The sequence below is a fragment of the Streptomyces sp. NPDC030021 genome, assembly GCF_055574035.1.
The window spans coordinates 130,284-187,954 of the sequence record NZ_JBVIAH010000008.1 but is presented as its reverse complement, the minus strand read 5'-3'; the positions used below and the strand labels follow the sequence as shown (position 1 = coordinate 187,954).

The 57,671-nt window shown below is 72.0% G+C and carries 47 protein-coding genes and 1 pseudogene (1 of these 48 only partly in view); 30 read left to right on the top strand and 18 right to left on the bottom strand.

Annotated elements, in window-relative coordinates; genetic code table 11:
- Positions 1-474, top strand: partial view of a chaperonin GroEL gene (groL, locus tag ACZ4YL_RS18070; RefSeq protein ID WP_327264020.1) — the final stretch only. 1,155 nt of this gene lie to the left of the window's left edge; 474 of the gene's 1,629 nt are visible here — the last part of the coding sequence; its start codon lies off the left edge, out of view; its stop codon occupies positions 472-474.
- A gap of 93 nt (positions 475-567) precedes the next feature.
- Here groL and ACZ4YL_RS18065 read toward each other — a convergent pair whose 3' ends face one another.
- From ACZ4YL_RS18065 to ACZ4YL_RS18055, 3 genes are all read right to left on the bottom strand, one after another.
- Entirely contained in the window at positions 568-1,263 is a 696-nt protein-coding gene (locus ACZ4YL_RS18065) for an ester cyclase (RefSeq protein WP_468117515.1), read from the bottom strand.
- 111 nt (positions 1,264-1,374) lie between these two features.
- Complete coding sequence (locus ACZ4YL_RS18060; protein ID WP_468117514.1) at positions 1,375-2,148, bottom strand: SDR family NAD(P)-dependent oxidoreductase; 774 nt, start codon at positions 2,146-2,148, stop codon at positions 1,375-1,377.
- Between the two features lie 31 nt (positions 2,149-2,179).
- Positions 2,180-2,866, bottom strand: coding sequence for an MOSC domain-containing protein (locus tag ACZ4YL_RS18055; RefSeq protein WP_468117513.1), 687 nt, complete (start codon positions 2,864-2,866; stop codon positions 2,180-2,182).
- An 87-nt stretch (positions 2,867-2,953) separates the two neighbouring features.
- Between ACZ4YL_RS18055 and ACZ4YL_RS18050 the strand changes: the two genes are divergently transcribed.
- Entirely contained in the window at positions 2,954-3,853 is a 900-nt protein-coding gene (locus ACZ4YL_RS18050) for a LysR family transcriptional regulator (RefSeq protein ID WP_314248216.1), read from the top strand.
- 144 nt (positions 3,854-3,997) lie between these two features.
- Here the strand turns inward: ACZ4YL_RS18050 and ACZ4YL_RS18045 are convergent, their stop codons facing one another.
- Positions 3,998-4,324: a WhiB family transcriptional regulator gene (locus ACZ4YL_RS18045; RefSeq protein WP_389704642.1), complete on the bottom strand. Its 327-nt coding sequence runs from the start codon at positions 4,322-4,324 to the stop codon at positions 3,998-4,000.
- Positions 4,325-4,704: 380 nt separating this feature from the next.
- Here ACZ4YL_RS18045 and ACZ4YL_RS18040 point away from each other — a divergent pair, with 380 nt between their 5' ends.
- The 4 genes from ACZ4YL_RS18040 (at position 4,705) to ACZ4YL_RS18025 (ending at position 9,338) form a co-directional block, all read left to right on the top strand.
- Positions 4,705-5,316 (top strand): response regulator transcription factor, encoded by a 612-nt coding sequence (locus tag ACZ4YL_RS18040; RefSeq protein ID WP_003948568.1) that lies wholly within the window; start codon positions 4,705-4,707, stop codon positions 5,314-5,316.
- A gap of 360 nt (positions 5,317-5,676) precedes the next feature.
- Positions 5,677-6,306 (top strand): sigma-70 family RNA polymerase sigma factor, encoded by a 630-nt coding sequence (locus ACZ4YL_RS18035; protein ID WP_030389108.1) that lies wholly within the window; start codon positions 5,677-5,679, stop codon positions 6,304-6,306.
- Positions 6,307-6,570: 264 nt separating this feature from the next.
- Entirely contained in the window at positions 6,571-8,070 is a 1,500-nt protein-coding gene (gene guaB / locus ACZ4YL_RS18030; RefSeq protein ID WP_468117510.1) for an IMP dehydrogenase, read from the top strand.
- Between the two features lie 143 nt (positions 8,071-8,213).
- Positions 8,214-9,338, top strand: a complete 1,125-nt coding sequence (locus ACZ4YL_RS18025) for a GuaB3 family IMP dehydrogenase-related protein (protein ID WP_189733282.1) — start codon at positions 8,214-8,216, stop codon at positions 9,336-9,338.
- 73 nt (positions 9,339-9,411) lie between these two features.
- On the opposite strand, the gene ACZ4YL_RS18020 is transcribed toward ACZ4YL_RS18025, so the two are convergent.
- Complete coding sequence (locus ACZ4YL_RS18020; protein ID WP_468117508.1) at positions 9,412-9,876, bottom strand: hypothetical protein; 465 nt, start codon at positions 9,874-9,876, stop codon at positions 9,412-9,414.
- Positions 9,877-9,992: 116 nt separating this feature from the next.
- A complete protein-coding gene (locus ACZ4YL_RS18015; protein ID WP_468117507.1) occupies positions 9,993-11,222 on the bottom strand; it encodes a nucleotide sugar dehydrogenase in 1,230 nt (409 codons plus the stop codon).
- A gap of 229 nt (positions 11,223-11,451) precedes the next feature.
- Between ACZ4YL_RS18015 and ACZ4YL_RS18010 the strand changes: the two genes are divergently transcribed.
- The 7 genes from ACZ4YL_RS18010 to ACZ4YL_RS17980 all read left to right on the top strand — a co-directional run bounded on the left by ACZ4YL_RS18010 (position 11,452) and on the right by ACZ4YL_RS17980 (position 25,810).
- Complete coding sequence (locus ACZ4YL_RS18010; RefSeq protein WP_468117505.1) at positions 11,452-13,170, top strand: glycerol-3-phosphate dehydrogenase/oxidase; 1,719 nt, start codon at positions 11,452-11,454, stop codon at positions 13,168-13,170.
- Between the two features lie 917 nt (positions 13,171-14,087).
- Positions 14,088-16,058: a protein kinase domain-containing protein gene (locus ACZ4YL_RS18005; RefSeq protein ID WP_468117737.1), complete on the top strand. Its 1,971-nt coding sequence runs from the start codon at positions 14,088-14,090 to the stop codon at positions 16,056-16,058.
- A gap of 78 nt (positions 16,059-16,136) precedes the next feature.
- Entirely contained in the window at positions 16,137-18,656 is a 2,520-nt protein-coding gene (locus tag ACZ4YL_RS18000) for a protein kinase (RefSeq protein WP_468117504.1), read from the top strand.
- A 125-nt stretch (positions 18,657-18,781) separates the two neighbouring features.
- Positions 18,782-20,425 (top strand): serine/threonine-protein kinase, encoded by a 1,644-nt coding sequence (locus tag ACZ4YL_RS17995; protein ID WP_468117502.1) that lies wholly within the window; start codon positions 18,782-18,784, stop codon positions 20,423-20,425.
- 103 nt (positions 20,426-20,528) lie between these two features.
- A complete protein-coding gene (locus ACZ4YL_RS17990) occupies positions 20,529-22,160 on the top strand; it encodes a succinic semialdehyde dehydrogenase (protein ID WP_468117500.1) in 1,632 nt (543 codons plus the stop codon).
- 11 nt (positions 22,161-22,171) lie between these two features.
- On the top strand, positions 22,172-23,959 hold the full coding sequence (locus ACZ4YL_RS17985) for a GMC oxidoreductase (protein WP_468117498.1): 1,788 nt from the start codon (positions 22,172-22,174) through the stop codon (positions 23,957-23,959).
- Between the two features lie 189 nt (positions 23,960-24,148).
- Positions 24,149-25,810, top strand: a complete 1,662-nt coding sequence (locus tag ACZ4YL_RS17980; RefSeq protein WP_468117496.1) for an LPXTG cell wall anchor domain-containing protein — start codon at positions 24,149-24,151, stop codon at positions 25,808-25,810.
- Between the two features lie 286 nt (positions 25,811-26,096).
- On the opposite strand, the pseudogene ACZ4YL_RS17975 reads toward ACZ4YL_RS17980, so the two are convergent.
- The 3 genes and pseudogenes from ACZ4YL_RS17975 to ACZ4YL_RS17965 all read right to left on the bottom strand — a co-directional run.
- Positions 26,097-26,751 (bottom strand): annotated as a pseudogene (locus ACZ4YL_RS17975) (RNA-guided endonuclease InsQ/TnpB family protein); the annotation flags it as partial.
- A gap of 226 nt (positions 26,752-26,977) precedes the next feature.
- A complete protein-coding gene (locus ACZ4YL_RS17970; protein ID WP_468117494.1) occupies positions 26,978-27,241 on the bottom strand; it encodes a chorismate mutase in 264 nt (87 codons plus the stop codon).
- A 179-nt stretch (positions 27,242-27,420) separates the two neighbouring features.
- Positions 27,421-27,702, bottom strand: coding sequence for a DUF7848 domain-containing protein (locus ACZ4YL_RS17965; protein WP_468117493.1), 282 nt, complete (start codon positions 27,700-27,702; stop codon positions 27,421-27,423).
- Here ACZ4YL_RS17965 and ACZ4YL_RS17960 point away from each other — a divergent pair.
- The 6 genes from ACZ4YL_RS17960 to ACZ4YL_RS17935 all read left to right on the top strand — a co-directional run bounded on the left by ACZ4YL_RS17960 (position 27,690) and on the right by ACZ4YL_RS17935 (position 33,369).
- Positions 27,690-28,046 carry a DUF6879 family protein gene (locus tag ACZ4YL_RS17960; RefSeq protein WP_468117491.1) on the top strand — a complete coding sequence of 119 codons (357 nt, stop codon included), beginning with the start codon at positions 27,690-27,692 and terminating at the stop codon, positions 28,044-28,046. The genes ACZ4YL_RS17965 and ACZ4YL_RS17960 overlap by 13 nt on opposite strands.
- Positions 28,047-28,059: 13 nt before the next feature.
- Positions 28,060-28,923, top strand: coding sequence for a helix-turn-helix domain-containing protein (locus ACZ4YL_RS17955; RefSeq protein ID WP_468117490.1), 864 nt, complete (start codon positions 28,060-28,062; stop codon positions 28,921-28,923).
- 70 nt (positions 28,924-28,993) lie between these two features.
- Positions 28,994-30,580 (top strand): glutamine-hydrolyzing GMP synthase, encoded by a 1,587-nt coding sequence (guaA, locus tag ACZ4YL_RS17950; protein WP_468117488.1) that lies wholly within the window; start codon positions 28,994-28,996, stop codon positions 30,578-30,580.
- A gap of 134 nt (positions 30,581-30,714) precedes the next feature.
- Positions 30,715-31,476, top strand: a complete 762-nt coding sequence (locus ACZ4YL_RS17945) for a class II aldolase/adducin family protein (protein ID WP_468117487.1) — start codon at positions 30,715-30,717, stop codon at positions 31,474-31,476.
- A gap of 102 nt (positions 31,477-31,578) precedes the next feature.
- Entirely contained in the window at positions 31,579-32,835 is a 1,257-nt protein-coding gene (locus ACZ4YL_RS17940) for a hypothetical protein (protein WP_468117485.1), read from the top strand.
- A gap of 18 nt (positions 32,836-32,853) precedes the next feature.
- Positions 32,854-33,369, top strand: coding sequence for a TQO small subunit DoxD (locus tag ACZ4YL_RS17935; RefSeq protein ID WP_468117484.1), 516 nt, complete (start codon positions 32,854-32,856; stop codon positions 33,367-33,369).
- Here ACZ4YL_RS17935 and ACZ4YL_RS17930 read toward each other — a convergent pair.
- Positions 33,315-33,539: a hypothetical protein gene (locus ACZ4YL_RS17930; RefSeq protein ID WP_468117482.1), complete on the bottom strand. Its 225-nt coding sequence runs from the start codon at positions 33,537-33,539 to the stop codon at positions 33,315-33,317. The genes ACZ4YL_RS17935 and ACZ4YL_RS17930 overlap by 55 nt on opposite strands.
- The gene (locus ACZ4YL_RS17925; protein ID WP_468117480.1) at positions 33,526-34,854 is read right to left on the bottom strand and encodes a PspC domain-containing protein; all 1,329 of its coding nucleotides are present in this window, start codon (positions 34,852-34,854) and stop codon (positions 33,526-33,528) included. Before ACZ4YL_RS17925 ends, ACZ4YL_RS17930 begins: the two co-directional genes overlap by 14 nt.
- A gap of 131 nt (positions 34,855-34,985) precedes the next feature.
- On the opposite strand from ACZ4YL_RS17925, the gene ACZ4YL_RS17920 reads away from it, so the two are divergent.
- The 3 genes from ACZ4YL_RS17920 (at position 34,986) to ACZ4YL_RS17910 (ending at position 38,172) form a co-directional block, all read left to right on the top strand.
- On the top strand, positions 34,986-36,281 hold the full coding sequence (locus ACZ4YL_RS17920; protein ID WP_468117478.1) for an ATP-binding protein: 1,296 nt from the start codon (positions 34,986-34,988) through the stop codon (positions 36,279-36,281).
- Positions 36,278-36,976, top strand: coding sequence for a response regulator transcription factor (locus ACZ4YL_RS17915; protein WP_327264045.1), 699 nt, complete (start codon positions 36,278-36,280; stop codon positions 36,974-36,976). Before ACZ4YL_RS17920 ends, ACZ4YL_RS17915 begins: the two co-directional genes overlap by 4 nt.
- A gap of 92 nt (positions 36,977-37,068) precedes the next feature.
- The gene (locus tag ACZ4YL_RS17910) at positions 37,069-38,172 is read left to right on the top strand and encodes an alpha/beta hydrolase (RefSeq protein ID WP_468117477.1); all 1,104 of its coding nucleotides are present in this window, start codon (positions 37,069-37,071) and stop codon (positions 38,170-38,172) included.
- Positions 38,173-38,193: 21 nt separating this feature from the next.
- Here ACZ4YL_RS17910 and ACZ4YL_RS17905 read toward each other — a convergent pair whose 3' ends face one another.
- The 3 genes from ACZ4YL_RS17905 to ACZ4YL_RS17895 all read right to left on the bottom strand — a co-directional run bounded on the left by ACZ4YL_RS17905 (position 38,194) and on the right by ACZ4YL_RS17895 (position 40,714).
- The gene (locus ACZ4YL_RS17905; RefSeq protein ID WP_468117475.1) at positions 38,194-39,264 is read right to left on the bottom strand and encodes a C40 family peptidase; all 1,071 of its coding nucleotides are present in this window, start codon (positions 39,262-39,264) and stop codon (positions 38,194-38,196) included.
- 143 nt (positions 39,265-39,407) lie between these two features.
- Positions 39,408-39,761 carry a hypothetical protein gene (locus tag ACZ4YL_RS17900; protein WP_468117473.1) on the bottom strand — a complete coding sequence of 118 codons (354 nt, stop codon included), beginning with the start codon at positions 39,759-39,761 and terminating at the stop codon, positions 39,408-39,410.
- A 26-nt stretch (positions 39,762-39,787) separates the two neighbouring features.
- Complete coding sequence (locus tag ACZ4YL_RS17895; RefSeq protein WP_468117471.1) at positions 39,788-40,714, bottom strand: alpha/beta fold hydrolase; 927 nt, start codon at positions 40,712-40,714, stop codon at positions 39,788-39,790.
- Between the two features lie 119 nt (positions 40,715-40,833).
- On the opposite strand from ACZ4YL_RS17895, the gene ACZ4YL_RS17890 reads away from it, so the two are divergent.
- Together ACZ4YL_RS17890 and pcrA are read left to right on the top strand one after the other, a co-directional pair.
- Positions 40,834-41,184 carry an ArsR/SmtB family transcription factor gene (locus ACZ4YL_RS17890; RefSeq protein ID WP_468117469.1) on the top strand — a complete coding sequence of 117 codons (351 nt, stop codon included), beginning with the start codon at positions 40,834-40,836 and terminating at the stop codon, positions 41,182-41,184.
- Positions 41,168-43,690, top strand: a complete 2,523-nt coding sequence (gene pcrA, locus ACZ4YL_RS17885) for a DNA helicase PcrA (RefSeq protein ID WP_468117467.1) — start codon at positions 41,168-41,170, stop codon at positions 43,688-43,690. Before ACZ4YL_RS17890 ends, pcrA begins: the two co-directional genes overlap by 17 nt.
- A gap of 117 nt (positions 43,691-43,807) precedes the next feature.
- Here pcrA and ACZ4YL_RS17880 read toward each other — a convergent pair whose 3' ends face one another.
- Positions 43,808-45,367 (bottom strand): M23 family metallopeptidase, encoded by a 1,560-nt coding sequence (locus ACZ4YL_RS17880; RefSeq protein WP_468117465.1) that lies wholly within the window; start codon positions 45,365-45,367, stop codon positions 43,808-43,810.
- 221 nt (positions 45,368-45,588) lie between these two features.
- The gene (locus ACZ4YL_RS17875) at positions 45,589-46,368 is read right to left on the bottom strand and encodes an esterase/lipase family protein (RefSeq protein ID WP_468117463.1); all 780 of its coding nucleotides are present in this window, start codon (positions 46,366-46,368) and stop codon (positions 45,589-45,591) included.
- A 174-nt stretch (positions 46,369-46,542) separates the two neighbouring features.
- Between ACZ4YL_RS17875 and ACZ4YL_RS17870 the strand changes: the two genes are divergently transcribed.
- Positions 46,543-46,944, top strand: a complete 402-nt coding sequence (locus ACZ4YL_RS17870) for a cobalamin B12-binding domain-containing protein (RefSeq protein WP_030012651.1) — start codon at positions 46,543-46,545, stop codon at positions 46,942-46,944.
- A gap of 275 nt (positions 46,945-47,219) precedes the next feature.
- Here the strand turns inward: ACZ4YL_RS17870 and ACZ4YL_RS17865 are convergent, their stop codons facing one another.
- Both ACZ4YL_RS17865 and ACZ4YL_RS17860 read right to left on the bottom strand, forming a co-directional pair.
- Complete coding sequence (locus tag ACZ4YL_RS17865) at positions 47,220-48,803, bottom strand: DUF5691 domain-containing protein (RefSeq protein ID WP_468117461.1); 1,584 nt, start codon at positions 48,801-48,803, stop codon at positions 47,220-47,222.
- Between the two features lie 259 nt (positions 48,804-49,062).
- Positions 49,063-50,406: an SWIM zinc finger family protein gene (locus ACZ4YL_RS17860; protein ID WP_468117459.1), complete on the bottom strand. Its 1,344-nt coding sequence runs from the start codon at positions 50,404-50,406 to the stop codon at positions 49,063-49,065.
- 134 nt (positions 50,407-50,540) lie between these two features.
- Here ACZ4YL_RS17860 and ACZ4YL_RS17855 point away from each other — a divergent pair, with 134 nt between their 5' ends.
- From ACZ4YL_RS17855 to sucD, 5 genes are all read left to right on the top strand, one after another.
- A complete protein-coding gene (locus ACZ4YL_RS17855) occupies positions 50,541-51,647 on the top strand; it encodes an ATP-binding protein (RefSeq protein WP_030013145.1) in 1,107 nt (368 codons plus the stop codon).
- Entirely contained in the window at positions 51,644-53,911 is a 2,268-nt protein-coding gene (locus tag ACZ4YL_RS17850) for a DUF5682 family protein (RefSeq protein ID WP_468117457.1), read from the top strand. The genes ACZ4YL_RS17855 and ACZ4YL_RS17850 overlap by 4 nt, the downstream gene beginning before the upstream one ends.
- A gap of 110 nt (positions 53,912-54,021) precedes the next feature.
- Entirely contained in the window at positions 54,022-55,188 is a 1,167-nt protein-coding gene (locus ACZ4YL_RS17845; protein ID WP_468117455.1) for a VWA domain-containing protein, read from the top strand.
- A gap of 280 nt (positions 55,189-55,468) precedes the next feature.
- Entirely contained in the window at positions 55,469-56,647 is a 1,179-nt protein-coding gene (gene sucC / locus ACZ4YL_RS17840; protein WP_030389142.1) for an ADP-forming succinate--CoA ligase subunit beta, read from the top strand.
- 21 nt (positions 56,648-56,668) lie between these two features.
- Positions 56,669-57,556 carry a succinate--CoA ligase subunit alpha gene (sucD, locus tag ACZ4YL_RS17835; RefSeq protein WP_189733229.1) on the top strand — a complete coding sequence of 296 codons (888 nt, stop codon included), beginning with the start codon at positions 56,669-56,671 and terminating at the stop codon, positions 57,554-57,556.
- Positions 57,557-57,671 lie beyond the last annotated feature (115 nt).

Below are 57,671 nucleotides of genomic sequence, written 5' to 3'. Positions count from 1 at the left end.
GAGGTGGAGCTCAAGGAGAAGAAGCACCGTCTCGAGGACGCCATCTCGGCGACCCGCGCCGCGGTCGAGGAGGGCATCGTCTCCGGCGGTGGCTCCGCGCTCGTCCACGCCGTGAAGGTCCTTGAGGGCAACCTCGGCCTGTCGGGCGACGAGGCCACCGGTGTCGCGGTCGTGCGCCGCGCCGCCGTCGAGCCGCTGCGCTGGATCGCCGAGAACGCCGGTCTCGAGGGTTACGTCATCACCTCGAAGGTCGCCGAGCTCGACAAGGGCCAGGGCTTCAACGCCGCCACCGGCGAGTACGGCGACCTGGTCAAGGCCGGCGTCATCGACCCGGTGAAGGTCACCCGTTCCGCGCTGGAGAACGCCGCCTCCATCGCCTCCCTGCTGCTCACGACCGAGACCCTGGTCGTCGAGAAGCCGGCGGACGACGAGGGCGACGCCGGTCACGGCCACGGTCACGGCCACAGCCACTGATCGCGCGCACCACGCCTGGAAGGCCCCGTTCCGCAGCCGCGGAACGGGGCCTTCCCGTTGCCTTGCCCGTGGTTGCCTTCCCCGTGGTGGGGCTCAGGTTCCGTACGGGGAACCCGTTCCGCCCATCTGCTGCTGCAGGGCTCCGGGGTTGTAGTGCCACCAACCCTCGATGATCTCTCCCTCCAGGCACCGGAACGTGGTGCTCCCGGACATGTAGTACGTCTTCCCGGTCGGTGCGACTCCCATGAACGGGCCCTTGTGGGTGCCGGTCCAGTTCCACACCGTCGTGACCATGTCGCCCTCGGCCAGCTGGGCCGTCGTCTCGAAGGTCATGTCGAAGGCTGCGCGCCACGTCTCCATGTCCGACCGCATGGAGTCGCGTCCGATGACGGTGGACTCCGCCTTGCTGGCGTCGTGGTCGATGTAGTTCGTCGCGAAGCAATCGTCGAGGACGCTCATGTTTCCGGCCATGGCCGCTTCCTCGAACACCCGGTTGGCGAGCTGCTTGTTGAGGTGCTCGTCGCGGACCACGTCCAGGTTCATGAACTTCGGCATGCCTTCGCAGAGAGCCACCATCTCCTGGAACATCCGGTCCGTCTCGGGGAGGTGGGAGTTCTTCATGGCCTCTTCGTACGAGGCGAACTCCACCATGTCCACGTAGTGGTTCCGGGCCTCGCGGTCCTGGCCGATCATCGTGTGCGTGGCAGTGCGCCTGCCGCTGCTCTGCTCCGCCCAGCGGTCGATGAGCGCGTTCATCTCGTCGAACCGCCTGGTTTCATAATCGATCACTTGTACGAATGTCATCGCGTCGCCTCCCGCGCTGGATGGGACAGGTCCAGTTTAGGGAGATTTCACCCGGTTGGCTGCTTGTGGCGGGGCCCCTCGGGGCACCCTCCAGGGCTACTGGGGGCCGTACTTCCGGCCCGTACGCGACGACATCCCGCCCAGCAGTCCGCGCGGCGTCAGCTTCACCACGCCCATCAGCGCCTTGTACCGCGGGTCCGGGATCGACACCGTCTTCCCGCGGGCCAGGTCGGCCAGCCCCGCGGCCACCAGCTTGTCGGCGTCCAGCCACATCCAGCCGGGGATGTTGTCCGTGCCCATGCCGGCCCGCTGGTGGAACTCCGTCCGGACGAAGCCGGGGCACAGCGCCATCAGCCGCACCCCGGACCCGCCCAGGTCCCGCGCCGCGCCCTGGGTGAACTGCACGACCCAGGCCTTGCTCGCCCCGTACGTGCCGCGCGGTACGAAGGCGGCCACCGAGGCCACGTTGATCACGCCGCCGCGGCCGCGCGAGCGCATCGATTCCGTGGCCGCCGAGGTCAGCCGCAGGACCGCCTCGATGTGCACCTTCAGCATGGTCAGCTCGTCGGCCATGGAGACTTCGAGGTAGCGGCCCTTGTTGCCGAAGCCCGCGTTGTTGACCAGCAGGTCCACCGGGTGGGTGCGGTCGCCGAGGCGCTGCTCGACCGCCGCGATGCCCTCCTCCGTGGAGAGGTCGGCGGCCAGCACGTCGGCCTCGATGCCGTGCCGGTCGTGCAGCTCGGTGGCCTGCTCGCCGAGCCGCTTGGTGTCCCGTGCCACCAGCACCAGATTGTGCCCCTGGGCGGCCAGCCGCCGGGCGAAGGCGGCGCCGATGCCCGCCGTGGATCCCGTAATCAACGCAGTCGTCATAGGCGCAACCTAGCTTCCCGGGGTGACGGCGTTACCTCGCCCCGGCCCCTGCCCCGTACTTCTCCACGTACAGGCGAACCCGCTCGTGGGCCTCCGGCGCCATCGCCCCGCCCGCGGCCAGGGTGCGCGGCAGCAGGGCCCGCTCGGTGGTGAAGGCACGGAACCACAGCTGCACCGTCACGTCGTGGTCCGGCCGGTGGATGATCTGGATCGGGTCGCCGGGGGAGACCGAACCCTCCTCGATCACCCGTAGATACGCACCCGGCCGGGCCTCCTGGGTGAACCGCTTGACCCAGCCGGCCTCGCCCATGGCCCCCTGGAAGGTCCGGCACGGGATGCGGGCCGAGGCCACTTCGAGGACGACGTCGGTGCCGACCCGCCAGCGGTCGCCGATCCGTGCGGTGTTCAGGTCGATGCCGGAGGTGGTGAGGTTCTCGCCGAAGAGGCCGCCGGGGAGCTCGCGGCCCAGCTCGTGCTCCCACAGGTCCAGGTCCTCGCGGGCGTAGGCGTAGACGGCCTGGTGGTCGCCGCCGTGGTAGCGCCGGTCGCAGACGGTGTCACCCTCCAGGCCGCTGCCGAGGCCGGTGGACCTGGGGCCCGGGGCGACGACGTGGACCGGTCCGGGGACGGGGCGCTTGCCGATGCCCGTCACCCCGCCCTCCGCGTCCGTGTAGTCGGCGGCCGTGGCGCGGCCGAGGTTCACAGAGATCAATTGCATGGAGCCCATGGGAACACGCTAGCCGAGCGCCCCAAAGCGACGCCGGAGTATTGGCTCCGAAATCAAAGTAGGGCTTATGCTCGAAGGGTGATCGAAGCACGCCATCTCCGGGTTCTGCGCGCCGTCGCCGGGACCGGGTCCTTCTCCGCCGCCGCCCGCGAGCTCGGCTGCACCCAGCCCGCCGTCTCCCAGCAGATGAAGGCGCTGGAGCAGTCGGCCGGCACCCCGCTGCTCATCCGCACCGGCCGCGAGATGCGGCTGACCCAGGCGGGCGAGGCCCTGGTCCGCCATGCCGCGGGGATCCTGGCCGGGCTGACCGCCGCCGAGGAGGAGGTCGCGGCCATCGCGGGGCTGCGCGCGGGCCGGGTCCGGCTCGTGTCCTTCCCCAGCGGCAGCTCCACGCTGGTGCCGACCGCGCTCGCGGCGATGCGCGCCGAGCACCCCGGGACCCGTATCTCGCTGGTCGAGGCGGAGCCGCCGCGTTCGGTGGAGATGCTGCGCGAGGGCGACTGCGACCTGGCGCTGGCCTTCCGCTACGGCGGGGCGGCCCATTCCGCCGCGGAGTGGGACGACCTCGTGGTGCGGCCGCTGCTGACCGACCGGCTCGTCGGGCTGGTCCCGGAGGGGCACCGGCTGGCCGGGGCGGAGCGCGTGGGCATGGCGGAGCTGGCGGACGAACCCTGGATCGCGGGCTGTCCGCGCTGCCGGCGCCATCTGGTGGACGTGTGCGAGGGCGCGGGCTTCACCCCGCGCATCGACTTCGCCACCGACGACTACCCGGCGGTGGTCGGCCTGGTCGGCGCGGGGCTGGGCGTGGCGGTGCTGCCGGAGCTCGCGGTGGAGTCCGTACGGGCCAAGGGCGTGAGCACGGTGGCGGTGGAGCCGGCCGTCGAGCGGGAGGTCGTGGCGCTGACCCTGCCCGACCTGGCCCGGGTGCCGGCCGTGGCCGCGACCCTGGCCGAGCTGGAGCGGGCGGCCGCGCGCTGACCCGCGTCCGCCCCCGGCGGCGGCCGGGGGCGCACACCTCGCAGAGCCGGGTACGGCCGAACGGGTGAAACGCGGGCCGGGCGGCGACACGCCCGGGCGTGCCGGTGATTCGAGGAAACGTTCCTTCTGACGTTTCGTCGGCTCTCAGTTCGGCGCGATCGGTCCGATCGCACTCGACGCGGGGATCAGGCGATGCCGGGCGCGGCCCATCAGTTCCTCGCGCTCGTCCTCGGTGAGGCCGCCCCACACCCCGTAGGGCTCTCGGACGGCGAGTGCGTGCGCGGCGCATTCCGCGCGCACCGGGCATCTCATGCAGACCTCTTTAGCCGAGGCCTCGCGCGCGCTCCTGGCCGCGCCCCGCTCGCCTTCCGGGTGGAAGAAGAGGGAGCTGTCGACCCCGCGGCAGGCGGCTAGCAGCTGCCAGTCCCAGAGGTCGGCGTTCGGTCCGGGGAGGCGGGAGAAATCTGCCATTGGTAGTCCCTCTTGGTGCCGGTACTGAGGCGGATACGGTCCATGTCTCCACACCTACTGTCGGAGTAGATGTAAATATGACTCATTGGGAATCTAGCCTCAGACACGTGCCAAACGGAAGGAAAGCCGCCAAATAGGGCATAGCTCCAGATGGAGGACAAGCGGCTCGTGGCTCCTGCGCCGTGATCGCTTCCTCACGTAGAGTGCTGAAGGTGTCCGTCCGACCCGTAACTCTTTCGAGTGACCATCGTTGAGAGTGCGAAGGCGGTTGAACCAATAAGTTCTCGGACAGGTGTCCGGGAGCATCGACCGCACAGGTGACGATACGTACCAGCCTGGAGGCTCAAGGTGACGCGCATCAGCAGCTGCGGAGGGCGGTCATGACATCCGTCCTCGTCTGCGACGACTCCCCGCTTGCCCGAGAGGCGCTCCGCCGCGCGGTTGCCACCGTGCCCGGCGTCGAGCGTGTGACGACGGCTGCCAACGGCGAGGAAGTCCTCCGCCGCTGGGGCGCCGACCGCTCCGACCTGATTCTGATGGATGTACGGATGCCCGGGCTGGGCGGTGTGGAGACGGTCCGCCGGCTGCTCTCGGCCGACCCCGGCGCCCGCATCATCATGCTGACGGTCGCCGAGGACCTGGACGGCGTGGCCCTCGCGGTCGCCGCCGGCGCCCGTGGGTACCTGCACAAGGACGCCTCGCGCGCCGAACTGCGGGCCACGGTCACCCAGGCCCTCGCCGACCCGACCTGGCGACTGGCCCCGCGCCGGCTCCGCTCGGCCGAGATGGGCGCCGCGCCCACGCTCACCGCGCGCGAGATCCAGGTGCTGGAGGGCATGAGCCACGGCCGGTCCAACGCGGAGATCGGGCGCGAGCTCTTCCTCTCCGAGGACACGGTCAAGACGCACGCCCGCCGGCTGTTCAAGAAGCTCGGCGCCTCGGACCGGGCGCACGCCGTGGCACTCGGCTTCCGCTGGGGTCTGGTCCGCTGACCTCCCGGTCGTGGCCGGGCCCGGCCCGGTCCGCCGCAGGCCGCGGATCGTCGAGAGCGGTCCCGTCCGCAACCCGCGGACGGGGCGGCGCGCCGCCCTCGACGGCTCTTGTTGTCGAGGGCATCCCTGCCCCCGCCGTACCCGGTGCGCACCCGGGGATTGGCGGGGCACAATCCGGGGGACGTCTCGCTTCGTGCGCGATGCCGCATCCTTGAGGGTGTGGAGTCTCTCGGGGACTATTCGGCCGAGCGGGAGGGGAGGGCGCAGATGATGAGTTCCGGCGCACCTGCTCATAACGCTTCGATGCACAACAAGGGCCATGGCGGCGCGGATGCTCCGGCGCCAAGGCACCATGGATTGATGCGCGACGACGAGGCCCTGGGGTCACCCGCGGCCACAGGCCCGACCGGCGCCGCCAAAGGCGGCAGTGCCGGGGGCGTCAGCGCGCTCGTACGCAGGGCGGTGGAGGGCGACGAGCAGGCCACGCACGACCTGCTCGCCTTCGTGCACCCCCTCGCGATCCGCTACTGCCGCACCCGGCTCTCGCGATTGCCGGGTGACGCTCGTCACTTCGTGGAAGACCTGGCGCAGGAGGTCTGCGTCGCCGTCCTGATGGCGCTGCCGCGTTACCGGGACACCGGGCGGCCCTTCGAGGCCTTCGTCTTCGCGATCGCCGCGCACAAGGTCGCCGACCTGCAGCGGGCCGCCATGCGGCACCCCGGCAGCACGGCCGTGCCCTCCGACGAGATGCCGGAGCGGCCCGACGACTCGCTGGGCCCGGAGGAGCGCGCGCTGCTCAGCAGCGACGCCGCCTGGGCCAAGAAGCTGCTGGCCAACCTTCCGGAGAACCAGCGCGAGCTCCTCGTCCTGCGGGTGGCCGTCGGGCTGACCGCGGAGGAGACCGGGCAGATGCTCGGCATGTCCCCGGGGGCCGTGCGCGTGGCCCAGCACCGCGCGCTCAGCCGTCTGCGGGCACTCGCCGAGCAGTAGAGCGGCAGGCGGCCGTGCGGGCCCTCGCGGGCCGTGCGGTGCCGCCCTCCGTCCGTGTGCGGCTCCGCACAGGTCCGTGCGCGTCCGAACCGGTCCGTGCGGGTCCGCGCAGATCCACGCCGGTGGCTCGGCGTGGGCCTCGGTCGCGGACCGCAGTCGTAGGAAACGACGAATCTTCTGCTTGACCTTGGTCGTGGAATGAGACGCGTCGGGATCCCGTTAGCATGGACATCCGCGCTGAGCAAGACCATTTGGGAAGGTGTCATGACCGCCGACGGAGTGCCCGACAAATTCGCCACGCTCGGACTGACCTACGACGACGTGCTGCTGCTGCCGGGCGCGTCGGACATGGCGCCTGATGCGATCGACACCTCTTCCCTCATCTCGCGCAACGTGCGCGTGAACGTTCCGCTGCTGTCCGCCGCCATGGACAAGGTCACCGAGGCCCGCATGGCCATCGCCATGGCCCGTCAGGGCGGCGTCGGCGTGCTGCACCGCAACCTCTCCATCGCCGACCAGGCCAACCAGGTCGACCTGGTCAAGCGCTCCGAGTCCGGCATGGTCACCGACCCGATCACGGTGCACCCGGACGCGACGCTGCGCGAGGCCGACCAGCTCTGCGCGAAGTTCCGCATCTCCGGCGTCCCGGTCACCGACCCCGCCGGCAAGCTCCTCGGCATCGTCACCAACCGCGACATGGCCTTCGAGTCGGACCGCAGCCGCCAGGTGCGCGAGGTCATGACCCCGATGCCCCTCGTCACGGGCAAGGTCGGCATCTCGGGCGTGGACGCCATGGAGCTGCTGCGCCGCCACAAGATCGAGAAGCTTCCGCTGGTCGACGACGCGGGCATCCTCAAGGGCCTCATCACGGTCAAGGACTTCGTCAAGGCCGAGAAGTACCCGAACGCCGCCAAGGACAAGGGCGGCCGGCTCCTGGTCGGTGCGGCCGTCGGCGTCGCCGGCGACGCGTACGAGCGCGCCCAGGCCCTGATCGAGGCGGGCGCCGACTTCATCGTCGTCGACACCGCCCACGGTCACTCCCGCCTGGTCGGCGACATGGTCGCCAAGATCAAGTCGAACTCCACCGTCGACATCATCGGCGGCAACGTCGCCACGCGTGACGGCGCCCAGGCACTGATCGACGCCGGCTGCGACGGCATCAAGGTCGGCGTCGGCCCCGGCTCCATCTGCACCACCCGCGTCGTCGCCGGCATCGGTGTCCCGCAGGTCACCGCGATCTACGAGGCCTCGCTCGCCGCCAAGGCGGCCGGTGTCCCGGTCATCGGCGACGGCGGCCTCCAGTACTCCGGCGACATCGCCAAGGCCCTGGTCGCGGGCGCCGACACGGTGATGCTCGGCTCGCTGCTCGCGGGCTGCGAGGAGTCCCCGGGCGAGCTGCTCTTCATCAACGGCAAGCAGTTCAAGTCGTACCGCGGCATGGGTTCGCTCGGCGCGATGCAGTCCCGTGGCGAGCAGAAGTCCTTCTCCAAGGACCGCTACTTCCAGGAGGGCGTGGGCGGCGACGACAAGCTCATCCCCGAGGGCATCGAGGGCCAGGTCCCCTACCGCGGCCCGCTCTCCGCGGTCGTGCACCAGCTCGTCGGTGGCCTGCGCCAGTCGATGTTCTACGTCGGCGGCCGCACGGTCCCCGAGCTGCAGGACCGCGGCCGGTTCGTCCGGATCACCTCGGCGGGCCTCAAGGAGAGCCACCCGCACGACATCCAGATGACGGTCGAAGCACCGAACTACTCCCGCAAGGGCTGAACGGTATGAGCTGAGGGGGCGGGTCCATCGGGCCCGCCCCCTTCGCCGTGCCCGCGCGGGCGTCCGTACAGCGGTCACCGGAACGCGGGCCCCCGGCATTCGGGGATACTGGACGGGCAGACCCAGAGGAAAGGCCACCACACGTGACTGAGATCGAGATCGGGCGCGGCAAGCGCGGCCGCAGGGCGTACGCGTTCGACGACATCGCCATCGTCCCGAGCCGGCGTACCCGGGACCCGAAGGAGGTCTCGATCGCCTGGCAGATCGACGCGTACCGCTTCGAGCTCCCCTTCCTGGCCGCCCCCATGGACTCGGTCGTCTCCCCGCAGACCGCCATCCGCATCGGCGAGCTCGGCGGCCTCGGTGTGCTGAACCTCGAAGGCCTGTGGACCCGGTACGAGGACCCGCAGCCGCTGCTCGACGAGATCACGGAGCTGGACGAGGACGCGGCCACCCGCCGCCTCCAGGAGATCTACTCCGCGCCGATCCAGGCGGACCTGATCCGGCAGCGGATCAAGGAGGTGCGCGACTCCGGTGTCGTCACCGCCGCCGCGCTGTCCCCGCAGCGCACGGCCGAGTTCTCCAAGGCCGTCGTCGACGCGGGCGTGGACATCTTCGTGATCCGCGGCACCACGGTGTCGGCGGAGCACGTGTCGGGCGCTGCCGAGCCGCTGAACCTCAAGCAGTTCATCTACGAGCTCGACGTCCCGGTCATCGTCGGCGGCTGCGCCACCTACACGGCGGCCCTGCACCTGATGCGCACCGGCGCGGCCGGTGTCCTCGTCGGCTTCGGCGGCGGCGCCGCGCACACCACGCGCAACGTGCTCGGCATCCAGGTCCCGATGGCGACCGCCGTCGCGGACGTGGCCGCGGCCCGCCGCGACTACATGGACGAGTCCGGCGGCCGCTACGTGCACGTCATCGCCGACGGCGGCGTGGGCTGGTCCGGCGACATCCCGAAGGCCGTCGCCTGTGGCGCGGACGCCGTGATGATGGGCTCCCCGCTGGCCCGTGCCACCGACGCGCCCGGCAAGGGCAACCACTGGGGCATGGAGGCCGTCCACGAGGACGTGCCGCGCGGCAAGAAGGTCGACCTCGGCACCGTGGGCACCACCGAGGAGATCCTCACCGGTCCCTCGCACACCCCGGACGGCTCGATGAACATCTTCGGCGCGCTGCGCCGCTCGATGGCCACCACCGGCTACAGCGAGCTCAAGGAGTTCCAGCGGGTCGAGGTCACGATCGCGGACTCGCAGCACAGCCGCTGATCGCTCCGCCGTACGCCGGAGGGCCGGCACCCCCACTCGGGGTGCCGGCCCTCCGGCGTGTGCGGGGCGCAGGTCAGGCGGCGGTCTTGCGGGCCGTCTGGAAGGCGGCGTACGCGCCGATGGCGAAGAAGAGGACCGAGATCGGGTCGAACGTGTCCAGGTAGGACCGGTGGACCTGGGCGATCTCGCTCGTGAGCAGCTCGGTCACCGAGACCGCGTAGTCCTTGGAGATGGCGATCGCCTCGGCCAGGACGTAGCCCGCGTAGACGCCGGCCAGCGTCAGGAGGGCGCTCACCGTCGGGAGGACGGGGTTGTTGCCGCCGAGGCGGACGGCGACGAGGGCGACGAGGAATCCGACACCGGCTGCCACGTAGCCGATCTGGTACTCGATCGCGCCCATGAGGCCGCCGTAGGCGGCGCCCGCGGCCAGGGCCGTGACGGCCGCCCCGAGGATCGCCAGGCCGACGTTGCCGCTGCGGGCCGGGGCGGGAGCCGCCGTGTAGGAGTCGGGCGCGGGCGGCGTGAAGTTCTGGCTCATGGAAAATCCCCCCAGGGATACGCACGCACAACTGTCCATAGAGACGTATGTGCGAGATAAGTGACGCCGCAGGCTAGCAGCAGCCCCGGACATCTGTTGGGGGGATTTTCCGGAGCTCAGAGGCGGTGGGCGGCGCCCGCCGGGCTGGCGCCGCGGGTGTCCAGGAGCAGCTGGGCCTTCACGGCGAGGCCCTGCAGGTCGTAGGTGCGGTGGTGCTGGAGCAGGATGGTCAGGTCCGCGTTCGCGGCGGCCTCGTAGAGCGACTCGGCGCGGGGGACCGGCTGGTCCCTGACCCGCCAGCCCGTGATGTACGGGTCGTGGTAGCTGATCAGCGCGCCCAGGTCGAGGAGGCGGCTGGCGATCTCGCGGGCCGGGGAGCCCTCCTGGTCGGCCAGGTCGGGCTTGTAGGTGACGCCGAGGAGCAGGACGCGGGCCCCGCGGGCGGATTTGCCGTGCTCGTTCAGCAGGGTGGCCGAGCGCTGGATGACGTACTGCGGCATCCGGTCGTTGATCTCCTGCGCCAGTCCGACCATGCGCAGGGGGTGGCCGGGGGTGCGCGTGGTGTGGGGGAGGTAGTTCGGGTCGAGGGGGACGCCGTGGCCGCCGACCCCCGGGCCGGGGCGGAAGGCCTGGAATCCGTACGGCTTGGTCTCGGCGCAGCGGATGACGTCCCACAGGTCGACGCCGAGGTCGTGGCAGAGCACCGCCATCTCGTTCATGAGGGCGATGTTGACGTGGCGGTAGTTCGTTTCGAGGAGCTGCACGGTCTCGGCCTCGCGCAGGCCGCGGGCGCGGACCACCTTCTCGGTGAGGCGGGCGTAGAAGGCGTGCGCGGACTCCGTGCAGGCCGGGGTGAGGCCGCCGATCACCTTGGGGGTGTTGGAGATGCCGTGGGTGCGGTTGCCCGGGTCGAGGCGGCTGGGGGAGTAGGCCAGGTGGAAGTCGCGGCCCGCCCGCAGCCCGGAGCCGGCTTCGAGGATCGGGCGGAGGTAGTCCTCGGTGACGCCCGGGTGGGCGGCGGATTCGAGGATCACGGTGGTGTGGGGGCGCAGCCGGGCGGCGAGCGCACGGCCGGCCTCGCCGACGGCGGAGAGGTCCAGTGCGCGATCGGCGCCGAGCTGGGTGGGGGCGCAGATGACGGCCGTGCGGACCCGGCCGAGCTCGGCGGGGTTGGTGGTGACCCGGAAGCCGGCCGCCGACATGCGGCGGATCTCGGCGGCGGTGAGGGTGGAGTCCGTGACCGGACCGCTGTCGTAGCCGACCGTCTCGATTCCGGCGGCGACGGCCGCCTGGGCGAGCGGGAGGCCGAGATGGCCGAGTCCGATGACGGCGAGATCTGCGGGCATGGGGGTGCCGTCCCTTCCCTGACATGAGGGGGCTGCCGCGCAAGTTCTCCGGGGGGCAGGGGAGCTGGCGCAATGTCAGACTAGGCTTATATATGACAGATATGTCGCATTCTGGAGTGAACGCCACCGTTGTGTTGTCCACAGGCGGTGGCTGATGTGGGTGCGGGCGGTCAGAATCGTGGAACGGGGCATGTGAGCGGGATCTCATCCGCACCAACGGGAGGCAGCCGTGAGGACAGCGACACTGGGGCCGGTGCAGCGGGCCGAGGCCCTCACCCGGATGGCCGAGCGGGAACTGGACGTGCTGGTGGTGGGCGCGGGCGTGGTGGGCGCCGGCACCGCGCTCGACGCCGTGACGCGCGGCCTGTCGACCGGCCTGGTGGAGGCGCGGGACTGGGCCTCGGGCACCTCCAGCCGCTCCAGCAAGCTGATCCACGGCGGCCTGCGGTACCTGGAGATGCTCGACTTCGCCCTCGTGCGCGAGGCGCTGAAGGAGCGCGGGCTGCTGCTGGAGCGCCTCGCCCCGCACCTGGTGAAGCCGGTGCCCTTCCTGTACCCGCTGCAGCACAAGGGCTGGGAACGGCTCTACGCCGGGGCGGGCGTCGCGCTGTACGACGCGATGTCGGTCTCCAGCGGCCACGGGCGCGGCCTGCCCGTGCACCGGCACCTGTCGCGGGGGCGCGCGCTGCGGGTGGCGCCGGCGCTCCGCAAGGACGCGTTGGTGGGGGCCCTGCAGTACTACGACGCCCAGATGGACGACGCGCGCTACGTCACCACGCTCGTGCGGACGGCCACCGCGTACGGGGCGCACTGCGCCAATCGGGCGAGGGTCATCGGCTTCCTGCGTGAGGGCGAACGGGTGGTCGGCGCGCGGGTGCGTGATGTGGAAGGGGGGCGGGGGGCGACCGGGGAATACGAGATCCGCGCGAAGCAGGTCGTGAACGCGACGGGAGTGTGGACGGACGACACCCAGGCGCTGATCGGGGAGCGCGGCCAGTTCCACGTACGGGCCTCGAAGGGCATCCATCTGGTCGTACCGAAGGACCGGATCCATTCGAGCACCGGACTGATCCTGCGGACCGAGAAGTCGGTGCTGTTCGTCATCCCGTGGGGCCGCCACTGGATCGTGGGGACCACGGACACCGACTGGGACCTGGACAAGGCGCACCCGGCGGCGTCGAGCGCGGACATCGACTACCTGCTGGAGCACGTGAACTCGGTGCTGGCCGTGCCGCTCACGCGCGACGACGTCCAGGGCGTGTACGCGGGCCTGCGGCCGCTGCTGGCCGGAGAGTCGGACGCGACGAGCAAGCTGTCGCGCGAGCACACGGTCGCGCACCCGGTGCCGGGGCTGGTGGTGGTCGCCGGGGGCAAGTACACGACATACCGGGTCATGGCGAAGGACGCGGTCGACGAGGCCGTGCACGGCCTGGACCAGCGGGTGGCGGAATGCGTGACCGAGGACGTGCCGCTGGTGGGGGCGGAGGGATACCGGGCGCTGTGGAACGGGCGGGCGCGGATCGCAGCCCGGACGGGGCTTCATGTGGTGCGGGTGGAGCACCTGTTGAACCGCTTCGGGTCGCTGACGGAGGAACTGCTGGACCTGATGGCCGCCGATCCGGGACTGCGTGAGCCGGTGTCCGGCGCGGACGACTACCTGCGGGCGGAGATCGTGTACGCGGCCTCGCACGAGGGGGCCCGGCACCTGGACGACGTGCTGACGCGGCGGACACGGATCTCGATCGAGACCTTCGACCGGGGGACGCGGTCGGCGCGGGAGTGCGCGGAGTTGATGGCGCCGGTGCTGGGGTGGGACAAGCAGCAGATCGAGAAGGAAGTGGAGCACTACGAGAAGCGGGTCCAGGCGGAGCGGGAATCGCAGCGCCAGCCGGACGACCAGACGGCGGACGCGGCGCGGCTGGGCGCGCCCGACATCGTTCCGTTGTAACTCCGGGATGTGGAGGGGGGAACCGCGGACCCGGGGCGCCCGTCCGTTGCGGAGTGAGGAAGAATGAGGGTTCTGCCGGGGCGGGTTACCACGAGCCCCGGCCGCCGGGTCGCTCAGCCGCTGGGGCAGGCGGAGCAGCGGCACGATCGCAGAGGGGACGCATGTCGAAGCCGGAGCACACCGAGTCGCCTGCCGGGTCGCCTGCGGCGAAGCCCAGCAGTGAGAAGTCTGGGGCTGGCGCCGCGGCTTCGGCTGTGGGGTCGCCTGCGGCGAAGCCCGGCAGTGGGAAGCCTGCGGCTGGTGCCGTGCCTTCGGACGCACCTGCCGGGTCGCCGGTGACGAAGCCCGAGGACGCGAAGCCCGCGGCTGCCAAGCCGGGGCTGCGCAAGGACGTGCCCGCGCCCAAGGCGAAGCCCGAGGCGGCGAAGCCGGTGGCGGAGCCCGAGGCAGAGAAGCCGGCGGCTGACGCTGCGCCTGCCGGGTTGCCCGCGGCGGAGCCTGAGGGTGCGAAGCCTGCGGCTGCCGGGTTGGGGCTGCGCAAGGACGTGCCCTCGCCCAGGGCGAAGCCCGAGGTGGCGAAGCCGGTGGCTGACGCTGCGCCTGCGGCGGAGCCCGAGGACGCGAAGCCTGCGGCTGCCGGGTTGGGGCTGCGCAAGGACGTGCCCGCGCCCAAGGCGAAGCCCGAGGCGGCGAAGCCGGTGGCGGAGCCCGAGGCAGAGAAGCCGGCGGCTGATGCTGCGCCTGCCGGGGTGCCTGCGGCGGAGCCTGAGGGTGCGAAGCCTGCAGCCGACGCTGCGTCGGTGGCGAAGCCCGCGGCTGCGAAGCCTGCGGCTGCCGGGCCGGGGCTGCGCAAGGACGTGCCCGCGCCCAAGGCGGGGGGTGAGGTGGTCAATCCCGTCGTCGAGAAGGCCGATGCCATGGCCGCCGCCGTCAAGGCCGCCGCGGCCAAGGCCGCCGCGAGCGGGCAGGACGAGGGACGGCTGCTGGCCGGGCGCTACCGGCTGGGGGCCGTGCTCGGCAAGGGCGGGATGGGTACCGTCTGGCGGGCCCAGGACGAGACCCTGGGCCGGACCGTCGCCGTCAAGGAGCTCCGCTTCAGCACCGGGGTCGACGAAGACGAGAAGCGACGCCTCATCACCCGCACCCTCCGCGAGGCCAAGGCCATTGCCCGGATCCGCAGCGGCGGCGCCGTCACCGTCTACGACGTCGTCGACGAGGACGGCCGGCCATGGATCGTCATGGAGCTCATCGAGGGCCCCTCGCTCGCCGAGTTCATACGGGAGAACGGCCCCCTCACCCCGCACCGCGCAGCCGAGGTCGGCCTCGCGGTGCTCGATGTGCTGCGCGCCGCGCACGGCCAGGGCATCCTGCACCGCGACGTGAAGCCGTCGAACGTGCTCATCGCCGGCAACGGCCGTGTCGTCCTGACCGACTTCGGCATCGCGCAGGTCGAGGGCGACCCCTCCGTCACCTCCACCGGCATGCTCGTCGGCGCCCCCTCCTACATCTCCCCCGAGCGCGCCCGCGGCCACAAGCCCGGCCCGCCCGCCGACATGTGGTCGCTCGGCGGTCTGCTGTACGCCTCCGTCGAGGGGGTGCCCCCGTACGACAAGGGATCCGCGCTCGCCACCCTCACCGCGGTGATGACCGAGCCGGTGGACCCGCCGAAGAACGCCGGTCCGCTGGCCGAGGTCATCTACGGCCTGCTCGCCAAGGACCCGACCCACCGGCTCGACGAAGCCCGCACCCGGGCGATGCTGGGCGCCGTCCTCGCGGCGCCCGAGCCCGCGCCCGCCCCCGTACCGGCTCCGGCGGCCGAGGAGACCCGGCAGATATCGCTGGCCGACGCCAAGCAGGCCGTGGAGAAGGCCGCCGCGGACAAGGCGGAGAAGGCGGCCGAGCGGGCGGCGAAGAAGGAACGCGAGCGGCGCGACCGCGAGCAGCGCGAACGCGCCCGCGCCGCGCTGAAGGCTGCCCGCAAGGCGGCGACGGCCGCGGCCGCCACCACGGCCGTCACCGCCGCGGAGCCGCCGAAGTCCAAGCCGTCCCCCGTCAAGGCTCCGCTCACGGACGTCATGCAGCGCCGCACCATCGTGCTCGCGGCGGCGGCCCTGGTCGTGGTGCTGGCGGTCGTCGGCTCGCTCATCGCCTACGCCTTCAGCAACGACGACAAGGACACCAAGGACGAGAGCAAGGGCGGCGGCAAGCCCACTCCGGCGGCCTCGGCCCCGAAGGACCCGGGCGGCGGCAGCGGCAGCAGCGGTACCGGGGAGACCTCCCCGAAGCCCTCGGGGAACACGGGTGAGACGGCCGGTAGCGGCAGCGCCGGTACGGGTACCGCCACCGGTGGTCAGCCGGGCCAGGGCCAGCAGTCCCCGGGCGTGGGCCAAGGCCAGGGCGCCACGTCCGGCGGGGCCGGCGGCGCACTTCCGGCGGGATACGCCCTGGTTCAGGAGTTCGGGTTCCACTTCTCGATGGCGATGCCCGAGGGCTTCAAGCAGATCGGCATAGCGGGCGAGAACTCCGGCGCCATATACGCCCGTGAAAGCGGCGGATTCCCGCGGATCCAGGTCGACTACACCGGCAAGCCGGGCGACGACGCGCGCCTCGCCTGGGTCAAGTCGGCCCCCTCCGTGGCCGGCAGCAGCACGGGGTACCGGCAGATCCGCATCGACGTGGTGGACTACCGGGGCTATCCGACCGTCGCCGACTGGGAGTTCGAGCGGGAGCAGAAGGGGACCAAGGTCCGGGTGCTCAACCGTGGCTTCAAGCTGGATGCGACGCACGGCTACGCGATCATGATCAGCTGCGCCGCCGACCAGTGGGACGGCCCCGAGTGCACCCAGATGCGCAACGTCGCCTTCGAGACCTTCCAGCCGCTCGGCTGACCTCGGGACGCGGGCGGCCCCGGCGACGTATCGTGTCGGAGGGGCCATGGGGAGCCCGCCGCACTCGGGGGAGGCGATGTGGAGGAGTACGCGGGCCGGATCCTGGCCGGCCGCTACCGCCTGCCCCTGCCGCCGTCCGACGAGTACGAACTGATAGAGACCCGCGCCTTTGACACGCGCAGCGGGCAGGAAGTCCTGGTACGGCAGGTTCCGTTACCGGAGGTCGTGGACGCGGAGCTGCTGGACGGGCCGCGGGCCGTCCCGGCGGCGCGCCGCTCGCCCGCCGATCTGCCGGCCGTGCGCCGCGCCATCGAGGCGGCGCAGGCCGCGGCTTCGATCCCGGACCATCCGCGGCTGGACCAGGTCTTCGACGTGTTCGCCGAGGGCGAGTCGCTGTGGATAGTGAGCGAACTGGTCCCGGCCCGGCCGCTGGCCGCGCTGATAGCCGATGAACCGCTGAGCCCCTACCGGGCCGCCGAGGTGGCGTCGGACGTGCTGACCGCGCTGCGGGTGCTGCACGCGCACGGCTGGACGCACCGGAACATCACCGTCCGGACGGTCTTGGTGTGCGAGGACGGCCGCGTCGTGCTGACGGGCCTTGCGGCCGGCGCGGCGGAGGAGGCCCTGTGCGGGTACGACCCCGTCCCGAGCGCGGAGGACACCGGCGGCGGAGGAGCGGGATGGGGTACCGCCGCCACCACCACCGCCCCGGTTCCTGCTCCGGTCCCGGCTCAAGTCCCGGTCCCTGTACGGACTCCGCCGCCCGTCCCAGCTCCGGATCCGGTCCCGGATCCGGTCCCGGTCCCGGACCCGACTCCGGCCGCCGCCGGCCCGGTGGACGTCGCGTACGCGCCGCTCGTGGCCCCCGGATACGACACCGGGCCGCGGTACACCGATCACATCACCCCCGGCCGTCCGCAGGAGCGCCCCGACGTCCAGGCCGCCGCGCGGGCCGGGGCCATCGCCGCCTACCGGGCCGGAGCGCGGGCCGCCGCCGCCCGGGTGATCGAGGAGCGCAGGGCCGGGGCGGCGGCCGAGATCGAGGCCGGTGCGCCGCCGGAGCGCCGCCCCGAGGGGTCGACCCTCCCGCAGGGGTACTCGTACCCGTACGGCGGCCCGGAGGCCGGCGCCACCGCCCCCTGGCACGGCGCAACCCCCCGCCGGGCGGAGCTTCCCGCACCCGCACCCGCACCCGCCCCGGAATCGGAGCCGGAGCCGGAGCCCGTACCCGATCCCGAGCACCTGCCCGAGCCCGTACCCCAGCCGGAGCCGGAGCAGGCACCGCAGGCACAGCCCGAGCGCCCCGCCCTGCCCGCCCAACTCGCCCTGCCCCAGGGCTACCGGCAGGCCGACGCCCCGGCCCCGGCCGCCCCCGACCGGCCACAGCCCGCCGGCAACGGCTGGTCCGGGCCGCGGACCGGCCTGGACGCCGAGCGCGCGCGGCAGACTCGGATGGCTGTCGTCGGAGCCGTCACCGAACGGTGGGCCCCCGAGCAGGCCGGCCCCGTGCACGGGCACTGGCAGCTCGCGGCCCCCGTCGGGCCCGCCACCGACCTCTGGGCGCTCGGCGCGCTGCTCTACCGCGCCGTGCAGGGGCATGCCCCGTACCCGGAGGACAACGTCGCCGAGCTGGTCGAGATGGTCTGCGCGGAGCCGCCCGCCTTCGCCGAGGAGTGCGGCGCGCTGCGCCCGATCGTGGAGTCGCTGCTGCGCCAGGACCCCACCGAGCGGCCCGACTTCGAGGAGCTCCGCGGCTGGCTGCGGTCGCTCGTACGGTCCGCGCCCGAGCCGGACGCAGGGTTCGGGGCGCTTCCGATGCCGGAACCGGATCCGGCGCGGCTGCCCGTCGTACGCCGCCGCGGTGAGGTCCACGGACGCCACCGCAACCCCGCGGGCCCCCGCAAGCCGCGCGCCCTCGGGCGGACCCTGCTCGTCGGGATCCTGGTCCTCCTCGCCGGCGGGGTGGCGTACGCGATGCTGTTCCTGCCCCGGGCCGCCGACCAGGAGCCCGCGGGCGCGTCCCAGGGCGGCACCGCGCAGGCGCCGGCGAAGCCGAGCCCCTCCCAGGTCCCTTCGGGCACGCCCGAGTCCAAGCCCGCCCCGCAGACGACGGTGCCCGCCGAATCACCGGCCGCCCCGGCGCCCGCCCCGGCGGGTTACACCACCCAACTGGACCCGGAGCACTTCGAGATCGTCGTGCCCGACGGCTGGGAGCGTCGCGGAATCAATGAGTCCGGTCAGGTCCGGTACACCGACGGGCAGTTCGTGCTGACCGTCGTCCCCGGCCGCGACAAGGTCCAGGGCAATCCGGATCCGGCGGCGTACCAGAAGGACAAGGAGCCGGAGCTGACGCCGTACCGGACGTCCACCTGGTCGACCGTCGGCGATGTGAAGACCACCAAGGTGGGCCAGCAACTGCGCGCGACGGGCCGGTACACGTGGATCGACGGGACCGGCCGCAACGTCTTCGCCCGCAACTTCGTCGTGGCGCTGGGCGGCAGCTACCACGTCGTCCTGGTCACCGGTCCGGAGGACGAGCAGTCCAAGGTCACCGAGGTCTTCGAGAAGGCCACGGCGAGTTACAAGGCGGGCGGTTGAACGGATACTGACGACTGATCAGTACGGCGATTGCGTCACAGTGCCGTCTTTCGGCGCCCGGGCGGTTCCGGCAGCCCCTCCGGGATCCGTAATCTGGCCTGAAGTGCAGAGAGCGGCGGGATTTCGTGGAACAGCAGACAGGTGGGGGCGCCGTGCTGGCGGGCCGGTACCGGCTCGTCGAGCCGATCGGCCGGGGCGGCATGGGCAAGGTGTGGCGTGCGCATGATGAGCTGCTCCACAGGACCGTCGCCGTCAAGGAACTGACGGCGGGTCTGTACGTCGCCCAGGCCGACCGGGACGTCATGCACGCCCGGACGCAGAAGGAGGCCCGGGCCGCGGCCCGGATCCAGCACCCGGCGGTCGTCACCGTCCACGACGTCCTGGAGCACGACGACCGGCCGTGGATCGTCATGGAGTACATCGACGGGCCCTCCCTCGCGGATGCGGCCAAGGCGGCCGGGCGGATCGAGCCCCGCGAGGCGGCCCGGATCGGCCTGCACGTGCTGGGCGCGCTGCGCGCCGCGCACGCGGTCGGCGTACTGCACCGTGACGTGAAGCCGGGCAACGTGCTGCTCGCCAAGGACGGCCGGGTGCTGCTCACGGACTTCGGGATCGCCGCGATCGAGGGCGACTCGTCGATCACGCGCACCGGCGAGATCGTGGGCTCCATCGACTACCTGGCGCCCGAGCGGGTCACCGGTGGCATCCCCGACCCGTCCTCCGACCTGTGGTCGCTGGGCGCCACCCTCTACACGGCGGTGGAGGCCCGTTCGCCGTTCCGCCGTACGTCGCCCATCTCCAGCCTGCAGGCCGTGGTCAACGACGAGCCGCCGGCGCTGCGCCAGGCCGGGGCGCTCGGGCCGGTCATCACGGCCCTGCTGCGCAAGGATCCGACGGAGCGCCCCTCGGCCGAGGAGGCCGAGCGGATGCTGCTGGAGGCGATGGAGGGCCGCGAGCCGAAGGCCGCGCAGGCGTACGTGCCCACGCGTGCGGTGACCCCGGAGGAACTGGCCCCGGCGCAGGAACGATCCGAGGTGCCGGCTCCGTCGGGGGACGTCGCGCAGACGGCCGCGCTGGCGGAGCCCGCGGTCTCCGGGGCGGTGTCCGCGGCCGCGCCCGCCGACCGGGACGGCGGCTGGCTCAAGCGCGCCGCGGTGGTGGCCCTGGTGGCCGCGCTGCTCGGCGGCGGCGGTGTGTTCGGAGTGCTCAAGTACAACGCGGACTCGGGGACGGAGGGTGATCCGGACCGGGTCGCGAGCTCGACGGCCGGGCAGTCGGGCGACGACGGGAAGGCGCATGCGGCGGCCCCTCCGGCCGGCTACAACAAGGTCGTCGACCCCATCGCCGGTTTCACGCTGTTCGTCCCGGACGGCTGGACGCGCAAGGCGAACGGCGACCAGATCGACTACACCCCGGACGACGGGAAGCACTTCATCCGGATCGCCTCCGATTCCACCCCGGACTACAAGGACCCGTACGCGCACCTCCTCGACCTGGAGAAGCAGGTGGCGAAGCGCACCGACTACAAGAAGGTGCGGCTGAACCAGAACACCTTCCGGGACAGCACCCGGGCCGCGCTCTGGGACTTCACCTGGACGGAGAAGCAGAACCACCCCGGCCCGCGCAGGGCCAAGGAGCAGATGTACGTGGCCCCGGACAACACGGAGTACGCCATCTACATGTCGAGCCCGGTGGCGAGCTGGGCCACGACCGAGCAGCAGTTCGACATCGTGCTCAGCGGCTGGGAGCCGCCCGCCGGGAAGCCCTGATCCGCCCCGGTTCCGGCATCCTGCCAGCGATCACTGGCGGAAATGGCAAAATCCGGTTACCGGCGGGTACCCAAAGGCTGCCCGGCGCAATACGCTCACCGGCATGACGGACTCGCAGGCCCCCGCCGCCCCCCTCCGGACCGCACCGGAGCCCACCAACCCGGTCGCCCCGGCCCCGGCCGGTGCCCGCACCGCCGCCGACGTGGTGACCCCCGACCTGGTCGCCCGGCTGACCCGCGGAGTGATCGGATCCGGCCGCACCGCCAACCACACCCCCTTCACCGGGGACCGGCTCGCGGAGCTCCCGGAGGCCACCCCCGAGGACGTGGCCGAGGCCTTCGACCGGGCCCGCGCCGCCCAGCCCGCCTGGGCGGCGGTGCCCGTCGCCAAGCGGGCCGCGGTCCTGCTGCGCTTTCACGATCTGGTCCTCGACCGGCAGGCCGAGGTCCTCGACCTGATCCAGCTGGAGACCGGCAAGGCCCGCCTGCACGCGCACGAGGAGGTCCAGGCGGTCGCCGTCTCGGCCCGCCACTACGGACGCAAGGCCCCCGGGTACCTGCGCCCCAAGGGCCACACCGGCGCCATGCCCACCCTCACCAAGGTCACCGAGCTGCGCCAGCCGCGCGGGGTCGTCGGCCAGATCGCCCCCTGGAACTACCCGCTCGAACTGTCGGTCGGCGACGCCCTGCCCGCCTTCGTCTCCGGCAACGCGCTCGTCATGAAGCCCGACACCGAGACCGCGCTGACCGCCCTGTGGGCCCGCGACCTGCTGATCGAGGCCGGCCTGCCCGCCGAGGTCTTCCAGATCGTGCTCGGCGAGGGCCCCGTCGTCGGCCCCGAGGTGGTCCGGCACGCGGACTACGTCTCCTTCACCGGCTCCACCCGTACCGGCCGCGAGGTCGCCCGGGGCGCCGCCGACCGCCTCGTCGGGGTCTCCCTCGAACTCGGCGGCAAGAACGCCATGCTCGTGCTGCACGACGCCGACATCGAGAAGGCCGCCGCGGGCGCCGTCCGCGCCTGTTTCTCCTCCGCCGGACAGCTCTGCATCTCCATCGAGCGGCTCTACGTCCACGCCTCGATCGCCGACGCCTTCGTCGAGCGGTTTGCCGCCCGTACGAAGGCCGTGCGGCTCGGCGCCTCCCTCGCGTACGGCGCCGACATGGGCTCCCTGGTCGGCGAGCGCCAGCTGGAGACCGTACAGCGGCACGTGGACGAAGCCGTGGCCAAGGGCGCCACCCTCGTCGCCGGCGGCACCGCCCGCCCCGACATCGGCCCGCTCTTCTACGAGCCCACCATCCTCGACGGCGTCGAGGCCCCCATGGCGGTGTGCGGCGAGGAGACCTTCGGCCCCGTCGTCTCGATCTACCGCTTCACCGACGAGGACCAGGCGATCGCCGAGGCCAACGCCACCGCGTACGGCCTGAACTCCAGCGTCTGGACCAAGGACTCCCGCCGCGGCCACGCCGTCGCCGCCCGCCTGCGCACCGGCACCGTCAACATCAACGAGGGCTACGCCCCCGCCTACGGCAGCGCCCAGGCGCCCATGGGCGGCATGAAGGACTCCGGCCTCGGCCGCCGCCACGGCTCCGAGGGCATCCTCAAGTACACCGAGGCCCAGACCGTCGCCCACCAGCGGCTGCTCCCGATGGCGCCCTCGCTGGGCATGGACGACGAGAAGTACGCGGCGTTCATGACCCGCAGCCTCAAGGTCATGAAGGCCCTCCGACTCCGCTAAAGGACAGCACCGTGTCTGAGTCTGCATCTGATTCCTACGACTACGACGTCATCGTCATCGGATCGGGCTTCGGCGGATCGGTCTCGGCGCTGCGCCTGACCGAGAAGGGCTACCGGGTCGGCGTCCTGGAAGCAGGACGCCGCTTCACCCGCGAGAGCCTGCCGAAGAACAGCTGGGACCTGCGCAACTACCTGTGGGCCCCGGCCCTCGGGCTCTACGGGATCCAGCGGATCCACCTGCTCGGCAACGTGATGGTGCTCGCGGGCGCCGGCGTGGGCGGCGGCTCGCTCAACTACGCGAACACGCTGTACGTGCCGCCCACCGCCTTCTTCGAGGACCGGCAGTGGGCCTCCATCACCGACTGGCGGGGCGAGCTCACCCCCTACTACGAGCAGGCCAAGCGGATGCTCGGGGTGCGCCTCAACCCGACCATGACCCCCTCCGACGTCCACCTCAAGGCGGCCGCCGAGAAGATGGGCGTCGCGGACTCCTTCCACATGGCCCCGGTCGGCGTCTTCTTCGGCGACGGCGCCGACGGCGAGGCGCAGCCCAAGGTCCGGCCCGGGGACGAGGTCCCCGACCCGTACTTCGGCGGCGCCGGCCCCGCCCGCAAGGCCTGCACGGAATGCGGCGAGTGCATGACCGGCTGCCGGCACGGCGCCAAGAACACCCTGAACGAGAACTACCTGCACCTCGCCGAGCGCGCCGGCGCCGTCATCCACCCGATGACCACCGTCACCGCGCTCTCCGACCACCCCGAGGGCGGCTACCGCGTCCGCACCGTCCCCACCGACGGCCGCCGTCGGGGCCGGGCCAAGGTGCTGCGCGCCCGGTACGTCGTCGTCGCGGCGGGCACCTACGGCACGCAGACCCTGCTGCACACGATGAAGGACCGCGGCGAGCTCCCGCGCCTCTCGCACCGGCTCGGGGAGCTGACCCGGACCAACTCCGAGGGCCTGGTCGGCGCGCAGACCGACGACCGCCGCTACCGCAAGCGGTACGGAGGCGACCGCCGGGCCGACTTCACCCGGGGCGTGGCGATCACGTCCTCCGTGCACCCCAACGCCGACACCCACATCGAGCCCGTCCGCTACGGCAGGGGCTCCAACGCCATGGGGTTCATGACCGTCCTCCAGGTCCCCCACAGCAAGCACCGGGTCCGTGCCTGGCTCGGCCGGACCGTGCGGCACCCGGTGCAGCTGGCACGTTCGCTGTCCAACCGGCGCTGGTCGGAGCGGACCATCATCGGTCTGGTCATGCAGTCGCTGGACAACTCGCTGACCACGTACCGCAAGCCCGGCGGGATCGGGAAGGGCCTGCTGACGGCCCGCCAGGGGCACGGCGCCCCGAACCCGGTCCAGATCGCGGAGGCCACGCAGGCCGCGACCCTGCTGGCCGAGGAGATCAACGGCTTCCCGGGCAGCAACATCGGCGAGCTGATGGGGACCCCGCTGACCGCGCACTTCCTGGGCGGCTGCCCGATCGGCGCCTCGCCGGAAGAGGGCGTGGTGGACCCGTACCACCGGCTCTACGGGCACCCGGGCATCTCGGTTGTGGACGGCTCGGCCGTCTCCGCGAACCTCGGGGTGAACCCGTCGCTGACGATCACCGCGCAGGCGGAACGGGCGATGGCGTACTGGCCGAACATGGGCGAGCGGGACCCGCGGCCCGAGCAGGGCGCCGCGTACGTCCGCCTGGACGCGGTGGAGCCGGTCCGTCCGGCGGTACCGAAGGAGGCCTTCGGCGCGCTGCGGCTGCCGTTCCTCGCGGTCCCGGAGATTCCGCCGCGCCCGTCCTGAGCGATCCGGAACCTGTCGTGTGACAGCGGTGGGTACCGCGCTCCCCCTCCGAGCGCGGTACCCACCGCGGTACATACGTGACAGATGTTCAGCCTTGATGGTTGTACCGGAATCCGCGGTGCCGGGCTGTGGTGTCGATCACACGGTGAAGTGTGCAACTGCGACTGATGTTCGACGGTCAACGGCTGCATGAGAAAGCGCATCTCGTTGCTGGCTGCCGGCGCCCTCGTGGCCCTGGGGCTCGCCACCACTCCCGCACACGCCGCGGACCCCGTCTTCACCCTGGCCGGACCGGCCGGGATCGGTCTGCGCCCGCACCCCGGGCAGAGCGGTGAGCCGCAGAAGACCGCGGTGGAGTTCCGGATCGTCAACGACTCCACCAAGACGTTCGACCGCCCGAGCACCTTCACGATCGACCTGAGCGGCCTCAAGGGCATCGCCGACGTGACGCTCGCCAAGAACCGGGGCGCGGACTGCAAGCTCACGGCCGCAGCCGTGACCTGCAAGCGCTGGGCGCTGTGGACGGGCGAGACCACCGTCGTGAACCTGGACCTCAGCGCGGCCAAGGACAGCAAGGTCGGTGCGACCGCCGACCTGACGCTCACCGGCACGGCGGAAGGCGCCACCTTCAAGCCCGCCACCACCAAGGTGCGCGTCGGCGGCCCCGACCTGGTGCTGGAGCGGGCCCGGCTGAAGGCAGAGCAGAAGCCGGGCGACAAGCAGAACCTGTCGATCATCTTCGCCAACGAGGGCACCGACCCCGTCGACGGCGTCGTGCTCGAAATGCGCACCACGCACGGCATCGACCTCGTCGAGCAGTACGACAACTGCTCGTACTCCGACGACACCAGCTCCGGCCGGCCGCGGGACACGGGCTGGACCACGGTGCAGTGCCTGCTGGAAGGCGAGTACGAGCCGGGCGCGGTCTACGGCGTCGACGGCCCGCTCACCCTCAAGGCCGCCCCGCACGCCTTCATCGACGGCCTGACCTACGCGGTGTACGCGGCCGGCGACCAGCCGAAGGCGGCGAAGAACCGCGCGCCCGCGGCCGCCCGCAACAAGCTGGCCGCGGCGAAGCAGGCCCCCAAGGCCGCGGCCCGGTCCGCCCAGCAGGCGGCGGACCTCGACCCCTGGAACAACATCCAGGAGTTCGACTTCGCGACGAGGAACACCGCCGACCTGGTGGCCACGGGCGTGTCCCTCAAGGGCAAGGCCGGCGAGACGGTCACCGCCGACTTCGGCTTCCGCAACGACGGCCCCGCGTGGGTCGCCCACCTGCGCATGGGCGAAGCCGTCGCCCGTACCGACATCGTGATCCCGGCGGGCGCGAAGGTCACCAAGGTCCCGGCCGGCTGCACGGGGGTCAACGCCGACGGCACCCAACGCGACCAGACCCTGGGCGCGCCGCGCTACTTCTGCTCCACCGGCCATGTCGTGGGGGAGAAGGAGACGTTCGCCTACCCGTTCCAGCTGAAGATCGAGACGGTCGTGGCGGACGCCAAGGGCTCGATCACGGTCGGCCAGTGGACGCCGGAGGGCACCACGGCCCAGCGCTGGGACCCGAACCACGGCAACAACAAGGCGGCCTTCGTGATCAACGCGAAGGACACCGGACCGGCCCCGACCCCGACCGCCACCACCTCGGCCACGCCGGCCCCGACCGGCTCCGCGACGCCCACCGCGACCACGGCGCCGAGCGCCTCGGCCACCGGTACGGGTGTCACGCCCAACGGCGGCCTCGCCTCCACCGGCAGCTCCGCCCAGACGATCGCGCTCGGCGGCGCGGTGCTCCTGGCCGTCGGCGGCGGGCTGTTCCTGGCGTTCCGCCGCAAGGCGGGCGGGCACGCGTAACGGCGTACGCCACGCAGGCGCGACAACGCAGAACGACCGGCCCGGGGCGTCCCCCGGGCCGGCCGTCCTTTACGGGGTGACCGGGCTGCTGTCCCCTGCCGTCCGGTCACGCGAAGGAGCGAGGTCCCACGACGCACGCTCCACGGGGCGTGCGTCTCACCGCTCCAGCGGATCCACGCGTGGTGTTGCGGTTCCGCGGCTGGCTGACGCGGACATCCTCACCAACGAAAGTCCATGGGGGCGGGTCACGGTCCGGACGGTTGACATCCTCCCTTTCGTGAACGAAAGGGATTTCTACCTCACGCTGCCTGGCGGACCGGCGGTCCGTCGGGTCTTCCGCGATCAGCGGTAGCCGGGTAGAGACCAGCCCGGGCGAGCATCACGCGTGCGGAGTTCTTATACCTCGGTGAGACGGCTCCGCACGCGGTGCAGGTGTAGGTACGTTCCGACAGCGGGAGTGCGTGCTTGGTGCTCGCTCCGCACTTTCCGCAGTCCATGGTGGTGTGCGCCGGGTTCACGAGCCGCAGGTCCCGGCCGTGCTTGCGCGCCATGTTGATCAGCTCGTGCTTGGTGGCGGAGATCGCTGCGTCGGCTGCCTTGCGGGCCATGGTCGACTTCGCCAGGAACTTCGGGCGGAAGTCCTCCACAGCGATCCGGCCGAAGTCCGTCACGACCTTCTTGGCCCACTTGCGGGCGGTGTCCTGGCGTTGCCGGGCGATCTTCTTGTGTGCCTTCGCGGCTTGCCGCTTCGCCGTCCGGTAGCCCTTCGACGCGGCCTGACCGCGCTTCGGTTTCCGGCGGGCCATCATCCGCTGATACCCCGCCAGCTTTCCTGCCGCCTTCCTCCCGTACTCGGAGTGCGGGAGGTCATGGGTGTCACTCGTGGTGGTCGCGGTCTCCCGCACACCCCAGTCGACACCGATCACCGCACCCGTAGCAGGGCCCTGCGGGCGCCAGACGGCACGCGCAGCCGGAAGGTGTACCGGGCGTGTCCGCCCTCCCCGACCTGCGCTAATGCCGTCATGACATGAAACTAGAGACGCATTCCTCACCACGCGCCGGAACCCGGACACCCCACCCAAACGAGTGACCGACCACCGGCGCCGACCAGCGAGCCCGCAACCCTTCACCGAATGAAATTCGCCCTCGGAGGTCGATCGGCACCGGTCACACGCGGCCCCGGCACAGCTCCAGCAGGGTCATGGCGAGGGCGGTGCCGGGCTTTCCGAGCGCATCGCTCCAGTGGGACAGCACCTCCATCTCGCGCGACAGGTGCACCCGGCGCCCGCCGGACGCGATCCTGGCGTCCTGGATGACCGTGGAGACGGCCATCCGCTCCTGGATCAGGCCGATGATCCGGTCGTCGAGGGCGTCGATGCGCGTACGGGAGTCGGCGATCAGCTGCTCGGGGGTGATGGTGATCGTGGTCATGGTCTCTCCTGAAGGTGTGTGCCGACAGGAGCGGAAACGCCAGAGCGCCCCGGTCCTGTCGGACCGGGGCGCTCTGGGAAGTCAGTGGCTCAAGCGAGCATCACGAGGACCCATGGCGACCGGACCGACCGGTGCCATAGGTAAAGACGAAGCTCAGCTGCTTGCGCATGGCGCGGATACTACCTTCCGTCCCCTTCTGGGCCAATCGCGTTCGGATGGTGAGACGGTTCAGAGGCCTGCGTGACGCGCGCGTGGTCCGTGTATGCGCGCTGGAAGAGGTTGTGGCCGGTCCGCCCTGTGTGCCGCAGCGCCCAGTCCTGCGCTGTTCCCTGCTCCTCCTGCGGCCCGGACTCGGCCCCGCAGCGGTACGCCGTGCAGAAGACCTCGTAGGTGACGCCGCCTTCCGGCGCGTGCCGAATGGTGTGGGCGACGTACTGGAGCTTCACTCGTGGGCTCAGCATCGGCTGCGCCTGCGGTGAGCGACGATCTCCACGTTGCAGTCCGACACGGCCGAGTGGTCACCCCGCCGGTGGGCCTTCGAGCGCTGGTTCGCCAGATTCCTGCGTGGCAGCCGACATCCTTTGAAGCCGGAACTGGCGCGACGAAGGGGCAGGACCAATGGCACGCAGGTTCCCGGCTCGTCGCTGTGCTCAATTTCGACGAGGGGGACAATCTGCTCGACGTCGAGCTGGTCACCGAGCCCGTCGAGGTCAATCGTTACGCCCAGGTGAGGGACACGGCCTGGCATTACGCCGTCTCGTACGGGACGTTCGCCGCAGCACTGGCGGCAGCCGGGCAGCAGTGAGCGTGTGCAACCGGTGAGTACGGACTACCAGCAGGCGAGAGCGGCCCTCGGCGTGAGGCTGCGGGAGCTGCGTGAGACCTGCCCCGGAAGTCGGCTTACCGGTACGGCGCTGGCGGCGCGGCTTGGCTGGACCCAGTCGAAGGTCAGCAAGCTGGAGACGGGGCGGCAGACAGCCACGGCCGAAGACCTGAGGGCGTGGGCGGCAGGAGTCGAGCAACCGGAAGCAGCGGAGGAACTGCTGGCCCAGCTGCGCGGACTGGAATGCCGTGTCCGCTCATGGCGCCGCCAGCTGGCCGGGGGACTTCGGCCCGTACAGGATGTGCACAACCAGGCGCAGGCGGACGCGCGTGTGCTCCGCGCGTGGGAATCGTCCTGGGTCGTCGGAGTGCTTCAGACGCCTGACTACGCGCGTGCGATCCTCAGCCGCTTCGCGGAGCTGCATCAGACGCCCAGGGACATCGAAGAAGCCGTGCGTTCCCGGATGAAGCGGCAAGAGGGGCTGTACGACTCCGGAAAGCACTACCGGATCCTGTTGTGGGAAGCGGTCCTCCATGCTCGGATCTGTTCGCCCTCGGTACTCAGCGCCCAGCTCGACCGTCTGCACGGTGTGATCGGCCTCGACACCGTGGAACTGGGGATCGTTCCCCTTGGAGCGCCCCTGCAGATCCCGCCAGGACTCGGATTCTGGATCTACGACGACCGGCAGGTGGTCGCGGAGACCTGGCACGCGGAGCTCTGGCTGGACGACACCGACAGCGTCTCCACCCACCTCCGGGTCTGGCAGGCCCTTCGTGCGTCCGCCGCCTTCGGGGCGGACGCACAGCGGGTGATCAGCCGGGCACGTCGGGCAGCGGAGGCGCCGGGATTCGGATGGTGAGACGAAGAGGGCCCTGCGTCCCCCGTTAGAATCGACAAAACAGCCACCTCTTCCGCCGGAAGGCCGCCCCGTGCCAGAAGCACCCTCCGCCGCCCACGACAGCGCCCCGGACACGGTTCTCGTCGTCGACTTCGGCGCCCAGTACGCCCAGCTCATCGCCCGCCGCGTCCGCGAAGCACGGGTCTACAGCGAGATCGTGCCGAGCTCGATGCCCGTCGACGAGATGCTGGCCAAGAACCCCAAGGCGATCATCCTCTCCGGCGGTCCGTCGTCCGTGTACGAGGAGGGCGCCCCGCAGCTCGACCGTGCGATCTTCGAGGCCGGCGTCCCCGTCTTCGGCATGTGCTACGGCTTCCAGCTGATGGCGGTCACCCTCGGTGGCCAGGTCGACAACACCGGCGCCCGCGAGTACGGCCGCACCCCCCTGGCCGTCTCCAAGGCCGGCTCCACCCTCTTCGAGGGCACCCCCGAGAACCAGTCGGTGTGGATGTCCCACGGCGACGCCTGCTCCGCCGCCCCCGAGGGCTTCACCGTCACCGCTTCGACGAACGTCGTCCCGGTCGCCGCCTTCGAGAACGACGCGAAGAAGCTGTACGGCGTGCAGTACCACCCCGAGGTGATGCACTCCACGCACGGCCAGCAGATCCTGGAGCACTTCCTCTACCGCGGCGCGGGCCTCGCCCCCACCTGGACCACCGGCAACATCGTCGAGGAGCAGATCGCGGCGATCCGCGAGCAGGTCGGCGACAAGCGCGCCATCTGCGGCCTCTCCGGCGGCGTCGACTCCGCCGTCGCCGCGGCCCTCGTGCAGAAGGCCATCGGCTCGCAGCTGACCTGCGTCTACGTCGACCACGGCCTGATGCGCAAGGGTGAGACCGAGCAGGTCGAGAAGGACTTCGTCGCCGCGACCGGCGTGCAGCTGAAGGTCGTCGACGCGCAAGAGCGCTTCCTGACCGCGCTGGCCGGCGTCTCCGACCCGGAGACCAAGCGCAAGATCATCGGCCGCGAGTTCATCCGCGTCTTCGAGCAGGCCCAGCTGGAGATCCTCCAGGAGGACGGCCCCGCGGTCGCCTTCCTCGTGCAGGGCACCCTGTACCCGGACGTCGTCGAGTCCGGCGGCGGCACCGGCACCGCCAACATCAAGTCCCACCACAACGTGGGCGGGCTCCCCGACGACATCGAGTTCGAGCTCGTCGAGCCGCTGCGCCAGCTGTTCAAGGACGAGGTCCGGATGGTCGGCCAGGAGCTCGGCCTGCCCGACGAGATCGTCCAGCGTCAGCCCTTCCCGGGCCCCGGCCTCGGCATCCGCATCGTCGGCGAGGTCACCAAGGAGCGCCTTGACCTGCTCCGCGAGGCCGACGCCATCGCCCGCCACGAGCTGACCGCGGCCGGCCTGGACCGCGAGATCTGGCAGTGCCCGGTCGTCCTGCTCGCGGACGTCCGCAGCGTCGGCGTCCAGGGCGACGGCCGCACCTACGGCCACCCGATCGTGCTGCGCCCCGTCTCCTCCGAGGACGCGATGACCGCGGACTGGACGCGCATGCCGTACGAGGTGCTCGCCCGGATCTCGACCCGCATCACCAACGAGGTGCCGGAGGTGAACCGGGTGGTCCTCGACTGCACGAGCAAGCCCCCGGGCACCATCGAGTGGGAGTAGTCCCACCCGGTCCCATCCGGATCGCCGTGAAGCCGCCGCCCGCACCCGCGGGCGGCGGCTTCGCCGTTTCTCTGGCCACTTGGCAGGGCCCCGGGTACCTTGCGCGGCGAACCGAGCCGTTCGAAGGAGCGCCCATGCCGGACCAGCCCGTACCCGTGCCCGTGGAGCGGCTGGGCTTCGAGATGCCGCCCGTGCACGACACCGCCGACGCGGAGCGCGCCCACCGCAAGGAGCGGCTCGCCGAGGCGCTGCGGCTGCTGGGGCGCCTCGGGTACGAGGACGGGGTGGCGGGGCAGATCACCGCGCGGGACCCGGAGTTCGAGGACTGCTACTGGGTGAACCCCTTCGGCCGGGCCTTCACCGCGCTCACCGCCGACGACCTGCTGCTGGTCGACGGGGACGGGCGGGTGGTCCGGGGCGGGCGCCGGGTCAACCAGCTGGCCTTCGCCGTGCACGCGGCGGTCCACCGCCGGCGCCCCGAGGTGGTCGCCGTCGTCCGCGCGCAGGGCCCGTACGGCCGGGCCCTCGCGGCGCTGGGCGAGCTGCTGGCCCCGATCACCGAGGAGGCCTGTGCCTTCTTCGAGGACCACGCGCTCCTCGACGAGTACGCCGGGGCCGGCGAACCGGAGCGGACCGCGCTCGCGCTCGGCCCGTACAAGGCGCTGATCCTGCGCAACCGGGGGCTGCTGACGGTGGGGGACTCGGTGGACGCCGCCGTCTGGTGGTTCGTCGAGGCGGAACGGGCCGCGCAGGTGCAGCTGATCGCCCGGGCCGCCGGGAAGCCGGTGCCCATCGACCACCGCGCCGCGGCCCTGACGCGCGAGCGGTTCGGGTCCGATCTGGCCGCCTGGGTGAGCTACCAGCCACTCAGGGAACTCGTGGCGTCAACATCATGAACCGTTAATCACCTGCTCTGACATCGTGCGCAATCCGGAGCACTGCCGCAGTGGTGCACAATTCGCTGGCATTGCACCGTAGTTCAGAGAGGCGGCACGTACGTGGCTGTCCAAGAGATGTCCCGAGGTACCCATACCACCGCCTGCGCCTGCGACGAGTGCGCCCGCGAGGGCCACCGGCGCGCGGTCGCGTCGTTCCTGGAGAAGCGCGACGAGTTCGCCTCCGGGCAGGGCGTGCCGGCCGCCGTGGCCCACTCGCTCGGCGCCTCCCGCCAGTGGGTCTCCGACGAGCTGACCCTGTCGGCCCGTACCGTCGCCGACCGGGGCCGGGAGGCCGGCAACTCCTGGCTGTACCTGTTCTCGCGGCGGGCCGTCCTCGCCGTCTGGATCGCCGCCGGGGTCCTGCTGCTGGTGCAGGTCGCCGCCGCGCTCGGCACCGGCTGGTCCACGGCGCGCACCGCCGGGCTGCTGGCGGCCCTCGTGCTGGCCGGACTGCTCACGGTCGCGGCCCGCGCCCAGTCCGTGCGCGGCGGGCTGCTGGCCCCGCTGGTCGGCGAGGACAACCGGCTGTCCACCTCGAAGGCCGTGCCCAGCGCCTGGGTGGTGCTGACGGCCTTCGCCACGCTGCTGCCCGCGCTGCGGCTGGCCGCCTCGGCGCCCGGGCCCGAGCGGCAGGCGCTGTACGCGGGCCTGGCGCTGGACCGGGCGCTGCCGCTGCTGGCGGTGGTCTCGCTGACCTCCGCCGTGGCGGTGCTGGTGCGCCGGGTGGTCTCCGTACGGATCATGGGCCAGCGGTTGCAGAAGCTGCCGGCCGACCGGCCGCGCGGGGTGGACCTGCTGACGGACGACGCGGGCCGCGGGAGCTTCCCGGACGCGCAGTACGTGCTCGTCTCGACGGTGGTGCTCGGCTACGCCGCGGCCTCGCTGGCACGGTTCCCGGCCCGGCTGCCGCAGCTGCCCTGGGCGCTGGCCCTGCTGATGGCGCTGTCGGCCGCGGTGTACCTGGCGGCGAAGTACGCGGAGGGCAGCCGCCCGCTGGTGCTGTCGGTGGTGCGCAGACGGGAGCCCGGGGATCTGGACGCGGCCGTCCGCCCCGGGGACGACATCGAGATCCGGGGCGTGGGCTTCGTACCCCCCGGGGCGCAGACGCCCGAGATGCTGGCCCGTCTGGTCGTACGGGTCGGGGCGGTGCACGTGCACGTGCCGCTGGTCCCGGTGGCGGGCGGATTCACCAATCCGTCCGACGCCGTGCTGACCGTGCCGGTCCCGGCGGAGGTGGAGCCGGGGCGCGTGGAGATCCAGGTGGTCACGGCCGCAGGGGTGGAATCCAACCGCTGCACCATCGATGTTGCCGAGTGATCGGGGTACACATGTTCCGTGAACCGAACCGATGTTCTTGAGACCGACGCCCCTCGCGAGGCCGTGGGCCTGCGCGAGCTGGCCTCCCGGCACGCGCTGCTGCCCCTGCGGCTCTTCCTCGGCGTGACCTTCGTGTACGCCGGTCTCGACAAACTGACCGACCCGGCGTTCCTCGCCGCCTCCGGCGACGGCTCCATCGGCGACCAGATGCGCGGGGTGCGCGACACCTCCGCGATCCCCGGCCTCGTGGACCTGTCGCTGAACTCGCCCGTCGGCTTCGCCGTCGCCCTGGCCATCGGGGAGATCCTGGTCGGCCTCGGGGCCCTGGCCGGCCTGCTGACCCGTATCGCGGCCGTCGGCGGGGCGCTGATCGCGCTCAGCCTGTGGATCACGGTGTCGTGGGCGGTGACCCCGTACTACTACGGCAACGACCTGATCTACCTGATGGCGTGGACCCCGCTGATCCTCGCCGGGGCGCCCTACCTGTCGCTGGACTCGGTGATCCGGTCGCGCCGGTCCCGGCGTACGGCGTAGGTCACCAGCCCGACCAGCGCGGCGAGCGTGAGCCCGCCCACGGTGATCGGGATGACCGCGAACCAGGGCAGGTCCGCCTCGCCGGTGGTCTTGAGCAGGTAGAGCACGCCCGCCACCACCAGGGCCAGCCCCGCGATCAGCCGTCCCGGCTGGAACTCATGACGCCGCACGGGCCACCTCCACCTGTCCGAAGTCCGCACTGAGGTGCAGTTCGATCGTCCCGCCGGCCTCGGTGCCGGCCGCCGGCGCGAGGGTTTCCGTACGGTTCTGCTCTCCGACCCGCTCGATCCGGTCCGCGCGGTCCCCGGGCATCTGTACGTCGCCCAGGCGCCGGATGGTGACATCGGCCTGCGCGGTGACCTCCCGCGGCAGGACCACCTTGAGCCGGCCCGCGTCGATGGACGCCCCGACGGACACGGTGGTGCCCTTCGGCACGTCCAGGCGGCTCAGATCCAGCGTGGCGAGCCCGGTACCCGCCTCGTACACGGGCTTCACGTCGGCCACCGCGGCCGGACGCCATTCGACCTCCCGCCAGTCCGTGCCGATCTCCCGTGGGAGTACGGCCGCGCCCGCGAGCAGGCCCGCGGTGAACACGGCCAGCACGATCGTGCCGAAGCCGGTGCGTCCCAGCAGGGAGCTGACCGCGAGGCCCAGACCGAAGACGACCAGGGCGGCGGCGAGCCCGGTCTGCAGGGCCTCGCCGAGCGGGTTGCCCTCCCAGGTGGCGGCGGTCCCCGCGACACCGGCCAGCAGCGCCAGTACGAAGACCCGGCCGCCGATGCCGCCGCGCGGGCGGGCCGGGGCGGCGGGCGGCTTCGCGGCCGCCGCCGGGGTGCGGCCGGTCACCACCGGGTCCGCCGGGTCGTCGGGCCCCCACAGGTATCCCGTCCCGCCGACCGGGCCGGTCGTACCGTCCTTGACCAGCGGGTCCCGCCACCAGGACGGGCCGCCGGGGGTGGGCGGCGCCTGCGTCTCCGGCGGGGCCGGCGAGTGCGCGGCGCGGGAGGCGCTGCCGGCCGGGTCGGGCGCCGCCTGCGCCTCGGGCCGGTAGGTGTGCCGCTTGCGCTGCGACCAGTACGAGGCCCCGCCCAGCGCGAGGACGACCAGCACCGAGAAGGCCGCCAGCCCGCCGTTGTCCAGCATCGACAGGAACAGCGCGCAGCCCACGAGCGCGGCGAACACCGCCGCCAGCGTGGCCCCCTCGACCCGGCCGGTCAGCAGTTTCTTCGCCTCGCTGTCCTCCTCGCCCTCCTGCGGGAGCAGCAGCCACGCGAAGCCGTAGAAGATCAGACCGACGCCGCCGGTGACCGCGAGGACACCGAGGACGATGCGGAAGACCACCGGGTCCAGGTCGAAGTACCGGCCGAGGCCGCCGCACACGCCCGCGAGGACCTTGTCGCGCTTGCTGCGGCGCAGGGGCGGCCTGGCGTCGGCGGCGCGCGGGGCCCCGGGCTCGGCCGGCGGGGCGTCGTGTACTTCGGTCATGGGTCCATGGTGACGGCCCGCCGGAGCGCGCGGCATCCGGCCCTACCCTGGTGCAACCCTGATATCCCCCCGGCAGATGTGGGGGGATGCCCTGATGACCGGCCCCCGCCGGGCGTGTGACCCTTGGTGACATGCCCGTAGCCGCCGCTCCCCGAACCCCGCACGCACCGGACGCCGACGAGGTCCCGCAGCGCAAGCTCTACCGCAGCGCCGACGGCCGGATGCTCGGCGGTGTCGCGCGCGGTCTCGCCGGGCACCTCGGGCTGCCCGTGGGCTGGGTCCGGCTTGCCTTCCTGCTGCTGTTCATGTGGGGCGACGGGCTGGGCGTGCTGCTGTACGCCGCGTTCTGGGTCTTCGTACCGCTCGGCGTCGGTGGCCGGAGCGGACACCGCTCCTTCTTCGACACCCTCCCCGACGGCACCCGCCGGCTGCGCAAACCCGACCGGGGGCAGATCACCGCACTGATCGCCCTGTTCATCGGCGCGGGCATCTTCATCTCCAAGGTCCAGCTCGGCGGCGCGTCCGGCCGGTACGTGTGGCCGACGCTGCTGGTCGGGGCCGGGGTCGTGCTCGTATGGCGGCAGGCCGACAACGCCCGCCGCGCCCACTGGTCCACGGCAGCCGAACGGCGCGGACGCCTCTTCCAGGTCGCGCGGGCCCTCGCCGGCGTCGTCCTGGTCGGGGTGGGCCTGACCGTCTTCATCGTCGTACGGGGCTCCGCCGCACAGCTCGGCAACGTCCTCACCGCCACCCTCGCCGTCCTCGTCGGCGTGGCCCTGCTCGCCGGACCCTGGCTGATCCGGATGACCCAGGACCTGTCCGAGGAACGCCTGATGCGCATCCGCGCCCAGGAGCGCGCCGAGGTCGCCGCCCACGTGCACGACTCGGTGCTGCACACCCTCACCCTGATCCAGCGCAACGCGGAGGACGTGGGCGAGGTACGCCGCCTCGCGCGGGCCCAGGAACGCGAACTGCGGAACTGGCTCTACAAGCCCGAGGGCACCGGCAAGGACGAGGCGGAGGAGCCGGCCACCCTCGCGGAGGCCGTGAAGAAGACCGCCGCCGAGGTGGAGGACCACCACGGCGTCCCGATCGAGGTCGTGGTCGTCGGTGACTGCCCGCTCGACGAGCGGCTGGCGGCACAGATCCAGGCCGCGCGCGAGGCGATGGTCAACGCCGCCAAGTACGGTGGCGACGGCGGGCCCGTACAGGTGTACGCGGAGGTGGAGGGGCAGACGGTGTTCGTGTCCGTACGGGACCGGGGGCCGGGATTCGACATCGACGCGGTACCCGGCGACCGCATGGGCGTACGAGAATCGATCATCGGCCGGATGCAGCGCAACGGCGGGACCGCACGGCTGCGGTCCGCGCCCGACGGCGGCACGGAAGTCGAGCTGGAGATGGAGAGGGCGGCGAACACAGCATGACCGAGGCCGGAGAGAACGCAGGCGCGGGGGAGACCAGGCGCGTCCGGGTGGTGCTCGTCGACGACCACAGGATGTTCCGCACGGGGGTGCAGGCCGAGATCGGCGAGACCGAACGCACGGGCGTCGAGGTCGTCGGCGAGGCGGCCGACGTCGACCAGGCCGTCACCGTCATCACCGCCACCCGGCCCGAGGTGGTCCTGCTCGACGTGCACCTGCCCGGCGGCGGCGGCGTCGAGGTGCTGCGGCGCTGCGCCCCGCTGATGGCGGCGGCCGAGAACCCGGTGCGGTTCCTGGCGCTGTCGGTGTCGGACGCGGCCGAGGACGTCATCGGGGTCATCCGGGGCGGTGCGCGCGGCTACGTCACCAAGACCATCACCGGCACCGACCTGGTGGACTCGGTCTTCCGTGTACAGGACGGGGACGCGGTGTTCTCGCCGCGGCTGGCGGGCTTCGTGCTCGACGCGTTCGCCTCGACGGACGCGCCGCCGGTCGACGAGGACCTGGACCGGCTCACGCAGCGCGAACGCGAGGTGCTGCGGCTGATCGCGCGCGGGTACGCGTACAAGGAGATCGCCAAGCAGCTCTTCATCTCGGTGAAGACGGTCGAGTCGCACGTCTCGGCCGTCCTGCGCAAGCTCCAGCTCTCCAACCGGCACGAACTGACCCGCTGGGCGACGGCCCGCCGCCTGGTCTGAGACCCGGGTCCGACGTCCGGCCTGCGGTGTGACCCACGCCGCAGGCCGACCTGGCAACCGGGAGCGTGCACGCCGCCCTCTAGGCTGACGTGATGAGCTTGACCGGTACACCTTTCTTCGCGACGGTGATCGCCCTGACGGTGATCGCCGTCGTCCTTCCGCTGGCCGTGTGGGGCAAGGTGCGCGGCCCGGCCGCCGTACGCACCGCCCTGCGCGCACTGATGGTGGTGTTCGCCCAGGTCACAGCCGTCGCCGTGGTGTTCGTCGCGGTCAACCGGGCCGAACACTTCTATGCCTCCTGGAGCGACCTGCTCGGCACCGGCAAGTACGTCACGGCAGCCCCCGACCTCGGCCCGGACGGGCTCGGCGGCAAGAAGGTCGAAGAGGCGCCGAAGGTCAAGCAGGAGTTCCAGCCGGTGGACGGGCTGGGCGGTCGGGTCAAGAAGACCGAGCTCGACGGCAAGATCTCCGGGGTCAAGGGCGACGTCATGGTGTGGCTGCCGCCGCAGTACGACGACCCGGCCTACAAGGACAAGAAGTTCCCGGTGGTCGAGCTGATACCGGGCATACCGGGGACGGGGAAGTCCTGGTTCCAGGGGCTCAAGGCGCACGAGGTGCTGGAGCCGCTGATGAAGAGCGGCAAGGTGCAGCCGTTCATCCTGGTCTCGCCGCGCGCCATGCTCCTCGGCAACGGCGACACCGGCTGCGCCAACCTCCCTGGCAAGGTCAACGCGGACAGCTGGTTCAGCGTCGACGTCCGCAAGATGGTCGTCGACAACTTCCGGGCCTCGGACGAGGCCCGCACCTGGGGTGTGGCCGGCTACTCGGCCGGCGCCTACTGCGCCGCCAAGCTCGCGATCGCCCACCCCGACCGCTACAGCGCGGCCGTCTCCCTGTCCGGCTACAACGACCCGGGGCAGGAGCCCTCGTCGCTGGTCGCCAAGGACCCCGAACTGCGCCGTACGCACAACCTGAAGAACTGGCTCCAGGCCGCGCCCACCCCGCCGCCGGTGGCGCTGTGGATGTCGGGGGCCGAGCAGGACGGCTACCTCTCCGGCACGGACCTCAAGGCGATCGCCAAAAGCCCGACCGTGGTGCACGCGGAGAAGGTCGTCGGCGGGCACAACCTCGAATCGTGGTCCAAGCAGCTGCCGCAGACCTTCGCCTGGCTGAGCGGCGTGGTCAAGGCCCCGTAGCCCGCGCCGGGCCCGAAGGGGTCACGCGGGGCGGGAGGCGCCGGCCCAGGGCATCGAGTCGATCGGCGCCAGCCGGACCGTCGACCCGGGGCGCGGGGCGTGGACCATCTGGCCGTTGCCGACGTAGAGGCCGACGTGGGTGACCCCGGAGTAGAAGAACACCAGGTCGCCGGGGGCCAGCTGGTCGCGGGACACGCGCCGGCCGGCGTTGATCTGGGTGTAGGTGGTGCGGGGCAGGGAGACTCCGGCCGAGCGCCAGGCCGCCTGGGTCAGGCCGGAGCAGTCGAAGGAACCCGGGCCCGTCGCGCCCCAGACGTACGGCTTGCCGATCGCCCCGTACGCGAAGGCCACGGCGCGGGCCGCGCGCGAACCGTCGGCCGGGGGCGGGGGCGTGCTGCCCTTGGACGCGGCGGATCCGGCGGATCCGGCGGGTGCGGCGGCCGGTCCGCCGGGCGACCGGGCCTCGTAGGCGGCCCGCTCCTCGGCGGTGAGCCGGGCCAGCAGGTTCTTGGCGGCGGTGAGCTTCTTCTCGATCACGGCCTTGTGCCCGGCGAGTTCGTCCTGCCGGGAGCGGAGGTCGGCGAGCCGCCCGGCGGCCTGCTCGCGGAGCTTGCCGACCTCGTCGAGCCGGCGGCGCACGGTGGTGACCCCGGCGGCGTTGCGGTCCCCGGCGCGGGCGATGAAGGAGGCCTGGGAGAGGTACTCCTGCGGGTCGGAGGCCAGTGCGAGCTGGACGGCGGTGCCCAGGGACCCGCTGCGGTACTGGGAGGCGGCGAGCGTTCCGAGTGCGCTGCGGGCGGTGTTGAGCTGGTCGGTCTTGCGGGCGGTCTCCTCGCGCAGTCCGGTCAGCGCGCGTTCGGCCTCGTCCGCCTGTTCCTTCGCCCCGTTGTACTGCTCGGTCGCCGCCTCGGCCTCCTCGTAGAGCCGGTCCACCTCCGACTTGATCTGCGCGGGGGTGGGCCGGGGGTCGGCCTGGGAGGTGCCTTCGAAGACGGTGGCGGTGGCAGCGCCCGCGAGGGCGAGGGTGGCGGCGGTCGTCCGTGCCGGGCCGCCGGAGAGCGGGCGCTGCCTGGGCTTTCGATGACTGGCCACGAGGGCCTCACGTCCTTCCTCTGTCGGTGCTTGGAGGAGGACGCTAGACCCGGAGGTAACGGGCGGATGACGAGATGATCGTAAGTGGCTCGATACGACCGGAGCTGGCCGCCGAAGACCGGAGCGGATCGTTCCGGTGTGGGTCAGTGCCAGAGAACGGCGATGAAGATGTTGATCACGGTCAGCCCGCCGACCGCGCCGAACAGCGCCTTGTCCACGCGCTCCTCGTCGCGCTTGACGTAGACGAGGCAGAGGATCACGAAGAGGATCGCGAGCTTCACGCCGACCTTGACGTTGTTGACGGGGTCCCCGGCCATCTGGTTGAAGCCGACCAGCAGTACGCCGGTGACGAGCATGGTGAGCGCGCCGTGCAGCATGGCGGGCGTGAAACGGGCGGTGCCCGCGCTCATCGCCTTCATCTGGGTCAGGAAGCCGCCGAGGAGCGAGGCTATTCCGATGATGTGCAGGCCGACGAAGACATCGATGAGTACGTCCATGGCGTCGAGCGTACGAGGCGGCCCGGTCAGCCGAAGAAGCGGGTCAGTTCGGCCGTGACGACCTCCGGCCGCTCCTCCGGGAGGTAGTGGCCGCTGCCGTCGACGCGGACGACCCGGGTGTCGGTGCCGAGCGCCGGGACCGCGGCGAGCAGGCGTTCGTAGTTGCTGTGCTCGCCGCCGAGCGCGAGCAGCGGGGTGGTCACGGGGGAGTAGCCGGCGAGGTCGTCGATGTCCTGGCGGAAGGCCTGGTACCACGCGTTGCCGGCCCGGATCGCGTCCGGGGAGTCGTACGCGCGGGCGTACACCGCGCGGGAGTGGTCGTCGATGGCGGCGGGGTCGGCGGTCATGGCCGCGAACAGCCAGTCCAGCAGCACGCGGTAGCGGCCGGCGAGGAGCTGCTCGGGCAGGCCCGGCACCTGGTTGAAGGCGAACCACCACAGATGGCGGAGCCCGGGGCGGGGCAGCAGGGGCATCTGCGCCCAGGCCTCCTCGGGGTGCGAGACGTCGAGGAGGGCGAGCCGGCGGGTGGCGTCCGGATGGTTGGCGGCGTGGGCGTAGGCGACCATCGCGCCGATGTCGTGCCCGGCGAAGTGCGCCGACCCGATCGAGAGGTGCCCGAGGAGGGCGTGGACGTCGGCGGCCATCGTCTTCTTGTCGTAGCCGGCGGCGGGCTTGGCGGAGCCGCCCATGCCGCGCAGGTCGACGGCGATCACCCGGTACCGGCGGGCCAGGGCCGGCAGCACCTTGTGCCACTGCCACCAGGTCTGCGGCCAGCCGCCGAGGAGGACGAGCGGCTCGCCGCTGCCGCCCTCCACGTAGTGCAGCCGGGTGCCGTTGACCTCGGCGTGGTGGCTGGTGAAGCCCCCGTCGAGGGAGGCGGCCAGGGCGGCGTCGTCGAGCGGGGCGGTGGCGAGCGGGGTGGAGGCGGGCTGGGTGGTGGCGGGCTGGGGCATGGCGGGTCCGTCCTGGCGGCGTTCATCGTTCGAGAATCTCGTACGGTTGGATGAGTGGACTGTACGAGATCTTCGAACGGTTTGGCAATGTCCGTACGAGATCTGCGTACAGTGGGGTCATGCCTGCTGCCGCCGCCGAGCCGACCCACCCCGCCGCCGACCGCATCGAGCTGGTCGAGGTCCTGGCGGCGCTCGGACATCCCGTCCGGCTGGAGATCGTCCGCAAGCTGTCCTCCGGCGAGGAGGCGTTCTGCGGCGAGGTCGTCCCCGACCTGCCCCGCTCCAGCGTCACGCACCACCTCAAGACGCTGCGCGAGAGCGGCGTGATCTGTCAGCGTCCCCAGGGCCGCAAGCTCTTCCTCGCGCTGCGCCGCGATGACCTGGAGCTCCGATTCCCCGGTCTGCTCGAACTCGTGCTGGCCTGTCGGTCCCGCCCCCTAGACTCGGAATGCGATGAGCAGCCTCTTTGACGACAGTTTCCTGGCGGACCTCACCCCCTCCGACGAGGTCCCGCCGCCACCCGAGGACCACGCCGCCCCCGAAGCGGGCGCGGACGATCTCTTCGGGGGGCGGTTCGACGTACCCATGAGCGGGGACGCGTACTACCGGGACGGCGCCCCCAGGCCCGTCATCGACCCGGCGACGCTCCTGGACGGGCTCAACGAGGAGCAGCGCGCGGCCGTGGTGCACGCGGGATCGCCGCTGCTCATCGTGGCCGGCGCCGGCTCCGGCAAGACCCGGGTGCTGACCCACCGCATCGGACACCTGCTGTCCGCGCGGAACGTCCACCCCGGCCAGATCCTGGCGATCACCTTCACCAACAAGGCCGCCGGTGAGATGAAGGAGCGCGTCGAGGGCCTGGTCGGCCCGCGCGCGAACGCCATGTGGGTCTCCACCTTCCACAGCGCGTGCGTGCGCATCCTGCGCCGCGAGTCCAAGCGGCTCGGCTTCACCTCCTCGTTCTCGATCTACGACGCGGCCGATTCGAAGCGCCTGATGGCGCTCGTCTGCCGCGACCTGGACCTGGACCCGAAGAAGTTCCCGCCGAAGGCCTTCAACGCCAAGATCTCGAACCTGAAGAACGAGCTGATCGACGAGGAAGCCTTCGCCGACCAGGCGGTGGACGGTTTCGAGAAGACCCTCGCTCAGGCGTACGCGATGTACCAGGGGCGGCTGCGCGAGGCCAACGCCCTCGACTTCGACGACATCATCATGACCACGGTCCACCTGCTCCAGGCCTTCCCTGATGTCGCCGAGCACTACCGGCGCCGCTTCCGGCACGTCCTCGTCGACGAGTACCAGGACACCAACCACGCCCAGTACACGCTGGTGCGCGAGCTGGTGGGCACCGGCTACCCGGACCTGCCCCCGGCCGAGCTGTGCGTGGTGGGTGACGCCGACCAGTCGATCTACGCCTTCCGCGGCGCGACCATCCGCAACATCCTCCAGTTCGAGGAGGACTACAAGGACGCGACGACGATCCTGCTGGAGCAGAACTACCGCTCCACGCAGACGATCCTCTCCGCGGCCAACGCGGTCATCGAGCGCAACGAGAACCGCCGCGCCAAGAACCTGTGGACCCAGGCCGGCACCGGCGCCGTCATCACCGGCTACGTCGCGGACACCGAACACGACGAGGCCCAGTTCGTCGCCGACGAGATCGACCGGCTGACGGACGCGGGCGACGCCAAGGCGGGCGACGTCGCGATCTTCTACCGGACCAACGCGCAGTCCCGCGTGTTCGAGGAGATCTTCATCCGGGTCGGACTGCCCTACAAGGTCGTCGGCGGCGTCCGCTTCTACGAGCGCAAGGAGGTCCGCGACGTCCTCGCGTACCTGCGCGTCCTGGCGAACCCGGAGGACAACGTCCCGCTGCGGCGCATCCTGAACGTGCCCAAGCGCGGCATCGGCGAACGCGCCGAGGCGATGATCGACGCCCTCGCGATGCGCGAGAAGATCACCTTCCCGCAGGCGCTGCGCCGTGTGGACGAGGCCTTCGGCATGGCCGCGCGCTCCACCAACGCGGTGAAGCGGTTCAACGTGCTGATGGAGGAGCTGCGCACGATCGTCGACTCGGGCGCGGGCCCGGCGGTGGTGCTGGAAGCGGTGCTGGAGCGGACGGGCTACCTCGCCGAACTCCAGGCGTCGACCGACCCGCAGGACGAGACGCGCATCGAGAACCTGCAGGAGCTCGCGGCCGTGGCGCTGGAGTTCGAGCAGGCGCGGGAAGCCGCGGCGGCCGAGGCCGCGGAGACCGGGGCCCCGGCTCCCGGGTCTGGCACCCTGGCCGAATTCCTGGAGCAGGTCGCGCTCGTCGCCGACTCCGACCAGATCCCGGACGAGGACACCGAGGGCACGGGTGTCATCACGCTGATGACCCTGCACACCGCCAAGGGCCTCGAATTCCCGGTGGTCTTCCTGACCGGCATGGAGGACGGGGTCTTCCCGCACATGCGGGCGCTGGGCCAGACCAAGGAGCTTGAGGAGGAGCGCCGCCTCGCGTACGTCGGCATCACGCGGGCGCGCGAGCGGCTGTACCTGACCCGCTCCAGCATGCGCAGCGCGTGGGGCACGCCCTCGTACAACCCGCCGTCACGGTTCCTGGAGGAGATTCCGGCGGAGTACCTCCAGTGGAAGCGGACGGGCGCGACGCAGAAGCCGGCCGGTCCGATGCGGAGCTCGGGGTACGGGTCGTCGTCGTCCGGATCGGGCAAGGCGACGTTCGGCACCTCGCCGGAGGCGTTCCTGTCCTCGTCGCGTACGAGGTCGGGTCCGTCCGGATTCGCGACGCGGCGGGCCGCCGACAAGCCGGTCATCGCCCTGGTGGTCGGGGACCGGGTCACGCACGACCAGTTCGGGCTCGGCACCGTCATGGAGGTCAAGGGAGCGGGCGCGGACGCGCAGGCCACCATCGACTTCGGGGACGACAAGCCCAAGCGGCTGCTGCTGCGTTACGCGCCGGTGCAGAAGCTGTAGGACGGCGGGCGGCCGCGCGGCCTTCGGGCCGCGCGGCGGTTACGCCGGGAGTGGTGACGTGGCGCGGTTGCGCCGGGGGTCTCGCCGGGCTGCTGCGCCGGGGGACGCGTAGGGCGGTTACGTCGGGTCCAGGCCGTGGCTGCGGAGCCAGGGCAGGGGGTCGATCGCGGATCCGCCGCCGGGCCGGACCTCGAAGTGGAGGTGCGGGCCGGTGGAGTTGCCGGAGTTGCCCGAGTAGGCGATGACCTCGCCCGCCTTGACCTTGCCACCGCGGATCTTGGTGGAGCTGAGGTGGCAGTACCAGGTCTCGGTGCCGTCGGGGGCGGTCACTATCGCCATGTTCCCGTAGGCGCTGTTGTACTGCGTGCGCACGGTGCCGTCCGTGGCCGACATGACCGGGGTCCCGTAGGAGACCGGGAAGTCGATGCCGGTGTGCACCGACATCCACATGCCGCCGGCCTGGCCGAAGTTGGCGCTCAGGCCGTGCTGCTCGACGGGGATGGCGAACTTGGGGCGGGCGGCCTCCTTGGCCGCGGCCTCCTCCGCCTTCTTCTTCTTTTCCTCTTCCTGGCGCTCGCGCAGGTCGATGCGCTCCTGCGTGCGGCTCGCGCGGTCCGCGAAGTCGCCCGCGTCGGCGCTGAGCGCGACCAGTTGGGTGTCGAGCTTGGTGTTCGCCGCGACCGGTTTCACCGAGGCCGGGTCGGGCGCGGCCAGCGTGGTGGGCTCCTCGGCGGGCCGGTCGGTGCCGGTGAGGCCGCCGACGGAGGCGGCCGCGACACCCGCGACGCCCATCACGCAGGCCGAGGGCACGGCCACGGTCAGCAAGGCGGAACGCTTCGCCGGGTTGCGGCGACGGCTGCTGCCGCCGGCGCCGTTGCTGCTGCTCACCTTGGCGCCGGTGCCGGCCTTGCCGTTGCCCTTGGCGGCGGTCCGGCGCGCGGAGCGCGGAGCCGAGGTCACGGGCATCGCCTGAGTGGGGAGGTCGTGGACCTCGGGCACCTCGGGTGCCTCGGGAGCCTCGTGGACCTGCGGCGTTTCGTCGGAGAGCGACTCGAAGACGGCGGTCTCGGTGTACGTGTCCGCCCCGGTCTCGAAACCGGTCTCGAATTCGTTCTGGTGCCCGGAGTCGATGGTGACGGCCTGGGTGGCCTCGTAGGCGTAGCCGACGGAGGTCGCCTGGTACGTGTACTCCTGCGGCTCGGGCTCGGGCGCGGGCTGGTACTCGTACGAGTAGGCGGCCTCGGGCTGGGCCGGGGTCTCGGTGACGGTGTTCCAGGCGGTGGCGTCGTAGGCGCCGGTCTCGGTGCCGATGGTGCCGTAGCCCGGCATCGCCCAGTGCCCGGTCTGCTCGCCGGAGGTGTCGTAGCCGAAGGAGGGCTGCTGGTACTGCGTGTAGCCGGAGTAGTCCGCGCTCGGCGTGTTCCAGGCGCTCGCGTCCCAGCTCCCGGTGGTGTCCTCGGGGGCTGCCTGGGTCGGGATCGTGGACAGGTAACTGTCCTGCGAGGCCCACGCGGTGGTGTCGTACGCGCCGGTGTCGTAGGAGCCGTAGGCGGCGTAGTTGACCCCCTGGCCCTGCGTTTCATAGGAAACGTAGGTCGAGTCACCAGCGAAAGCGGTGGTGGAAAGGCCGTCGTACCCGGCATCCGGATACTGGCCCGACGTGGGGCGGTCGTTCACCAACTTCTCTTTCGCCTCGGCAGTGGGGGCCTGGGTGGCCGGGAACTCAAGGTTCACCGGAGGAGAGCAGTGGCGTGACTGTACCCGGCGGTTACTCGCATCGACAATCTTCGCCGGGTCCTCAGATCTCCGGAACCGGGCATTCGGCCGTCTTTCGGTCGCCGAAATGCGGACCCTTGGCCTTGAGTTCGAAATTAGTTCGACTGTTGGTCGCTCGTCGGCTAGGCGACGGAGGCGGTCTCCGAGCCCGTGACGGCGGCCAGGCCGGGGCCTTCGAGGGTGCGCCGGACCGCCGCGATCACGGCGGGATGGGCGGGCAGCGCGAGATGTCCGATACCGGTGACCTGCACGTTCTCCACACACAGATCCGGGTGTTCGATCCGCGCGGTCCCGACCGGGGTCATGATCGCGTCGAACTCGCTCCAGAACGCCACGCATCGGGTGGCGCAGCCGGGCGCGGGCGCGGCGAGCTCGGTGATCACCTCGGAGTCCGGGCGTATCTGCCGGATCAAGGGGTGCGCGTCCATGAAGGGGGCGACCCGGGTGCCGGAATGCGGGGTGCCGAGGGTGACGAGGGTCCGGACCCGGGTGTCGCCGCCGAGCCGCTGCACGTAGTACCGGCCGACCAGACCGCCCAGGCTGTGCCCGACCAGATCCACCCGTTCCTGTCCGGTGCGCTCGCACAGCTCCTCGACACGCCGGGCGAGATGGCGGGCGGTGACGCGCAGATCGAGGGTGAAGGGCGAGTAGTTGTACGCCTCCACGTGCCGGCCTCCGGCCCCGAGGGCCCGGCGCAGCAGGACGAAGACGGACCGGTTGTCGGTGAACCCGTGGAGAAGGAGGACCGGCGGCCGTGTCGCGGGCGGGCGGGTGGTGACCTTCTCCTGGCACACTCCGGTGGGATACAGCAGAAGGTGTCCGCCGAACACCACCACCTCAAGCGCGCCGGCCCGCAGCGCGGCACCGGACAAGGGCATGGACATGGGTATGAGCAGCCCCATCGACGGCCTCCCCTGAGCCTCTGCGGGACCGCGGCGCTCGCACCACCGTGCCGTGCGGCTGTCGGCACGGTGGCGCAATGCCGTCCCACGTGTGATTTCCCCCTCGTGATTGACCGCGAAACGGCGGCGTGCGCGATGCTGTACTTAACGTTCGTTCACTCGGGAGGCAGTGCGATGGGTGTGACCGGTCCGATCCGTGTGGTGGTGGCCAAGCCGGGTCTCGACGGCCACGACCGCGGGGCCAAGGTGATCGCGCGGGCGCTGCGGGACGCGGGCATGGAGGTCATCTACACCGGCCTCCACCAGACCCCCGAGCAGATCGTGGACACCGCCATCCAGGAGGACGCCGACGCCATCGGCCTCTCGATCCTCTCCGGCGCCCACAACACGCTCTTCGCGCGCGTGCTGGAACTCCTCAAGGAGCGCGACGCGGAGGACATCAAGGTCTTCGGCGGCGGCATCATCCCGGAGGACGACATCGCCCCTCTGAAGGAGAAGGGCGTCGCCGAGATCTTCACGCCGGGCGCGACGACGACCGCCATCGTGGAGTGGGTCCGCGCCCACGTCCGCCAGTAGCCTCCGGCGGTCCGCCGTCTCGCGTGAATCCAGCCTCGCCGGCGTTTGAGGCGCGGGGTTCGGGGCGGAGCCCCGGCTTTCGGATCACCCCGGCCGAGCCCCCCGCAGGGGCTAGGTCGTCTCTTTCGGATCTTGCCTGACCCGCGCCGCCTGGCACCGCACCTCGCCGCGTTGTCGGGGCACCCAAGTACGTCCAGTACTCGGGCGCCCCTCCGCCTTGCGATGCACGGCACCAGACGACGCGGGCTTAACCGGCAAGATCCGAAAGAGACGACCTAAGCCGGGGCCAGTTCGGCCAGCATCGCCGCGCGGAGGCGAAGGGTCGAGACGAGGCGCTGGAACGCCTCGGCCCAGTACGCGGCCGCACCGGGGGCCGCGTCCGGCACGTCCTCCGCGGCCGTGGTCAGGGCTTCCAGCCGACCCGCTTCTGCGGGATCGAGGCAGCGCTCCGCCAGGCCCATCACCCCGCTGAAGCTCCACGGGTAGCTGCCCGCGTCGCGGGCGGTGTCCAGCGCGTCCACGACCGCCCGGCCCAGCGCTCCCGCCCACGGCACGACGCACACCCCGAGCAGCTGGAACGCCTCCGACAGCCCGTGGGCCCGTATGAACTCCGCGACCCACTCCGCCCGCTCCGCGTGCGGGAGGGTCTCCAGCAGCTTGGCCCGCTCCGCGAGCGAGGCCGTGCCCGGACCCGCCGCGGGCGGCGCGGACGCCGGGCCGAGCAGCGCCCGCGACCACGGCGCGTCGCGCTGGCGCACGGCGGCCCGGCACCACGCTGCGTGCAGCTCCTCCGTCCAGCCGTCGCCCGCGGCCACCGGCAGCGCCACTATCTGCGCCGGGCCGAGCCCCCCGAACCGCTCCCGCCAGCAGGACAGCGGCGCCGCCTCCACCAACTGGCCGAGCCACCAGGCCCGCTCCCCGCGTCCGGCGGGCGGCCGCTTGACCACCCCGTCGCGGAGCATCCCCGCGTCGCACTCGGCCGGCGGAGTCACCCCCTCGGGGCCTACGCAGGCCAGCGCACGCTCCGCCATCCGCCCGGCCAGCGCCGAGGCCGGCAGCGCCGACAGCAGTTCGGCGGCCGTGGCCCGGACATTGCGGCTGCGGTCACCCAGCGCCGCCTCCAGGAAGGGCTCGTCCCCCTCCGACAGCCCCACCCTCAGCGAATCGAGGAACATCAGCCGGTCCTCGGCCCGTTCGGTGGCCCAGGTCGTCGTCAGCAGCCGCGGCGCAGCCGCCGCCTCATGGGCCCGGACGGCCCCGAGCAGGGCCACCCGTTCCGCGAACAGCCCCTCCTGCCACAGCCGTTCCACCGCTGCCCGGTCCGTCACCTCCGGCAGTTCCCCGGCGCCGCCCGAACCGCCGCGCAGGGCGAACCGCCAGTCCGGATTCATCCGCGCCAGCCACAGCCCCCGCGTCCCGGCCAGGGCCAGGGCCTGCGGCCGCAGGTCCGTACGGGCCCGGGCCGCGTCCAGCAGCGCCGGTACGAGTGCGGCCGGAGAGCGGTAGCCGTGCCGCGCGGCGGCGGCCAGCCACTGCGGCAGCAGCTCCGTCAGGTCCGGGGCGGTCCCGCGCCGCCCGCCGCCGTTGACCGGGCCGCTGCGGCCGGCCAGCAACTGCGCGAGCCTGCGGCCGGCCGCCTCCGGTGGCGCCGGCCTGGGGTCCCGGGGCGCGGGCTCCGGGCGCGGCCCGGCCTCGGCCGCACGCAGCCCGGCCCGGCGCCGTACGGTGTGCACGGCCGCCGCGTCCAGCAGCGTTTCCGGTGAGCCCGCCGGACCCCCGCCCCGGCGCCGCTCGGTGCCCAGCAGTGCGGCGGCGACCAGCTCCTCCCACTCCCCGTACCCCTCGTCAGCCTTGTCCATCGGGCCCCTCCCTCGTCGGTCGTCGTCGCTCGTCGTCGGTCGTGTCATGGGCTCCGGTCCCGCCCCCTCCGCGGGACCGGAGCTGTCGATGTGCCCGTCCGCCTGCTCAGCTGGCGTGGTTGTCGTTCATGCAAGCCCCCCGGCTCGTCGTCGTTTCTCGTGCGGCGCCCCCCGGCGCCGTACGTCTCCTCGCCGCCCTGTGTGACGGCACAGGACCCCCCAGGCCCCCTGCGATGTGTTTGCTTGTTTCCGCTCCTGATCAGGACAGGGCGACGGGCTCGGTCGAGTCCGGCTGCCAGGCCGTCAGAGGGGTGAAGCCGCGGTGGCCGCACTCGCCGAACACCGTCACCGGGCCCCCGCCCGACAACGCCGCCAGCTGCCACAGCCCCCCGCGGGAGCGGCCGCCGCCCCCGGTGAGGGGCACCGGCAGGGCGGAGGTGCCCTCCGCGTCCGCCAGCTGCCAGCCGAGCTCTCCCGGTATCGGAACCACCGGACCGAGCACCACCGGCCAGGACTCCAGCCACGGGTCCTGCCGCAGCGCCGCCCCGTACGCCTCCAGAGCCGCCCCCGTGCTCACCCCGGCCGGAACCTCCGCGCACGGCACGGCTGCCGCGAACCTCTCACCGAGGTCCGCCCGCAGCCCCGCCGACCCGGGCCGGAAGCGCATCTCCGCCTCCAGCACCAGCCCCACCGGCAGGGCAAGCCCCGGTGGCCGCCCCGGCGGTCCGAAGTCCAGCACCAGAGCGGGCCGCCCGCCCGCCAGCCCGCGCAGCCATATCCGGCGGGTGGTGAGCCGGCCGTCCGGCGACACCGTGTCGTACTGGGCGAGCACCAGCCACCGGTCCCGTACGGCCTCCCCCTCCCCGGAGGCCTGCAGTCCCACGCGGCTGCGCACCGTCGCCGCCAGCTCTTCCGGCAGCCCGGCCACCCCCAGCCACGCCCGGTCGAGCAGGTGCAGCAGCGCCGCCTCCTCCAGCATCCGGGCGGGCCAGCCGGGGCCGCAACTGGGTATCGTCCCCAACTCCCTTACCCGTCCGGCCAGTCCGGGTGCCTGGGCGTCGACCATGCGGGCCGCCGTCTCCTCCCATCCCGCGTATCCCGCCTGCTCCTGGCCCGCGAGGCCGCCGCGCAGCAGATCGGCCAGCCGCTGCTCCAGCTCGGTGACGCCCGCGCCGACGCGCGCCGCCCGCCGCTCGGCCCGCTTCCGGGCCCCCTCCTCGTCGGCCGGCGCGGCCCTCCCGCCGGGCGGCCGGGCCGCCTTGGCCGCCCGGTCCGCCAGCCACTGCGCGGCCCACTCCGGAGCCTCGCCCGGCTCACCGACCCCCTCCGCCGACCAGAGCAGCAGCAGCCCCAGTGCGTGCTTGCAGGGGAACTTCCGGCTCGGGCAGGAGCACTTGTACGCGGGGCCCGTCAGGTCCACGACCGTGCGGTACGGCTTGCTGCCGCTGCCCTTGCACAACCCCCACACCGAACCGGAAGCGGAACCTCCGATCTGCAACCAAGGCCCCGCCCCGCCGAGTCTGCCCCCCGCCTTGCGTGAGGCGTCGTCAGGAGCCAGATCCAGTACCTGTTCCGCTGTCCAGCGGTCCCCCTGATCAGTCATGTGAACCACCGTAGAGACCGCCACTGACAATCGCTCTGACCAGCAACGACGCTATCGGCAGGGTCCGTTGTCAGTGCCGTGGTGCACCGTGGGGTCAGCAGTCGGGAGCGGCTGCCGAGCTTTGGAGGGGGACCATGACCATGCCCGAGAACGAGCAGCGAGCAGAGGCTCTGCGACCGCACGCCGAAGACGCCTTCGCACACGAACTGAAAGCCCTGGCGGCCGCCGACGACCGGCCCCGCCCGACCCGCTGGAAGCTCTCCCCGTGGGCCGTCGCCACGTACCTGCTCGGCGGCACGCTCGACGACGGCACGGTGATCACGCCCAAGTACGTGGGGCCGCGCCGCATCGTCGAAGTAGCCGTCACCACCCTGGCCACCGACCGCGCCCTGCTCCTGCTGGGCGTCCCCGGCACCGCCAAGACCTGGGTGTCCGAACACCTCGCGGCCGCCGTCAGCGGAGACTCCACCCTCCTCGTCCAGGGCACCGCGGGCACCCCCGAGGAAGCCATCCGGTACGGCTGGAACTACGCCCGGCTGCTCGCCCACGGCCCCAGCCGCGAGGCGCTCGTCCCCAGCCCCGTCATGCGGGCCATGGCCGACGGCATGACCGCCCGCGTCGAGGAGCTCACCCGCATCCCCGCCGACGTTCAGGACACCCTCATCACCGTCCTGTCCGAGAAGACCCTCCCGATACCGGAGCTCGGCGAAGAGGTGCAGGCCGTGCGCGGCTTCAACCTCATCGCCACCGCCAACGACCGCGACCGCGGGGTGAACGAGCTCTCCAGCGCGCTGCGCCGCCGCTTCAACACCGTGGTGCTGCCCCTGCCCGCCACCGCCGACGCCGAGGTCGACATCGTCGCCCGCCGCGTCGACCAGATGGGCCGCGCCCTCGACCTGCCGGCCGCGCCCGAAGGCCTGGAGGAGATCCGCCGCGTGGTCACCGTCTTCCGCGAGCTGCGCGACGGCGTCACCGACGACGGCCGGACGAAGGTGAAGTCGCCCAGCGGCACCCTGTCCACCGCCGAGGCCATCTCCGTCGTCACCGGCGGCCTGGCCCTGGCCGCCCACTTCGGGGACGGCGTGCTGCGCCCCTCCGACGTGGCCGCCGGGATCCTCGGCGCCGTGGTACGCGACCCGGCGGCCGACAAGGTGGTCTGGCAGGAGTACCTGGAGGCCGTGGTCCGCGAGCGCGACGGCTGGAAGGACTTCTACCGGGCCTGCCGGGAGGTGACCGTATGAGCCCGAGCCCGGTGAAGGGCCCGCTGCTGCTGGGCGTACGGCACCACGGGCCCGGCTCGGCCCGTGCCGTCCGGGCGGCCCTGGAGGCGGCCCGGCCCGAGGCGGTGCTGATCGAGGGCCCGCCCGAGGGGGACGCGCTGCTGCCGCTCGCCGCCGAGGAGGGGATGCGGCCGCCCGTCGCGCTCCTCGCGCACGCGGCGGACGATCCGGGCCGGGCCGCGTTCTGGCCGCTGGCCGGGTTCTCACCCGAATGGGTGGCCATCCGCTGGGCCCAGGAGCACGACGTCCCGGTCCGGTTCATCGACCTCCCGGCGGCGCACTCGCTCGCCGCCGGAGGGGAGGGGCAGGAAGGGACCGAGCCGGACGCCGTCCGGCTGGACCCCCTGGCTGTGCTGGCCGAGACCGCCGGGTACGACGACCCCGAGCGCTGGTGGGAGGACGCCGTCGAGCACCGCGGCGCCGGGGGCGCACGGGAGGACGTGCTCGGCGCCTTCGAGGCGCTCGGGGAGGCCATGGGAGCCCTGCGCGAGGCGTACGGCGACGGGGGCCACCAGCGCGACCTGGTGCGCGAGGCGTACATGCGCCAGCGGATGAGGGCCGCCCGCCGGGAGTTCGGCGACGCCTACGCCGTGGTGTGCGGAGCCTGGCACGTCCCCGCGCTGCGGGCCAGGACCACCGTGGCCGCCGACAAGGCCCTGCTGAGCGGCCTGCCCAAGGTCAAGGTGGAGACCACCTGGGTGCCCTGGACCCACCGCAGGCTCGCCCGGGCCGGCGGGTACGGCGCGGGGATCACCTCGCCCGGCTGGTACGCCCACCTCTTCTCCGCCCGGGACCGGCCCGTCGAGCGGTGGCTGACCAAGGTCGCCGGCCTGCTGCGCGAGGAGGACCGGCAGGTCTCCTCGGCGCACGTCATCGAGGCGGTCCGGCTGGCCGAGACCCTCGCCGCGATGCGGGGCCGGCCGCTGCCCGGCCTGACGGAGACCTTGGAAGCGGTCCGGGCGGTCATGTGTGACGGCTCCGACGTACCGCTCGTACTGATCGAGGACCGGCTCGTCGTCGGCGACGTGCTCGGTGAGGTCCCGGACGGAGCCCCCGTCGTACCCCTCCAGCGCGACCTGACGCGACAGCAGCGCACGCTGCGGCTGAAGGCCGAGGCGCAGGACCGCGAGCTGGAACTGGACCTGCGCAAGGACACCGACACGGCGAAGTCCCTGCTGCTGCACCGGCTGCGGCTGCTCGGCATCGGCTGGGGCACACCTGCCGCCTCCCGGGCCGGCACCGGCACCTTCCGGGAGACCTGGCGGCTGCGGTGGGAGCCGGAGCTGTCGGTGCGGATCGCCGAGGCCGGCATATGGGGGACCACCGTCCTCGGGGCCGCCACCGCCAAGGCCGAGGCGGACGCCGCCGGGGCCGAGGAGCTGGGCGAGGTCACGGCCCTGGCCGAGCAGTGCCTGCTGGCCGGGCTCGCGCAGGCGCTGCCCGCCGTACTGCGGGCCCTCGCCGACCGGGCCGCGCTGGACACCGACGTGGCGCGGCTCGCCAAGGCCCTGCCGGCCTTGGCCCGTTCGCTGCGGTACGGGGACGTCCGGGGCACCGACGCGACGGCGCTCGGCGCCGTGGCGGCCGGGCTCGCCGAGCGGATATGCGTGGCGCTGCCGTCGGCCTGTACGGCCGGACTGGACGCCGACGCGGCGGCGGAGATGCGCGGTCACGTGGACGGGGTGCACGGGGCGATCGGCCTGCTGGCGGACGCCGACGAAGGGCTGCGGGAGCGCTGGTCCGCGGTCCTCGCCACGCTGGCCGGCCGGGACACCGTGCCCGGCCTGATCCGCGGCCGGGCGGCCCGGCTGCTCCTCGACGACGGGCGGCTGCCAGCCGAGGAGACGGCCCGGCTGATGGGGCTCGCCCTGTCCCCGGCGTCCTCCCCGGCCGACGCGGCGGGCTGGATCGAGGGCTTCGCGGGCGGGAGTTCGGGCGGGGGCACGCTGCTGGTCCACGACGACCGGCTGCTGGGCCTGATCGACGCCTGGCTGGTGGGGGTGCCGGAGCGGGCGTTCACCGATGTACTCCCGCTGCTGCGGCGGACGTTCGGGGCGTACGAGCCGGGTGTGAAGCGGACCTTGGGCGAGCTGGTGCGGCGCGGGCCGGGTGGTTCCGCCGCGCCGGTGCCCGGTGGCTCGGCGCCGGACGGCTTCGCCCCGGAGCTGGATGCGGAGCGGGCGGACGCGGTGGTGGGGCTGGTGCGGATGTTGCTCGCCGGGTGAGGTGCGGCGCCGCTGCCGGGGGCGCTGCCCCCGGACCCCCGCGCCTCAAATGCCGGCGGGGCTGAAACAGCTGGAACAGGTGGACACGACGAGTGGAGGGGGACGGACGGATGAGCGGTACGGACATGGGCACGGCCGGAGGCGAGCGGCTGCGGCGGTGGCGGATGGTGCTCGGCGGGGGCGAGGCCGATGGCACCGGGTGCGCGCTGGCCGGGCGGGACGCGGCGATGGACGCCGCGCTCGGCGCGCTGTACGGCGGGGGCGGCGAGGCGGGGTCCCGCAGGACATCGGGGGCGCGGTCGGCCGGGCTCGGCGGGTCCGCGCCGAACGTGGCCCGCTGGCTCGGGGACATCCGTACGTACTTCCCGAGCTCCGTGGTCCAGGTCATGCAGCGCGACGCCATCGAGCGGCTGGGCCTGGCCGCCCTGCTGCTGGAGCCGGAGATGCTGGAGGCCGTCGAACCCGACGTGCACCTGGTCGGCACCCTGCTCTCCCTCAACAAGGCGATGCCCGAGACGACGAAGGAGACGGCGCGGGCCGTGGTCCGCAAGGTCGTCGAGCAGCTGGAGAAGAAGCTCGCGGCGCGCACCCGGGCGACGCTGACCGGCGCCCTGGACCGGTCCGCGCGGATCAGCCGCCCGCGCCACCACGACATCGACTGGGACCGCACGATCCGGGCCAATCTCAAGAACTACCTGCCCGAGTACCGCACCGTCGTCCCCGAGCGGCTGATCGGCTACGGCCGGGCGGCGCAATCGGTGAAGAAGGAGGTGATCCTCTGCATCGACCAGTCGGGTTCGATGGCGGCCTCCGTCGTCTACGCCTCCGTCTTCGGCGCGGTCCTCGCCTCGATGCGCTCGATCGCCACCCGTCTGGTCGTCTTCGACACCGCGATCGTCGACCTGACCGACCAGCTCGACGACCCGGTCGACGTCCTCTTCGGCACCCAATTGGGCGGTGGCACCGACATCAACCGCGCTCTCGCCTACTGCCAGTCGAAGATCACCAGGCCCGCCGACACCGTCGTCGTCCTGATCAGCGATCTCTACGAAGGCGGTATCCGCAACGAAATGCTGAAGCGGGTCGCCGCGATGAAGGCGGCGGGCGTCGAGTTCGTGACCCTGCTGGCGCTGTCCGACGAGGGGGCCCCGGCCTACGACCGCGAGCACGCCGCAGCCCTTGCGGCGCTGGGGGCGCCGGCCTTCGCCTGCACTCCCGACCTGTTCCCGGAGGTGATGGCCGCGGCACTGGAGGAGCGCCCCCTGCCGATCCCCTGACGGCCGCGTCCCGGCCTTTGCTGTGAATCGGTGAATCACACGAACTTCCAGTTCAACCGTGAGGCGATCTGTGACAGGTATCACCGCTCAGGTGTGATCTGCGATTTAGGGACCCACGTCCCTCGGGGATAACCTGCGGGACGGACATGCCGCGTCCACGGTCACCGTGTGCGCCTTCCTTGTGACAGCGCCGTCACGTTGCCCTCCGCGGCACGCCCACGCAGATAGCAGACAACCGCGAATCACTGCGAATCTTTAAAAAGACAAGGGACGGACGCGCGTGGACCTGTTCGAGTACCAGGCGAGGGACCTCTTCGCCAAGCACGGTGTACCGGTGCTGGCCGGTGAAGTCATCGACACGCCTGAGGCGGCTCGCGAGGCCACCGAGCGGCTGGGCGGCAAGTCGGTCGTCAAGGCGCAGGTGAAGGTCGGCGGCCGCGGCAAGGCCGGCGGCGTGAAGCTGGCCGCCACCCCGGACGAGGCCGTCGCCCGGGCGACGGACATCCTCGGCATGGACATCAAGGGCCACACGGTCCACAAGGTGATGATCGCCGAGACGGCTCCGGAGATCCTGGAGGAGTACTACGTCTCGTACCTCCTCGACCGGACCAACCGCACCTTCCTCGCCATGGCGTCCGTCGCGGGCGGCATGGACATCGAGCAGGTCGCCGAGGAGACCCCGGAGAAGCTCGCCAAGGTCCCGGTGAACGCCAACGAGGGCGTGACCATCGAGAAGGCCCGCGAGATCGTCGCGCTGGCGCAGTTCCCGGCCGAGGTCGCCGAGAAGGTCGCCGAGGTCCTCGTGACCCTGTGGGCGACCTTCATCGCCGAGGACGCGCTCCTCGTCGAGGTCAACCCGCTCGCGAAGGTCGCCAACGGCGACGTCATCGCGCTTGACGGCAAGGTCTCGCTCGACGAGAACGCCGAGTTCCGCCAGCCGGGTCACGAGGAGTTCGTGGACCACGCGGCCGCGAACCCGCTTGAGGCCGCCGCCAAGGCGAAGAACCTCAACTACGTCAAGCTCGACGGTGAGGTCGGCATCATCGGCAACGGCGCGGGTCTCGTCATGAGCACCCTCGACGTCGTCGCCTACGCCGGCGAGAACCACGGTGGCGTCAAGCCCGCCAACTTCCTGGACATCGGCGGTGGCGCCTCCGCCGCCGTCATGGCCAACGGTCTCGAGATCATCCTCGGCGACCCGGACGTCAAGTCCGTCTTCGTCAACGTCTTCGGTGGCATCACCGCCTGTGACGAGGTCGCCAACGGCATCGTCCAGGCGCTGCAGCTGCTCGCGGACAAGGGCGAGGCGGTCACCAAGCCGCTGGTCGTCCGTCTCGACGGCAACAACGCCGAGCTGGGTCGCAAGATCCTCTCGGACGCCAACCACCCGCTGGTCCAGCGCGTGGACACCATGGACGGCGCGGCCGACAAGGCCGCCGAGCTCGCGGCTGCGAAGTAAGGGCAGAGGTCACAGACTCACATGGCTATCTTCCTCAACAAGGACAGCAAGGTCATCGTCCAGGGCATGACCGGTGCCACGGGCATGAAGCACACCAAGCTGATGCTGGCTGACGGCACCAACATCGTCGGCGGCGTGAACCCGCGCAAGGCCGGCACCACCGTCGACTTCGACGGCACCGAGGTCCCGGTCTTCGGCTCCGTCGCCGAGGCGATGGAGAAGACGGGCGCCAACGTCTCCGTCCTCTTCGTCCCGCCGGCCTTCGCCAAGGCCGCCGTGGTCGAGGCGATCGACGCCGAGATCCCGCTGGCCGTCGTCATCACCGAGGGCATCGCGGTGCACGACTCCGCCGCCTTCTGGGCGTACGCGACCGCCAAGGGCAACAAGACCCGGATCATCGGCCCGAACTGCCCGGGTCTGATCACCCCCGGCCAGTCCAACGCCGGCATCATCCCGGGCGACATCACCAAGCCCGGCAAGATCGGTCTCGTGTCCAAGTCGGGCACGCTGACCTACCAGATGATGTACGAGCTCCGTGACATCGGCTTCACCTCCGCCGTCGGCATCGGTGGCGACCCGGTCATCGGCACCACGCACATCGACGCCCTGGAGGCCTTCGAGGCCGACCCGGACACCGAGCTGATCGTCATGATCGGCGAGATCGGCGGCGACGCCGAGGAGCGTGCGGCGGACTTCATCGCGAAGAACGTCACCAAGCCGGTCGTCGGCTACGTCGCGGGCTTCACCGCCCCCGAGGGCAAGACCATGGGCCACGCGGGCGCCATCGTCTCCGGCTCCTCCGGCACCGCGCAGGCCAAGAAGGAGGCCCTCGAGGCCGCCGGCGTGAAGGTCGGCAAGACGCCGACCGAGACCGCGAAGCTGGCGCGCGAGATCCTCGCCGCCAAGTAAGCGCGACATCGCACGGGCGTGGGGGGGGGGGGGGGGGGGGGGGGGGGGGGGGGGGGGGGGGGGTTCTTTTTTTTTTTTTGTTCTGTGTCTGCCTCTTTCAGCTTGGTTTCTGGTC

Excerpts from the sequence above, each read along its gene's own strand:
- ACZ4YL_RS18060 (WP_468117514.1), bottom strand. The coding sequence starts at position 2,148 with ATGACGACTGCGTTGATTACGGGATCCACGGCGGGCATCGGCGCCGCC.
- ACZ4YL_RS18055 (WP_468117513.1), bottom strand. The coding sequence starts at position 2,866 with ATGCAATTGATCTCTGTGAACCTCGGCCGCGCCACGGCCGCCGACTAC.
- ACZ4YL_RS18045 (WP_389704642.1), bottom strand. The coding sequence starts at position 4,324 with ATGGCAGATTTCTCCCGCCTCCCCGGACCGAACGCCGACCTCTGGGAC.
- ACZ4YL_RS18040 (WP_003948568.1), top strand. The coding sequence starts at position 4,705 with ATGACATCCGTCCTCGTCTGCGACGACTCCCCGCTTGCCCGAGAGGCG.
- ACZ4YL_RS18035 (WP_030389108.1), top strand. The coding sequence starts at position 5,677 with ATGCGCGACGACGAGGCCCTGGGGTCACCCGCGGCCACAGGCCCGACC.
- guaB (WP_468117510.1), top strand. The coding sequence starts at position 6,571 with ATGACCGCCGACGGAGTGCCCGACAAATTCGCCACGCTCGGACTGACC.
- ACZ4YL_RS18020 (WP_468117508.1), bottom strand. The coding sequence starts at position 9,876 with ATGAGCCAGAACTTCACGCCGCCCGCGCCCGACTCCTACACGGCGGCT.
- ACZ4YL_RS18015 (WP_468117507.1), bottom strand. The coding sequence starts at position 11,222 with ATGCCCGCAGATCTCGCCGTCATCGGACTCGGCCATCTCGGCCTCCCG.
- ACZ4YL_RS18005 (WP_468117737.1), top strand. The coding sequence starts at position 14,088 with ATGGCCGCCGCCGTCAAGGCCGCCGCGGCCAAGGCCGCCGCGAGCGGG.
- ACZ4YL_RS17990 (WP_468117500.1), top strand. The coding sequence starts at position 20,529 with ATGACGGACTCGCAGGCCCCCGCCGCCCCCCTCCGGACCGCACCGGAG.
- ACZ4YL_RS17980 (WP_468117496.1), top strand. The coding sequence starts at position 24,149 with ATGAGAAAGCGCATCTCGTTGCTGGCTGCCGGCGCCCTCGTGGCCCTG.
- ACZ4YL_RS17970 (WP_468117494.1), bottom strand. The coding sequence starts at position 27,241 with ATGACCACGATCACCATCACCCCCGAGCAGCTGATCGCCGACTCCCGT.
- ACZ4YL_RS17965 (WP_468117493.1), bottom strand. The coding sequence starts at position 27,702 with ATGCTGAGCCCACGAGTGAAGCTCCAGTACGTCGCCCACACCATTCGG.
- ACZ4YL_RS17945 (WP_468117487.1), top strand. The coding sequence starts at position 30,715 with ATGCCGGACCAGCCCGTACCCGTGCCCGTGGAGCGGCTGGGCTTCGAG.
- ACZ4YL_RS17925 (WP_468117480.1), bottom strand. The coding sequence starts at position 34,854 with ATGACCGAAGTACACGACGCCCCGCCGGCCGAGCCCGGGGCCCCGCGC.
- ACZ4YL_RS17920 (WP_468117478.1), top strand. The coding sequence starts at position 34,986 with ATGCCCGTAGCCGCCGCTCCCCGAACCCCGCACGCACCGGACGCCGAC.
- ACZ4YL_RS17915 (WP_327264045.1), top strand. The coding sequence starts at position 36,278 with ATGACCGAGGCCGGAGAGAACGCAGGCGCGGGGGAGACCAGGCGCGTC.
- ACZ4YL_RS17910 (WP_468117477.1), top strand. The coding sequence starts at position 37,069 with ATGAGCTTGACCGGTACACCTTTCTTCGCGACGGTGATCGCCCTGACG.
- ACZ4YL_RS17900 (WP_468117473.1), bottom strand. The coding sequence starts at position 39,761 with ATGGACGTACTCATCGATGTCTTCGTCGGCCTGCACATCATCGGAATA.
- ACZ4YL_RS17895 (WP_468117471.1), bottom strand. The coding sequence starts at position 40,714 with ATGCCCCAGCCCGCCACCACCCAGCCCGCCTCCACCCCGCTCGCCACC.
- ACZ4YL_RS17890 (WP_468117469.1), top strand. The coding sequence starts at position 40,834 with ATGCCTGCTGCCGCCGCCGAGCCGACCCACCCCGCCGCCGACCGCATC.
- pcrA (WP_468117467.1), top strand. The coding sequence starts at position 41,168 with ATGAGCAGCCTCTTTGACGACAGTTTCCTGGCGGACCTCACCCCCTCC.
- ACZ4YL_RS17875 (WP_468117463.1), bottom strand. The coding sequence starts at position 46,368 with ATGGGGCTGCTCATACCCATGTCCATGCCCTTGTCCGGTGCCGCGCTG.
- ACZ4YL_RS17870 (WP_030012651.1), top strand. The coding sequence starts at position 46,543 with ATGGGTGTGACCGGTCCGATCCGTGTGGTGGTGGCCAAGCCGGGTCTC.
- ACZ4YL_RS17865 (WP_468117461.1), bottom strand. The coding sequence starts at position 48,803 with ATGGACAAGGCTGACGAGGGGTACGGGGAGTGGGAGGAGCTGGTCGCC.
- ACZ4YL_RS17860 (WP_468117459.1), bottom strand. The coding sequence starts at position 50,406 with ATGACTGATCAGGGGGACCGCTGGACAGCGGAACAGGTACTGGATCTG.
- ACZ4YL_RS17855 (WP_030013145.1), top strand. The coding sequence starts at position 50,541 with ATGACCATGCCCGAGAACGAGCAGCGAGCAGAGGCTCTGCGACCGCAC.
- ACZ4YL_RS17850 (WP_468117457.1), top strand. The coding sequence starts at position 51,644 with ATGAGCCCGAGCCCGGTGAAGGGCCCGCTGCTGCTGGGCGTACGGCAC.
- ACZ4YL_RS17845 (WP_468117455.1), top strand. The coding sequence starts at position 54,022 with ATGAGCGGTACGGACATGGGCACGGCCGGAGGCGAGCGGCTGCGGCGG.
- sucD (WP_189733229.1), top strand. The coding sequence starts at position 56,669 with ATGGCTATCTTCCTCAACAAGGACAGCAAGGTCATCGTCCAGGGCATG.